General features: G+C 46.7%; 55 protein-coding genes, 10 tRNA genes and 1 rRNA gene (2 of these 66 cut by a window edge). 22 read left to right on the top strand and 44 right to left on the bottom strand.

What is annotated here, in order from left to right; all coding sequences use genetic code 11:
- The 8 genes from HP567_RS04515 to HP567_RS04480 all read right to left on the bottom strand — a co-directional run.
- A protein-coding gene (locus HP567_RS04515; RefSeq protein ID WP_173612412.1) for a response regulator transcription factor crosses the window boundary here: on the bottom strand, positions 1-328 show its beginning. 353 nt of this gene lie to the left of the window's left edge; the window shows 328 of its 681 coding nt (coding positions 1-328); the start codon lies at positions 326-328; the stop codon falls past the left edge of the window.
- Between the two features lie 286 nt (positions 329-614).
- Positions 615-1232, bottom strand: a complete 618-nt coding sequence (locus HP567_RS04510; RefSeq protein WP_173612413.1) for an alpha/beta hydrolase — start codon at positions 1230-1232, stop codon at positions 615-617.
- A complete protein-coding gene (locus tag HP567_RS04505) occupies positions 1229-2179 on the bottom strand; it encodes a ring-cleaving dioxygenase (protein ID WP_173612414.1) in 951 nt (316 codons plus the stop codon). Before HP567_RS04505 ends, HP567_RS04510 begins: the two co-directional genes overlap by 4 nt.
- Positions 2180-2202: 23 nt before the next feature.
- Positions 2203-2841, bottom strand: coding sequence for a nitroreductase family protein (locus HP567_RS04500; RefSeq protein ID WP_087349231.1), 639 nt, complete (start codon positions 2839-2841; stop codon positions 2203-2205).
- 212 nt (positions 2842-3053) lie between these two features.
- The gene (locus tag HP567_RS04495) at positions 3054-3557 is read right to left on the bottom strand and encodes a DinB family protein (protein WP_173612415.1); all 504 of its coding nucleotides are present in this window, start codon (positions 3555-3557) and stop codon (positions 3054-3056) included.
- 266 nt (positions 3558-3823) lie between these two features.
- Positions 3824-4303: a GNAT family N-acetyltransferase gene (locus HP567_RS04490; protein WP_173612416.1), complete on the bottom strand. Its 480-nt coding sequence runs from the start codon at positions 4301-4303 to the stop codon at positions 3824-3826.
- Positions 4304-4406: 103 nt separating this feature from the next.
- Positions 4407-5501, bottom strand: coding sequence for a threonine aldolase family protein (locus HP567_RS04485; protein ID WP_173612417.1), 1095 nt, complete (start codon positions 5499-5501; stop codon positions 4407-4409).
- A 72-nt stretch (positions 5502-5573) separates the two neighbouring features.
- Complete coding sequence (locus tag HP567_RS04480; protein WP_173612418.1) at positions 5574-6143, bottom strand: bifunctional transcriptional activator/DNA repair enzyme AdaA; 570 nt, start codon at positions 6141-6143, stop codon at positions 5574-5576.
- Between the two features lie 165 nt (positions 6144-6308).
- Between HP567_RS04480 and HP567_RS04475 the strand changes: the two genes are divergently transcribed.
- From HP567_RS04475 to HP567_RS04465, 3 genes are all read left to right on the top strand, one after another.
- Positions 6309-7241: a DNA-3-methyladenine glycosylase 2 gene (locus HP567_RS04475; RefSeq protein ID WP_173612419.1), complete on the top strand. Its 933-nt coding sequence runs from the start codon at positions 6309-6311 to the stop codon at positions 7239-7241.
- 19 nt (positions 7242-7260) lie between these two features.
- Entirely contained in the window at positions 7261-8379 is a 1119-nt protein-coding gene (locus tag HP567_RS04470) for a deoxyribonuclease IV (RefSeq protein WP_173612420.1), read from the top strand.
- An 86-nt stretch (positions 8380-8465) separates the two neighbouring features.
- Positions 8466-8765: an Ada metal-binding domain-containing protein gene (locus HP567_RS04465; protein ID WP_173612421.1), complete on the top strand. Its 300-nt coding sequence runs from the start codon at positions 8466-8468 to the stop codon at positions 8763-8765.
- Here the strand turns inward: HP567_RS04465 and HP567_RS04460 are convergent.
- From HP567_RS04460 to HP567_RS04450, 3 genes are all read right to left on the bottom strand, one after another.
- Positions 8762-9163, bottom strand: coding sequence for a hypothetical protein (locus HP567_RS04460; protein ID WP_173612422.1), 402 nt, complete (start codon positions 9161-9163; stop codon positions 8762-8764). The genes HP567_RS04465 and HP567_RS04460 overlap by 4 nt on opposite strands.
- A 5-nt stretch (positions 9164-9168) precedes the next feature.
- A complete protein-coding gene (locus HP567_RS04455; protein ID WP_173612423.1) occupies positions 9169-9948 on the bottom strand; it encodes a cyclase family protein in 780 nt (259 codons plus the stop codon).
- Between the two features lie 137 nt (positions 9949-10085).
- Entirely contained in the window at positions 10086-10889 is an 804-nt protein-coding gene (locus HP567_RS04450) for a MerR family transcriptional regulator (RefSeq protein WP_173612424.1), read from the bottom strand.
- Between the two features lie 92 nt (positions 10890-10981).
- On the opposite strand from HP567_RS04450, the gene HP567_RS04445 reads away from it, so the two are divergent.
- Positions 10982-11992 carry an alpha/beta fold hydrolase gene (locus HP567_RS04445; RefSeq protein ID WP_173612425.1) on the top strand — a complete coding sequence of 337 codons (1011 nt, stop codon included), beginning with the start codon at positions 10982-10984 and terminating at the stop codon, positions 11990-11992.
- A 42-nt stretch (positions 11993-12034) separates the two neighbouring features.
- Here HP567_RS04445 and HP567_RS04440 read toward each other — a convergent pair whose 3' ends face one another.
- Positions 12035-13441 carry an alpha/beta hydrolase family protein gene (locus HP567_RS04440; protein ID WP_173612426.1) on the bottom strand — a complete coding sequence of 469 codons (1407 nt, stop codon included), beginning with the start codon at positions 13439-13441 and terminating at the stop codon, positions 12035-12037.
- Positions 13442-13570: 129 nt separating this feature from the next.
- On the bottom strand, positions 13571-14029 hold the full coding sequence (locus HP567_RS04435; RefSeq protein WP_173612427.1) for a MarR family winged helix-turn-helix transcriptional regulator: 459 nt from the start codon (positions 14027-14029) through the stop codon (positions 13571-13573).
- A gap of 133 nt (positions 14030-14162) precedes the next feature.
- Here HP567_RS04435 and HP567_RS04430 point away from each other — a divergent pair, with 133 nt between their 5' ends.
- A complete protein-coding gene (locus tag HP567_RS04430) occupies positions 14163-14714 on the top strand; it encodes a dihydrofolate reductase family protein (RefSeq protein ID WP_173612428.1) in 552 nt (183 codons plus the stop codon).
- Between the two features lie 60 nt (positions 14715-14774).
- On the opposite strand, the gene HP567_RS04425 is transcribed toward HP567_RS04430, so the two are convergent.
- Both HP567_RS04425 and HP567_RS04420 read right to left on the bottom strand, forming a co-directional pair.
- A complete protein-coding gene (locus HP567_RS04425) occupies positions 14775-16094 on the bottom strand; it encodes a hemolysin family protein (RefSeq protein ID WP_173612429.1) in 1320 nt (439 codons plus the stop codon).
- 168 nt (positions 16095-16262) lie between these two features.
- Entirely contained in the window at positions 16263-17027 is a 765-nt protein-coding gene (locus HP567_RS04420; protein WP_173612430.1) for an exodeoxyribonuclease III, read from the bottom strand.
- A 222-nt stretch (positions 17028-17249) separates the two neighbouring features.
- On the opposite strand from HP567_RS04420, the gene mphJ reads away from it, so the two are divergent.
- Positions 17250-18173, top strand: a complete 924-nt coding sequence (gene mphJ, locus HP567_RS04415) for a macrolide 2'-phosphotransferase MphJ (protein WP_173612431.1) — start codon at positions 17250-17252, stop codon at positions 18171-18173.
- 142 nt (positions 18174-18315) lie between these two features.
- Entirely contained in the window at positions 18316-18633 is a 318-nt protein-coding gene (locus tag HP567_RS04410; protein ID WP_173612432.1) for a hypothetical protein, read from the top strand.
- 94 nt (positions 18634-18727) lie between these two features.
- Here HP567_RS04410 and HP567_RS04405 read toward each other — a convergent pair whose 3' ends face one another.
- From HP567_RS04405 to HP567_RS04395, 3 genes are all read right to left on the bottom strand, one after another.
- Entirely contained in the window at positions 18728-19252 is a 525-nt protein-coding gene (locus tag HP567_RS04405) for a DUF420 domain-containing protein (protein ID WP_016742711.1), read from the bottom strand.
- Positions 19253-19518: 266 nt separating this feature from the next.
- Positions 19519-20849, bottom strand: a protein-coding gene (locus HP567_RS04400) for an IS1182 family transposase (RefSeq protein ID WP_221867259.1) whose coding sequence is annotated in 2 segments (ribosomal slippage) — positions 19519-20309 and positions 20309-20849 — 1332 coding nt in all. Because the reading frame shifts where the segments join, the coding sequence is not laid out codon by codon here.
- Positions 20850-21014: 165 nt separating this feature from the next.
- On the bottom strand, positions 21015-22394 hold the full coding sequence (locus HP567_RS04395; RefSeq protein WP_173612525.1) for an amino acid permease: 1380 nt from the start codon (positions 22392-22394) through the stop codon (positions 21015-21017).
- Positions 22395-22778: 384 nt separating this feature from the next.
- Between HP567_RS04395 and HP567_RS04390 the strand changes: the two genes are divergently transcribed.
- Complete coding sequence (locus HP567_RS04390) at positions 22779-23123, top strand: carboxymuconolactone decarboxylase family protein (protein WP_012684054.1); 345 nt, start codon at positions 22779-22781, stop codon at positions 23121-23123.
- 105 nt (positions 23124-23228) lie between these two features.
- Here the strand turns inward: HP567_RS04390 and HP567_RS04385 are convergent, their stop codons facing one another.
- From HP567_RS04385 to HP567_RS04375, 3 genes are all read right to left on the bottom strand, one after another.
- The gene (locus HP567_RS04385) at positions 23229-24170 is read right to left on the bottom strand and encodes an alpha/beta hydrolase (RefSeq protein WP_173612526.1); all 942 of its coding nucleotides are present in this window, start codon (positions 24168-24170) and stop codon (positions 23229-23231) included.
- 13 nt (positions 24171-24183) lie between these two features.
- Entirely contained in the window at positions 24184-25254 is a 1071-nt protein-coding gene (locus HP567_RS04380) for an LLM class flavin-dependent oxidoreductase (protein ID WP_173612527.1), read from the bottom strand.
- Between the two features lie 98 nt (positions 25255-25352).
- A complete protein-coding gene (locus tag HP567_RS04375; protein ID WP_173612528.1) occupies positions 25353-26591 on the bottom strand; it encodes an MFS transporter in 1239 nt (412 codons plus the stop codon).
- Positions 26592-26837: 246 nt separating this feature from the next.
- Here HP567_RS04375 and HP567_RS04370 point away from each other — a divergent pair, with 246 nt between their 5' ends.
- A complete protein-coding gene (locus HP567_RS04370; protein ID WP_173612529.1) occupies positions 26838-27419 on the top strand; it encodes a TetR/AcrR family transcriptional regulator in 582 nt (193 codons plus the stop codon).
- A 67-nt stretch (positions 27420-27486) separates the two neighbouring features.
- On the opposite strand, the gene HP567_RS04365 is transcribed toward HP567_RS04370, so the two are convergent.
- Entirely contained in the window at positions 27487-29463 is a 1977-nt protein-coding gene (locus HP567_RS04365) for a methyl-accepting chemotaxis protein (RefSeq protein WP_173612530.1), read from the bottom strand.
- Positions 29464-29766: 303 nt separating this feature from the next.
- Here HP567_RS04365 and HP567_RS04360 point away from each other — a divergent pair, with 303 nt between their 5' ends.
- The gene (locus HP567_RS04360; RefSeq protein WP_173612531.1) at positions 29767-30552 is read left to right on the top strand and encodes a hypothetical protein; all 786 of its coding nucleotides are present in this window, start codon (positions 29767-29769) and stop codon (positions 30550-30552) included.
- Positions 30553-30803: 251 nt separating this feature from the next.
- Positions 30804-31865, top strand: coding sequence for an SDR family oxidoreductase (locus HP567_RS04355; protein ID WP_173612532.1), 1062 nt, complete (start codon positions 30804-30806; stop codon positions 31863-31865).
- A gap of 132 nt (positions 31866-31997) precedes the next feature.
- Here HP567_RS04355 and HP567_RS04350 read toward each other — a convergent pair whose 3' ends face one another.
- The 3 genes from HP567_RS04350 to HP567_RS04340 form a co-directional block, all read right to left on the bottom strand.
- The gene (locus tag HP567_RS04350) at positions 31998-33203 is read right to left on the bottom strand and encodes an MFS transporter (RefSeq protein ID WP_173612533.1); all 1206 of its coding nucleotides are present in this window, start codon (positions 33201-33203) and stop codon (positions 31998-32000) included.
- A 95-nt stretch (positions 33204-33298) separates the two neighbouring features.
- Complete coding sequence (locus tag HP567_RS04345) at positions 33299-33601, bottom strand: ArsR/SmtB family transcription factor (protein ID WP_064203332.1); 303 nt, start codon at positions 33599-33601, stop codon at positions 33299-33301.
- A 256-nt stretch (positions 33602-33857) separates the two neighbouring features.
- Positions 33858-34250, bottom strand: a complete 393-nt coding sequence (locus tag HP567_RS04340) for a RidA family protein (RefSeq protein WP_173612534.1) — start codon at positions 34248-34250, stop codon at positions 33858-33860.
- A gap of 105 nt (positions 34251-34355) precedes the next feature.
- Between HP567_RS04340 and HP567_RS04335 the strand changes: the two genes are divergently transcribed.
- Positions 34356-34697 (top strand): winged helix-turn-helix transcriptional regulator, encoded by a 342-nt coding sequence (locus HP567_RS04335; RefSeq protein WP_173612535.1) that lies wholly within the window; start codon positions 34356-34358, stop codon positions 34695-34697.
- 100 nt (positions 34698-34797) lie between these two features.
- On the opposite strand, the gene HP567_RS04330 is transcribed toward HP567_RS04335, so the two are convergent.
- Positions 34798-36321, bottom strand: a complete 1524-nt coding sequence (locus HP567_RS04330) for a chitinase (protein ID WP_173612536.1) — start codon at positions 36319-36321, stop codon at positions 34798-34800.
- A 376-nt stretch (positions 36322-36697) separates the two neighbouring features.
- Between HP567_RS04330 and glpT the strand changes: the two genes are divergently transcribed.
- The 9 genes from glpT (at position 36698) to glpQ (ending at position 45297) form a co-directional block, all read left to right on the top strand.
- Positions 36698-38062: a glycerol-3-phosphate transporter gene (gene glpT / locus HP567_RS04325; protein WP_173612537.1), complete on the top strand. Its 1365-nt coding sequence runs from the start codon at positions 36698-36700 to the stop codon at positions 38060-38062.
- Positions 38063-38263: 201 nt separating this feature from the next.
- Entirely contained in the window at positions 38264-38389 is a 126-nt protein-coding gene (locus tag HP567_RS29805) for a hypothetical protein (protein WP_012684041.1), read from the top strand.
- A gap of 5 nt (positions 38390-38394) precedes the next feature.
- A complete protein-coding gene (locus HP567_RS04320) occupies positions 38395-39888 on the top strand; it encodes a spore germination protein (protein ID WP_173612538.1) in 1494 nt (497 codons plus the stop codon).
- A gap of 28 nt (positions 39889-39916) precedes the next feature.
- Positions 39917-41026: a spore germination protein gene (locus HP567_RS04315; protein ID WP_173612539.1), complete on the top strand. Its 1110-nt coding sequence runs from the start codon at positions 39917-39919 to the stop codon at positions 41024-41026.
- Entirely contained in the window at positions 41004-42218 is a 1215-nt protein-coding gene (locus HP567_RS04310) for a Ger(x)C family spore germination protein (RefSeq protein WP_173612540.1), read from the top strand. Before HP567_RS04315 ends, HP567_RS04310 begins: the two co-directional genes overlap by 23 nt.
- Positions 42219-42510: 292 nt before the next feature.
- Positions 42511-42930 carry a MarR family winged helix-turn-helix transcriptional regulator gene (locus HP567_RS04305; protein ID WP_007723602.1) on the top strand — a complete coding sequence of 140 codons (420 nt, stop codon included), beginning with the start codon at positions 42511-42513 and terminating at the stop codon, positions 42928-42930.
- A 27-nt stretch (positions 42931-42957) separates the two neighbouring features.
- On the top strand, positions 42958-43596 hold the full coding sequence (locus HP567_RS04300; protein WP_173612541.1) for a nitroreductase family protein: 639 nt from the start codon (positions 42958-42960) through the stop codon (positions 43594-43596).
- Between the two features lie 31 nt (positions 43597-43627).
- A complete protein-coding gene (locus HP567_RS04295) occupies positions 43628-43924 on the top strand; it encodes a putative quinol monooxygenase (protein WP_173612542.1) in 297 nt (98 codons plus the stop codon).
- Between the two features lie 254 nt (positions 43925-44178).
- Positions 44179-45297: a glycerophosphodiester phosphodiesterase gene (glpQ, locus tag HP567_RS04290; protein WP_173612543.1), complete on the top strand. Its 1119-nt coding sequence runs from the start codon at positions 44179-44181 to the stop codon at positions 45295-45297.
- A gap of 525 nt (positions 45298-45822) precedes the next feature.
- Here glpQ and glmS read toward each other — a convergent pair.
- The 6 genes from glmS to sigW form a co-directional block, all read right to left on the bottom strand.
- Entirely contained in the window at positions 45823-47655 is a 1833-nt protein-coding gene (gene glmS / locus HP567_RS04285) for a glutamine--fructose-6-phosphate transaminase (isomerizing) (RefSeq protein WP_173612544.1), read from the bottom strand.
- A 483-nt stretch (positions 47656-48138) separates the two neighbouring features.
- On the bottom strand, positions 48139-49485 hold the full coding sequence (gene glmM, locus HP567_RS04280) for a phosphoglucosamine mutase (RefSeq protein WP_173612545.1): 1347 nt from the start codon (positions 49483-49485) through the stop codon (positions 48139-48141).
- Between the two features lie 43 nt (positions 49486-49528).
- The gene (locus tag HP567_RS04275) at positions 49529-50776 is read right to left on the bottom strand and encodes a CdaR family protein (protein ID WP_173612546.1); all 1248 of its coding nucleotides are present in this window, start codon (positions 50774-50776) and stop codon (positions 49529-49531) included.
- Positions 50769-51593 (bottom strand): diadenylate cyclase CdaA, encoded by an 825-nt coding sequence (cdaA, locus tag HP567_RS04270; protein ID WP_304502554.1) that lies wholly within the window; start codon positions 51591-51593, stop codon positions 50769-50771. The genes HP567_RS04275 and cdaA overlap by 8 nt, the downstream gene beginning before the upstream one ends.
- A gap of 105 nt (positions 51594-51698) precedes the next feature.
- Positions 51699-52322 (bottom strand): zf-HC2 domain-containing protein, encoded by a 624-nt coding sequence (locus HP567_RS04265; RefSeq protein ID WP_173612547.1) that lies wholly within the window; start codon positions 52320-52322, stop codon positions 51699-51701.
- A 17-nt stretch (positions 52323-52339) separates the two neighbouring features.
- The gene (gene sigW, locus HP567_RS04260) at positions 52340-52903 is read right to left on the bottom strand and encodes an RNA polymerase sigma factor SigW (protein WP_007725279.1); all 564 of its coding nucleotides are present in this window, start codon (positions 52901-52903) and stop codon (positions 52340-52342) included.
- 158 nt (positions 52904-53061) lie between these two features.
- On the opposite strand from sigW, the gene HP567_RS04255 reads away from it, so the two are divergent.
- Positions 53062-53232, top strand: a complete 171-nt coding sequence (locus HP567_RS04255) for a Spo0E family sporulation regulatory protein-aspartic acid phosphatase (protein WP_419466140.1) — start codon at positions 53062-53064, stop codon at positions 53230-53232.
- Positions 53233-53325: 93 nt separating this feature from the next.
- Here the strand turns inward: HP567_RS04255 and rocF are convergent, their stop codons facing one another.
- From rocF to HP567_RS04195, 12 genes are all read right to left on the bottom strand, one after another.
- Complete coding sequence (gene rocF, locus HP567_RS04250) at positions 53326-54222, bottom strand: arginase (RefSeq protein ID WP_012684013.1); 897 nt, start codon at positions 54220-54222, stop codon at positions 53326-53328.
- Between the two features lie 171 nt (positions 54223-54393).
- A tRNA-Gly gene (locus HP567_RS04245) sits at positions 54394-54467 on the bottom strand.
- 9 nt (positions 54468-54476) lie between these two features.
- Positions 54477-54553 (bottom strand) — tRNA-Pro (locus tag HP567_RS04240).
- Between the two features lie 5 nt (positions 54554-54558).
- A tRNA-Arg gene (locus HP567_RS04235) sits at positions 54559-54635 on the bottom strand.
- 20 nt (positions 54636-54655) lie between these two features.
- Positions 54656-54731, bottom strand: a tRNA-Lys gene (locus HP567_RS04230).
- Positions 54732-54737: 6 nt separating this feature from the next.
- Positions 54738-54812, bottom strand: a tRNA-Gln gene (locus HP567_RS04225).
- A 20-nt stretch (positions 54813-54832) separates the two neighbouring features.
- Positions 54833-54917, bottom strand: a tRNA-Tyr gene (locus HP567_RS04220).
- Between the two features lie 8 nt (positions 54918-54925).
- Positions 54926-55001, bottom strand: a tRNA-Val gene (locus tag HP567_RS04215).
- 86 nt (positions 55002-55087) lie between these two features.
- A tRNA-Glu gene (locus HP567_RS04210) sits at positions 55088-55161 on the bottom strand.
- A gap of 17 nt (positions 55162-55178) precedes the next feature.
- A tRNA-Thr gene (locus HP567_RS04205) sits at positions 55179-55254 on the bottom strand.
- A gap of 6 nt (positions 55255-55260) precedes the next feature.
- A tRNA-Asn gene (locus HP567_RS04200) sits at positions 55261-55336 on the bottom strand.
- A gap of 50 nt (positions 55337-55386) precedes the next feature.
- Positions 55387-57458: ribosomal RNA gene (locus HP567_RS04195) — 23S ribosomal RNA — on the bottom strand; it runs 857 nt beyond the window's last position.

Here is a 57458-nt window from a genome sequence, read left to right as displayed (position 1 = left end):
ACAATTCGGTAGGCTCAAATGGCTTGGTCAAATAATCATCCGTCCCCGCCAAAAAACCTTTTTCCTTATCCCGTACCTCTCCCTTTGCCGTTAGCATGATGACAGGGAGGTCGTAAAATTCCCGGATCTCCCGGCATAGCTCCCAGCCGTTTTTGCCTGGCATCATCACATCCACGATGGCGAGCTGGACAGACTCGTGCTCTAACAGCTGCGAAGCCTCATTTCCATCCACACAAGCCAAGACGTTGTATCCCTCTTTTGCTAAGTAAAACCGCAATAGCTCACGTACGTGTGGATCGTCATCTGCAATCAGAATCGTCAGTTTCATCTAGCTGGCCTCCTTGTTACTCGCCCTCTGGTTCTCCTGCTTCATTATTTTGAATGATACTCACTTGTTTATCCTCCTGCAAATCGTCACTGGCTTGCGCCTATCTGCGCGGATCAATCGTAAAGAAGCAATATGAACAAGAGATGAACGAATACGGCTGGCTCTTGAAGACCCTTACACATTTGATTAAATCTGAGGGAAGCCTGCTCTTTTCCCGGAAAAACAACTGTTTGCACACACAAAAAACGGCAGACACTTAGGTCCGCCGCTCTTGTTACTCATTCGATTACTTGCGAAACTTCTCTGTAAACCACGCGGCCGAAGCCTCTACTTCCTTCACCGTTAGCTGATGACCATATGAATCCCAATGCACAGTCACGTCAGCACCTGCTTCTGTCAGTAGTTGGTTCAGCTCCTCCGTCTCTTGTGCAGTACAGATCGGATCATTCGTACCCGCTCCGATGAATACCGGGATAGCTGACATATCAGGCAGAGCGATCCCACGGCGTGGAACCATTGGGTGGAAAAGAATCGCCCCTTTTAGCGGAGTCGGGTAATGGAACAGGAGACTACCTGCGATATTCGCCCCGTTCGAATAACCGACTGCCACGATATTGTCTCGCTCGATCTGATACGTAACCGCCGCCTGATCCAAAAACTCATGCAGCTCCTGCGTGCGGTTGACCAAATCCTCTTCGTCGAATACACCCTCTGCTAAGCGTCGGAAAAATCGCGGCATGCCGTTTTCGAGAACATTCCCACGGACACTCAGAACAGAAGCGCCTGGATAAATGCGATTGGCCAGTGGCAAGAGGTCGTTTTCATCTCCGCCTGTTCCATGAAGCAACAACAGCGTTGGTGCTTTTGAATCGGTTCCTTTTCGAAAAATGTGCTTCAAATTCATGATTTATCTTCCTCCAACACTCTGACTGTAATCGGCGGCAAACCTTGCTCAATCTGGGCACGACGTGGTTCATACCACTCGGGGAGCATCAGTTTTTCACCCAGTGCCTCAAATGGCTCATCTCGTTCAAATCCTGGAGGATCTGTTGCAATCTCAAACAAAATCTCGCCTGGCTCGCGGAAGTAGATGGCGTTGAAGTATTGACGGTCGATAATATCCGTCGGATGGAGTCCGGATTGAGCCGCACGCTGCTGCCACAGTTGGTGATCCTGATCATCTACGGCACGCCATGCGATATGGTGGATTGTACCTGCGCCACCTACTCCTCTTGGTATCGGCTCGGCATTCACGTCAATGACATTGCCCAAATCGCCGTGAGCCTTGAAACGGACAAGGCCGTTTTCTTCGCCGACTCTGGTCAGTCCCATCAATCTCTCGAGAACATCCATAGTGTGGGCTGGAGCCATGCTGTACAAGATCGCTCCGCCGAAGCCTTTGATCGCCTTATCAGCTGGCACCCCGCCAAAGGACCATTTGCTCGCTGGACCGCCTTCACGTTCCACGATCTCCAGCTGTAAGCCGTCTCTGTCTGTAAATTGCAGATACGTTTCATTAAAACGCTCCACGCGGCGGTACTCGATTCCGAATTTTTTCAGTCGATCCTCCCAGAAGGAAAACGCCCCCACCGGAATCAAGAAGGTTGTATAGCCAACCTGCCCACCGCCAACGCGTCCGCGGCGACCAGTTTCCCACGGGAAAAAGGTGATTGCAGTACCTGGACTGCCGACCTCATTCCCGAAATACAGATGATATACATCTGGTGCATCGAAGTTGATCGTTTTTTTCACCATGCGCAATCCGAGAAACCCTGCATAAAAATCAACGTTATTTTGGGCGCTTGTTACAAAAGCTGTGATATGGTGAATTCCTGCTGTTTGCTGTGTCATTTTGAATTGCCTCCTCAAATTTATTATTTACTTGCTTGGAATGTGTTGTAGCTTACGAACTCTCCAACGGGCTTGCGGTACCCTCTGACACGCTGGCTGGATGTATCTTCTTTTCCAATCGTGATCATCAAAGCTGGCACAAAGCTGTCCGGAACCTTCGCTATTTCTTGCACCGCTGCCGGGTCGAATCCGATCATCGGGCACGTATCCCAGCCTTTATCCTTTGCAGCGAGCATGAACAACATTGCGGACAAATTGGCATTGCGGATCGCTTCATCACGCTTGAACTGCTCTCCTCCAGCCTCGTGCATTGCTCTGACAGAAGAATTGTTGTGGTCGTACTCGCGTTGATCCATGACTCCTAAATGAAGAAGGCCTTCATTAATGCGCTCTACACTTTGGTACGCTTCCTTGTCACCAAATACAAGCACAACTGCCGAAGCGGTCTTTACCTTATACTGTCTATATGCCGCTTCATATACACGCTCTTTGGCTTCTGGATCGATGACAACTACATAATGGGCATGCTGCAAATTGAATGCTGATGGCGCGAATTTGACCAGCGACATGATTTCATCGATCTCAGCAGGTGTTATCGTTACGTCCGTTAGAAACTTGTTTGCAGATCTTCTGTTTTTTACAAGGGTGGTGAATTCACTCATGGGACTTCCTCCTCGATTTTTTCTATCTCATTCATTTTTTGATATCTCAAATTAAAGATAATGGGTTTAAAAATGTTCCTGCTTGGGGAAGTAGGATGACGATGTTACGAAAATTAAATATCTTGAATTTAAGATAATTATAGGACGTGAATTGTCCCTTGTCAACAGCCTAAAGCCAGAAGAATGAAATCTCTTCCAGCCCAAGACTCTTTTCAGTTGGCGTACCAGTAAAGTGCATAATCGGTCATGACAGAAGGATACCCCATTTGGCGCAGCATCGCCGTTATATTTCCACGATGATACGTTCCATGATTGACCACTTGCATGATGATTTCTGCCAAGCTCGTATCTCGCACTCTCGTGTACGGATTATCAAGGACAATGCGTCGCTCCAAATCTTCATCTTGGCTGAGAAAAGCTCTGAATTGCTCGACCAGTTCGGCATACAACTGCTCAACTTCCTCCAAGCTTTTTCCCGTTAATTCCTTTTCCTTCTGCCATGCCTCATTCAATGCCGCTTGCATGTCCATCCCTTGCAATATGCGAATCCAGCCTTCGTCCACCATATAAATATGCTCCATCACTTTTGCTACTGTCGGGAAAACGCTTTGGACCTCCTGCTCGTAAACACCTTCCGGAAGCTCCTTTAAGCGATTGATTAACGTTTGATTCGCCCACGCGTGAAAGTCGTACATGTTTTTGGCATAGTGTGTCATGATAAAGCCCCCTCTTTGGTTCTTCGATAGCTCTATCATAGACCGGCTTCCCTGACAAATACGGTCAGTGATGCTTTCCGCTCCAGCCAAACTCTCATTTTTTCTAATGAAAACAGTTGTTCCATGTGGTGGACTCCTGGAGGAAACGATTCTTCATAGAGCGATTTTGCTACGGTAGTCGCTACCATTGCGGTCATGATGGACTGATCACGCCCAAAAAGCAGACACTCTACTGTCGCCTCTTCAGTTCCTCGTTTCCCGTGCTTCTACCTTGATGACAAAGCGAGATGAAAAATCAGCTCCTCGCCAAACTCACCCGCAAATCTCCATCCTTGATCGACTAGACCAGCCTTTTTATACAGTTGGATCGCTGGCGTATTCGTATGATGCACCGTCAACACGATTTCATCTCGCTCCGGGTAATGCACTCGTGCGATGTCAGCCAACTCATGGAATACTCGCAAGGCGTAGCCCTTCTTTTGATAGCGGGAATCAATCGAAAATGATTTGAAAATAATAGCCTCGCCATTTGGTGTGTAGGGATTGCCTGTGTGTGGTGTGAATAAGGCAAAGCAGCCGATTAGATGGCCTTGGTCGAAAACCACATAGGGCATAGATCCACGATCGTTTTGAGATGCTTCAATCACATCGACTGGCATAGATGTGTAGATCGCTTGTTCTTGCGGTAAATCGTAAGCCATGATCGAAGGGTAGTCGCTTTTTTCGTACGGTCTGATAATGAACATCTTGGTTCCTTTCTCTTCTTACGGAAAAATTCGCGACAGCCCGGTATGAATCTGTAAGCACCAGACTGCCACCGCCCCGAAGTTGATTCGTTTACTCGGCTTTTTATTTCTGCTCCCCTAATTTCTGATTCAGCTTTTCGAATGCCAATGCCAGCTCTTCCTTCGGGATCATCGCATACCGATCGCCAATACTTATCTCATAGGAGCTAGTCGATTCGTCGTCCTCTCTTACATAATGCGTGAAACCAATTCCTGTCTCTTCACTAAGAGAGACCATGATACGCTCAAGCTCTTCTTTCGGCAATTCTGCATGCACATGAAACATGTTGGATACAGGCACGGCTGGTCTCGTGGATATCCCCTGGCATTGGTTGTACCATGCTGCCAGTTCCTTTGCGTGCTCGTAATATTGACCGAATTTATGCTTTCTCTGCTCAAAATGGTATTCTGCCGTGACAATATACGGGTACAAACTAATCAGGTCCCCGCCATGGCGTCTTTTCCATACCTTCGATTGCTTCGTGAAATCTTCATCCCCAGCCAGGATCGCTCCGGCAATTCCGCCTATCCCTTTGTAAAAGGAAACGTACACGCTATCGAACAACGCGCATACCTCATCGGCTGTCTTCTCGTAAAACGGCAGGATTTCCATAAGCCGGGCGCCATCCAGATGCAGCCGAATTCCTTTTTCCCGACAATAACGGGAGATCGCCTCCAAATCCTCATACGTGGGTAGCTGTCCGCCAATCTCCCGCTGTGGCAATTCCAGCAACAGGCACGCGATATCGTCGTCCATGCCGAGAACATCGCCCAGTTCAATCACTCTGTCTTTATCCGCCAGCAAGACAGCCTCGATCTGATGCAGCTCCTTGAGCCCATCCTCCTCGTGAATCTCCAAGTGGCAGAGCGGATGATAGGCGACCTTTTTGATTCCCTTCTCATCGCACCAGATGCGTAACGCGATTTGTTGGGCCATCGTACCGCTGGGAAAGAATACGGCAGACTCTTTGCCCAAATATTCGGCCATCTTGCGTTGGAAATTCTCGATGAGTTCGCCTGTTCCGTACATATCACCCTCCATATTCCCGTCCACCCTTGACAGGACCTGCTGCAATTGATGGAGGTCTCTCTTGCTGTGCCCGGCGATTTGATAAGTGGTCTTTTTAAATACTTCTCGCAAGGTTTTCGTATCGTTCATTTTGGCAGGGCTCCTTTTGTTTCTCATCTTCAATGCTCCTTACTTTTTAAGATATCATATTTCACAAGCAGCTTATGTCGTTTGTTTTTTGACGTACAGTTGGCGATATTCACTCGGCGTCTTGCCCGTCATTTTTTTAAACAACGTGATAAAATACGGCGTATTCGGCATCCCTACCAATTGCGCAACATCCGCGATCTGGTTGTTCGAATGAGCCAGCAGCTCTCGTGCCCTTTCTATCCGCTTTTTCTGGATGTACTCCACAGGCGTCATATCCATGAGTCGCTTAAACGTTCGCTGCAAATGAAACGGACTGCCATGGCACATATCAGCCAAATGCTCCAACGTCAGCTTTTCGTTATAATGAGAATCAATGTACTGTGTAATTTGTGCCACCCACTCACGATCAGGCAACCTCTCTCCCGTGGGCTTGCAGCGTTTACATGGGCGAAATTCTTCCCGTAGGGCTTGGTTTGCATTTTGGAAAACCCGCACGTTCTCCCTCTTCGGCGGCTTCGACTTGCACGACGGTCTACAAAAAATCTTCGTCGTTTTTACCGCATAAAAAAATTGATCATCGTAAGACGAATCGTTATGAATAATGGCCTGCCATCGCTCATCGGTTACTCGTTCCTCCAACACATGTCCTCTCCTTTGTCATAGCCGTTATCGAATCGCTTGCTCTTACCGACAGTATACCCCCACGCTACATGATCCGTACTGCTAGAAGATTAAAATAGCAAGATAACGAAATGACAGGATAGCTTTTCTTGTTATAAAACTAGGAGGAAGACAGGAGGTTTTCACATGACAAGCGGTCTATCCCACTCGGCTTGGGTCGATAATAGAAAAGAATTAATCTTGTCCGTACCTACGGAATTCTGTTTTTCGCAAAATCTTCACTACTTGTCCAGAGCATCCAACGAATGCATGTTTCACATTCAAAACGGGCGCCTCTACAAAGCCATCCCGATTGAACAAGATTCACAAGTGGTCGAAATTCACGCAGAAAACGATCAAGGATTGACTGTGCGTTTTCTCAGCCCTTCGCTTCCCACTGAAAAAGTCCGGATGGAGGTTGCCCGCTATGTGCGAGATTGGTTCGATCTCGATCGAGACCTGGTTCCGTTTTATGAGCTTGCCGCAGGGGATGCTCTTCTACAGCAAGCCGTTGAAAAATTTTACGGGCTGCGGACTATGGGCATTCCCGACCTGTTTGAAGCGCTCAGTTGGGGAATCATTGGTCAACAAATTAACCTGACCTATGCGTATACCCTAAAGCGGCGGTTGGTAGAGACTTTCGGAAGACGAGTAGAGTTCGAAGGACAGACGTATTGGCTTTTTCCCACAGCAGAAAAAATCGCCGGATTATCCGTCGCTGATTTGGATGGATTGCGCATGACGATCAAGAAATGCGAGTATTTGATTGACGTCGCACAACTCATCGTTGAAGGGAAACTATCGAAAGAGCTATTATGGGACGGAGGAGATTATCAAACCGCGGAGAAACGTTTGACCCGTATCCGTGGGATTGGACCGTGGACAGCCAACTATGTGCTCATGCGCTGTCTGCGAATGCCCTCTGCTTTTCCCATTGATGATGTCGGCCTGCACAATGCGATCAAATTTTTACTAGGCAAAGAAAAAAAGCCGACAAAAGCAGAAATACGAGAGCTGTCCAAGGCTTGGACGAATTGGGAGTCGTACGCTACTTTTTATTTATGGCGTTTTCTTTATTAATCAAAGGAGGTTCTATCCTATGCTAAAAATAGGTTCGCACGTATCATTCTCCGGTAAAGGACTGCTGAATGCCGCCCAAGAAGCAGCCACCTACGGCTCGAGTACCTTTATGATCTACACGGGTGCACCGCAGAACACCCGCCGCAAACCGATCGAGGACCAATACATTACGGAAGGCAAAGAAGTCATGGCCAAGCAGGGCGTGGATGAGATTGTCGTACATGCCCCGTACATTATCAACTTGGGCTCTTACAAGGACGATACCTATGAACTCGCTGTCCGTTTTCTGCAAGAAGAGATTCGCCGGACCGACTACATTGGCGTCAAAAATATCGTGCTCCACCCTGGCGCCTACACGGATAAGGATGCAGAGTATGGCATCGCCCGGATCGCGGAAGGCTTGAATGAAGTTCTGGCAGGCGTAAAAGACACCGATGTAAAAATCGCGTTGGAGACGATGGCGGGCAAAGGGACGGAAATCGGTCGCAGCTTTGAGGAAATCGCGGCCATCATCGAGAAAGTAGAAGACAACAGCAGGCTGACCGTCTGCATGGATACTTGCCACATTCACGATGCTGGCTATGATATCGTCAACGACTTCGATGGCGTCCTGGACCAGTTTGACCGGACAATCGGCTTGGACCGTCTCGCCGTCGTTCACTTGAATGACAGCAAAAACTTCCGCGGGGCAGGCAAAGACCGCCATGCGCCAATCGGTGCGGGACTCATCGGCTTTGATGCGATGAATTACATCGTGAACCACGAGAAAATCCGCCACCTGCCGCTTGTACTGGAGACACCTTGGATCAGCAAGGAAAAAGGCAACGAGCGTCCGATGTACGAAGCAGAAATCGCCCTCCTGCGCGGGGAAGTGGACAAGCGCTTCGGCGACGAATTCATGGACCATGTGGAGCGCCTCGATTTCTTTTTCCGCAAACAAGATGTCACCAGACGCGAGTATGTGGTTGGGATTTGGGAGTTGCTCAAAAACGACGCGAAGGCAAAGAAAGCGGATGGCCGCGAGCCAATGGAGCGTCTGTACGATATGGTGAAGGAAGCGAGATTGTTCCCGGAGCTCACCGAAGAGCAGATTAACCACCGCTTGACTGCCTACTTCGCGATTCCGAAATTCTCGTAAGGTAAGAACACTTCATGTAGGCTGACTGACTGTGGCTTCCTCCTTTTGGAGCGAAAACGACACATTACCAATAGAGGGGGAGCCATATGCCTACACCGAAAAAGCCAGCACCTCAAGATGCTGACTCTGCCAAAACATACACCCTGCTCGGAGCTGATCGCTCTTTTTATCAGAGTGATTCTCCGGGTACATTGGGGGGCTATCGTCCACGCAAAATATACGGACGACTGGATTGCCCCTCTGCCATCAGAGCCATTACGCGAGGCGGTTATGTGCGCCATCGCGTATTTTTTGCGGATGAAGCTACCGCTATTGCTGCGGGGTATCGACCTTGTGCTGTTTGTTTACGAGAAAAATATTTGTTGTGGAAAGCCCCTCCCCTTTAAGGTTTTAGAATACCTGCGGGGATTCGATAGAGTACATAGTTGCCCGTCCACATTTGTGTCGTAATGACCATCTTCTCTTTTCCCCGTTCAAAGAAGTATCCGGCCCCTTCTTGTTGGATGAAGGTCCAGCCTGTTTCTGTCACCGCTCGTCTCATCGCTTCCGCCGCTGTAGCTTGATTCGCTTGCGGCCCATATCCATACCAATCGACGTTTCCCTCCGTTGTCAATTTGACGATTTTTCCCTTGTTTTCACCCAACAGCTCCGTCACTTCTTTTTTGGACTTGGATTCGAATGGCAATGCAGGATACCCGATCAGAGAAACATTCGCGATCATGATAAAACAAAAGCCCAAGAAGAATAGGAGGAAAAGAACCTTCGCGCTCTGGTTCATGCCCATACGACTTACTCCTCTTCCTCAAAAATCGCGACAGGACGCGCCCATCCCGCGCTCGCTCCTTTCACTTTTACAGGAAACACAGAGACGGTAAACCCGTAGGGTCTCGGCAATTGTTCCAAATTCGCCAGCTTTTCAATCTGGCAATACTCTTTCTCTTTTCCCACATAGTGAGCTGCCCATAAAACACCATCGCGCGGGTTTTGTTTATAATCAGCGGCTTGAACGGAAAACGGGATATCCCATCCCCACCCATCGGTTCCCATGACTTTGATTCCTTGATCGATCAACCAATGTGTCGCTTCGGCGGATACTCCGGCATGTGATTGAAAATAGTGCTCCTCATAGTATCTTTTATCCGCGCCCGTCCTGATCAGGACAATATCGAACGGTTTCAGTTCGTATTCGATTTGTGCGAGCTTCTGTTTTACATCATTCACCGTGATCTCATAGCCAGACGGCTTTTCACTAAAATCAAGCAGAACACCATCTCCGTAGAACCACTCCAACGGCAACTGATCAATCGTTTTCGCCGGCTCTCCCTCAGAAGTAGGCCAGTAATGCCAAGGCGCATCGACATGTGTCCCCGTATGTGTTGTGAGTGTCACCGTTTCACTCGCCCATGCCTTCTGTTCGGGAAAATCCGTTGGTTGCAATCCGAAGTACTGCGCGGCTTGGACAGCCCCTTCTTCATGACTACTGTATTGAATCTCAGGTGGAAACGGTTCTTTTGCCAGATGATCAAGAGGCACACTCAGATCAACGAACCGACGTGCTTTTCTATTCATAGCAGGATTCCCTTCTTTCGCATTTGGAATTTTCTGTATCCTCGATCATTATTACTGTACTACCCGCCTTCCACCAGCGTCAAATGAACACAAGCAAAAAGCCAGTACCTCGTCGTCTATGCGGGTACTGGCCTTTTTCATGGAAATTCTATGGGAATTTGCACTTCTACATACGTATCGCCCCCAAGTGGGGATTGCAGATAGTTTTCTCTGCCTGGCTGATCTTTTTTGATCCGGTATTGATTGCGCTCTATCCATTTTGCCAAGTCAATACAGGCCGTAGAAGGAACGAATGGCTCTACACGTTGGACCAGGGTGGCCATCATCGGCTCCTCTGGCAGCATACGTATTTCCAGCATATCGGATGGCAAGGGAATGTCCTGCTTGAGTACATAGCCGATCTCCAATTCGAATGCCGTCTCGTCTCGCTCCGACTCCTTCCACAAAACGATGGGAGAAAGCATCCATCTCTGCTGCTTGCCTGCGTGTTGAGACAGCCGCTCGAAAAGCATCGGAATCTCTTCTACCGTACCTTCTGAACGAAACGAGACAACTTTTTGGGCTTCGACTCGTTTAAATACAACCTCTTGTGCTACATACCCCTTTTGCTCGATCGACAGCAGACGCTCCTTGATTCGATTCAATCGTGCTTGCTCCTCCTCAAGCAGCTGTTCCATTGCTCTTTCTTTTTGCCTGAATATGCCTTGTAGTTGCTCCGGAGACATCTCTTCATGCAGCAATTGCTGAATTTGTTGCAACGTAAATCCCAAGTCCTTGTACATGAGGATTCGATTCAGCGTAACCAATTGCTCTGCTGCATAAAACCGATAGCCAGTTTCTTTGTCGATATCCGCTGGCTTCAAAATGCCAATTTGATCATAAAAACGAAGCGTCTTTAAGGACACTCTGCTCAATCGGGAAAATTCACTGATCTTAAACATGGAAAGACCCCAATCTATCATTCCCTTGACTTTCCCCTGTACGGGAACGTTTATAGTTGAAAAAAATCATGCTTACAAAGGAGCAATGCGAGATGGATTACGACATTTTTCACTTGGGAGATGTCCGCTTGCAGTCAGGAGTGACACTACCTCATGCATTTATTGCTTACAAAACCTATGGTACACTCAACGCCGCCAAGGATAACGTCATTATATTTCCTACATCGTTTGGAGACCAGCATTACCAAAACGAATGGCTCATCGGGGAAGATAAGGCTTTGAACACGAATCAATATTTTATCATCATTCCCAATATGCTCGGCAACGGGCTATCGTCCTCCCCGAGCAACACAGCCAACCCGTATGATCGAGCCCATTTTCCACACGTTACGATCTACGATAATGTCGCTCTTCAGCATCGACTCATTACAGAGAGGTTTGGCATCAAAAAAATTGCGCTGGCAACCGGCTGGTCGATGGGGGCCATCCAGGCTTTTCATTGGGCGGCGATCTACCCAGATATGGTCGAAAGATTGGCTCCTTTTGCCGGAACCGCAAAAACATGGCCGCATAACATCGTCTTGATCGAAGGCATCCGAGCAGCATTACTGGCCGATGCAGCTTGGAATAACGGGCAGTATACGGCATCTCCCGAGGTTGGCTTACGTACCTTGGGGCGCGTTTATGCGAGTTGGGGGTTTTCACAGCCATTTTACCGCGAGGAATGCTATAAAGCTTTGGGCTATGAGACTCTTTCCGAATTTATCTCGGAATTTTGGGAGGAAAGCTTTGTTCCTTCGGATGCAAACGATTTGCTGGCGATGATGTGGACGTGGCAGCATGCCGACATTAGCCAAAATGATAAGTACAAGGGAGACTTTGAGGCGGCGCTACGAAGCATCCGGGCACGAACGGTTGTGATGCCTGTACGGACTGATTTGTATTTCACGCCAGAAGACAGTGAATATGAGACGAAGCACATCCCTAACGCTACCTTTAAGCCAATTGAATCAATCTGGGGACACTTGGCTGGGTTTGGACTTAACCCTGTCGATACCGCGTTTATTGATAACAGCTTAAAAGAACTGTTGGCGACAAACTGAAAATTTCGAAGTAGAGGGACACCTATTAATGGTGCCCCTTCATTACTTCATCCTTATCGTAACATCTGGATAGCGCCCCACAACATCTAAATAGGAAGCATTTGGATCACCCTTAAGATTCCGATCCATGAAGGCTAGCGATACTTCGTTAATAATGGTGTGATTGCGCCGCACTTCAGGACTAAGTGCTTCCATCAGTGGTGAATACAGAGGAAAATCTGTAAAGCTGAGATGCCCCGCCTGCCAGATATCCAACTCCACACCTGATTGAGCTAATACTCGCTCTCGCCGCCCTTCTTCGGCTAGTTTCATCTCCGGCGAATCCTCCAGTTCTGGTAATTTGAAGCCTCCGTTCATAATCATCAGCGGTTTCGTTAACGGTTTGTCACGATCCTCACCATACAAGTAGCCATCCATATTAATACCTGCTTTAAATACAGGATTCTTGTATAGAACATCCACCGCAGTTGCACCCCCAAAGGAGTGACCGATAATGCCAACACTAGAAAAGTCAGCTCGATGGGCAAACGGACTCTCCGTTACCCTTTCACTCATGTCCATAAGCTGCTGAAGGGCAAATTCGATATCCTGCGTCTGCTCCTTGATAACCGGAATAGAAGCATGATTCTGTACGTCGTATTCCATAGGGAGATGAGAGCTCGTGTCTATGAAAGGAGCATAGCTGCCATCTGGATAAACAGAGATCATCGCCGTCCCTGGATGCTCGACCGCCGCTACAATATAACCGTGGCTGGCTAATTCAATCGCTTGAAACGTATTCGTGAAGCGGCTACCTAGCATATTCCCGTGCGATAAGAAAATGATTGGTGCTTCTTTTAAGTCTGAGGCGAAGGAAGTTCCCGCGTAAGTATGCGTCTCCACCTGTTCGAGGTAACTCAATACTTTCCCAGAAAATCCGTATCGTTCCTCGATAGCTTTGGCAAACGCCGGCAGATTGGAAATGTATTTACCCGGAGTAGCAGAAGATGACGAATCAGCTGGATACCAGATCTGCACATTGATCTTTCTGGAAGTCCCGTCACTCCCTATGCGAGAGTTGTCCGACCATGTGTAGGTAACCGTTCCTACTCGATAAGCGCCAGTTGGTCTCTCAAAGGAAAAGATAGGTAACATAAATGGCAGACAAATGGCGAGTGCGCTGAGCAGAAAAGCCGGCACACTGAGTAAAATAGATTTCTTCCATTCCCTATCCCTTATCGTGTTCCGGTAAGTCCTGACTCCGTACATGCATAGGATCATTAGTGCAACCAAATAGGCTGGACCCATTTGCCAACGCGCCTTTTCAAAAATTAGGTGAAACAGCCCTGTAACGACCAGCAAAATAGGCATTCCCCATAGAACTAGCCGCCCTGGGGCTTTCCGAGACCAAATTAAGTACCACAATAAACCTATAGCCAAAATGACAAACACAACTTCAAAAATCCGCATATGGATGCTGCCTCCTTCAGACAAATGTTTTATACAAATTAATATTTAATTAAACTTAAATATAAGGCGCAGGTTAGCCAGGACATTCGCCCGTCTCCTGGGCCCCAGCCGCTCACCCTTGTTTCGTAATTATTCAACCGTCTTTCGCGTCTGCTCTTCCTCAATAATTCTCCGGAACTTCAACATTATTTCCTTTAGCGCTACCAAATCTTCGTAAGGAAGCTTGGAATAGAAGCGCTCTATGATCGACAATTCAATCTTGCGGCTTGTTTCGATATAGTTCACTCCGGCAGTATCCAGCTCCACAAAAATTTCCCGGCGATTCCCGGGGTTAATCGAACGTTTGACTAACTGGCGCTTTTCCATCTTGTTCAACATTTGGCTGACTGCACTTGCCGTGATGTCCATTTGCTTTGCCAATTCCCCAGTGAGCAGTCGACCGCGTTCATGCAGCAAGTTAATCATGATGATCTGGCTATTCGTAATCGTCTCATCCAGCACATCCGCGTATTCTTGCGTCAGCATCACCTGACAAGCATACTCGATTTCGTTTAGCTCCCGGACAAAAGCGACGAGATCTTCATTCATTTAACCACCCCTAACAATTAAGTTAACTTAACTATTAAAATAAACGATAATCTACGACTATGTCAATTCTCGTGTGTTCAAATCCCAGCTTGTTTCACATAAAATGGAACTACGAAAAAGGAGGGATCTCTAAATGGCTACCTTAACGTATCACGTTGCCGTTTCGCTAGACAATTTCATTGCCGATCAAGCCATGATGGACGGAAATATCGACAGCACTCTCTTTTTATTTGAGGGAGAACATGTACCGGACTTTTTATCTGAAATTCAGGAATATGATGCAGTGCTGATGGGCGCCAAAACCTACGAGTTTGGGTTTAAATTCGGTGCCAAGCCGGGCGAACCAGGTTATAAGGGAATCAAGCATTATATATTCTCAAACTGCATGCAGTTTGAATCCAACGCGGAAGTCGAGCTGATCAAAGGCGACGCCGTTGAATTTATCAAAAATCTCAAACAGCAAGAAAACGGCAAGCTGTGGCTATGTGGAGGGGGTGAGTTGGCAGGAGCGTTACTGGCACATCAACTGATTGATCAATTAGTGCTGAAAGTGAATCCGGTGATGGTCGGTGAAGGTGTCCCGCTATTTGGAAGTGCGAAGCCACGTCTCAAACTCGAGTTAGTAGACATGAAACAGTACGCGAACGGCGTAACGAAGCCTACGTACAACATTGTTTATATATAATGTCACAAAAGAAACGGGACCGCATCAATCGGCCCCGTTTCTTTACCTTCTGTCATATGATTACGTTACATCCTGCAGCTCACGAGCTGGAGCCTCTGCTGCTTTTTGAATCTCCATTTTCCGTATGCGATGCTTGTCTTTCTTTCGGATCGTAAAGACGAGATCATCGTATTGCCATTGGATACCTTCTTTGAGCGTCGGATTTTGACTGTATAGCCAGCCCCCGATGGTATCGAGTTCTTCTTCATTAATATTGGCGTTGAGCAAGTCGTTAACCTCGGAGAGAAGTACCTTTCCGTCCACAATCACATGGCTATTCTCTTCCACAATTTCGATCTCGGCTTTTTCCTCCGCGTCGAACTCATCACGAATCTCCCCTACAATTTCCTCCAAGATATCTTCGATCGTAACCATTCCGGAGGTTCCGCCATATTCGTCCACCAGGATCGCGATATGCGTTCTTTGTTTCTGCATTTTTTTCAAAAGGTCTTTTACAGGAGTCGCCTCTGAAACCATCAAAAACGGTCGGATGAGCTTGGAAATATCCAAATTCGGATCATCGGCATAATTCAGAAAGAACTCTTTCGTGTTAATCATCCCGATAATATGATCTTTATTCTGCGATATAACCGGGAAACGGGTATACTGCTCTTCTTTCATGATTCGCAGGTTTTGCTCAAGGGTATATTCCTTGTGCAAGCAGCTCATATCTGTCCGGGGGACCATAATCTCGCGGGCAAGCATCTCGTCAAAAGCAAAGATATTGCTAACGTATCCATACTCAGACTGATTAATTTTGCCGCTCTCATAGCTTTCCGTCAAAATGATTCGCAGCTCTTCTTCTGAGTGACTTTCTTCGTGCTCCTTGGTCGGTTTCATACCAAATGAACGCACAAGCAGAGCAGCCGAGCCATTCAGCACCCAGATCGCAGGGTACATCAATTTATAGAACCAAATAATGGGTTTCGCACAAAGTAAGCTAACCGCTTCTGCCTTTTGGATCGCCACTGTTTTCGGTGCCAGTTCCCCGACAACCACATGGAGAAACGTAACGAGCGAGTAAGCAATCACAAACGACAGAACTGCCACGACTTGTTCGGGTAAAAACGGCGTAAGAAACGGGCTAATGATGCTTTCAATCGTCGGTTTCCCCAATACCCCCAAGCCAATGGCTGTCAACGTAATGCCCAACTGACACGCTGACAAATATCCATCCAGGTTACTAACTACTTTCTGAACAGCAAAAGCATTCTTTCTCCCTTCCATGACCAATTGGTCTACACGGCTCGGGCGAAGCTTTACAATTGCAAATTCAGTTGCCACAAAAAAAGCGGTAGCAAAAATCAGAAAAGCAATTAGTAACAAATTCATGGTTAGCAATATCCTATCCCCTCTTCATTAGAAGTCTTACGTTTTCATTGTACGAAACCCCGCCCCTTCACATCAACGTCCGCTTATATCTGATTTCGTCTTAATTGTTTGATTATAGGCAGTTTTGCTATTTCTGGTCACTCACCCTCACAATTGCTGATTACAGGCATTGCATACTCACTCAATGGTCCCCAGCTCCAACACGACCGGACAATGATCGCTCCCCATCACCTGTGAGTCAATTCCCGCCCCGAGCAACGACGGAGCCAATCTCTCAGACGCGAGAAAATAATCAATACGCCATCCGATATTCCGCTCTCTCACTTTCGGCATGAAAGACCACCACGTATATGCATCTGTCTGATCCGGATAGAAATATCGATAGGTATCCACAAACCCGGCTGCCAGCAAGTTCGTCATCTTCTCACGCTCTTCAGGAGTAAATCCAGAATTACCGCGATTGGACTTCGCATTTTTCAAATCAATCTCTTGATGGGCGACATTCAGGTCCCCACAAACCACAACGGGCTTCTTCGCATCTAGCTGCAATAAGTAGTTCCGAAACCGATCCTCCCATACCAGCCGATAATCCAATCTCGACAAATCACGCTTCGCATTCGGGGTATATACCGTCACCAGATAGAAATCATGGAACTCCAGCGTAATGACTCGTCCCTCAGGCTCATGGTCTTCTTCCAAGCCATAGCGCACAGATAGTGGCTCCATTTTTGTAAAAACAGCCGTTCCGGAGTAACCCTTCTTCTCTGCGTAGTTCCAATATTGATGATACTCCTCGCCGATCTCCATCTCGATTTGACCTTCTTGCAGCTTCGTTTCCTGCAAGCAAAATATATCAGCGTTCACTTCTTTGAAGTATTCATAGAAACCTTTGTTTACACATGCGCGAAGTCCATTTACATTCCAAGAAATCAATTTCGTCATCGCTAATCTCCTCATCGCTATTTGATAGAATCCATGGTACACTATCTTTGTTTTCAATTATAGGAGGTTACGATGATGGACATTGCAATGGGCATCGCATTCATGAGACTTCGTTAAAATCGACAAGACCCCATTAGGCTCAGCCATTTTTAAAAACGGAATGGTATGGGTTTATTTTTGTTTGGATTGATTTTAACTATTCATGAATGAGGTGTTTTTGTTATGTCAAAAAACAATGTAGAGCAAATGCTTGCAATCGCGAAAAACAACGGAATCCTTGTAGACCCAACTACCGTGAAGGTGAATGAATCCGGCTTAGACTTCCTTGCTATTTTTGCAAGTACGATAGATGGTGTTCCATGGGTATTGCGCCAACCGCGCCGGGACGATGTCGTGGAGACAGCCCGTTATGAGAAAAAGGTGTTAGATCTCGTTGCAAATCATCTACGTGTGGAAGTGCCGGATTGGCAGATTCACACCTCTGAATTCATCGCTTATCCGATCCTGGGTGGCACACCATTGGCGACGATTAATATGGAAACAAAAAGTTATGAGTGGTATTTGAATCCTGAATCACTACCTGAATTGTGTATCCAAACATGGGCGGAAGCATTGGTCGCATTACACGGTATTCATCATGATCTCGCTCGAGATGCTGGTATCCGCGTCAAGCAGCCTAGCGAAGCACGAGCAAGCCTTCGAGAAAAGATGAATGAAGTCAAACGCGTCTTTGGCGTTTCTGGGGCGCTATGGGATCGATGGCAAAAATGGCTTGCGGATGACACATTCTGGCCTGCCCATTCTGCTCTTGTACATGGTGACCTCCATCCGGGGCATATCTTGGTTGCTGAAAACGGCAAGGTAACAGGGCTCCTGGATTGGACGGAGGCCGAGGTAGCTGATCCTGCTGTTGATTTCACGGTTGTCTACCTGTTGTTCGGAGATACTGGCTTGGCGGATTTCATCCAACGGTATGAGAAAGCAGGAGGACGTGTATGGCCGCGCATGCATGAGCATATCGTCGAAATGACGGCTGCGTATCCTGTCACTCTTGCGACCTTTGCGCTGAAATCAGGGCTGGAAGAGTTCAAGATCATGGCACGACAAGCTCTGGGTGTTGATGAAAACGGCACAGAGATCTCTTAGATATACCAACCACCGTCCCTGATTGGAGGCGGTGGTTTTTTATGTAAATAGCTCCATTGAGCCATTACTGGCTTGGAAATAAGGTGTTACAATAAATCGGCTCATTTGGACAATCCTTTACTAAACAGATGGAGTGAATAGGATGAAGCGAGGACTTCTTATTGGCATTGGTGCTGTAGTCGTAGTAGCAGGCGTGCTTTCCATTCCTGTTGAGGCAGGCCCCTCACCCGATACACGAATCATATTGGAGCACACGAAGAAGACGTATATTTCACCGCCCTGTTATGAGCAAGCCAACAAAACGAACAATCTAGCCGAAGCTGATATTCAAAAAGCGAAGGAATTGAATTATCAGCCAGAATCCAGCTGCACGGCAAATTCCCTTGCCCCCATCAAGCAACCGATTGCTTCCGTGCTCGCCGTAAATCTCGGAATCAAACAAAGCCGCTGGGATTGGTAATCGAACGTTGGTTTAAGAAACGTGAATCGAAAATATAAAGGCTTTATCCATAAAAAAAGAGCGTTAGCTATAGCAGCTAATGCTCTTTTTTTGATTAATAGTACGGAGAAATCATGAGGTAAACAATGACACCCGTCGCACTGACATACAGCCACATCGGCATCGTCCAGCGGGCGATTTTTTTATGCTTTTCCACCTTCATGTTGAGTCCACGTGCAGTCGTAATCAGCGCAAATGGAACGATAATCGCCGACAACAGGATATGTGTAATCAAGATGAAGTAATAAATCGGACGCAGAATTCCCTCTCCCCCGTAGGAAGTACTAGGTGCCATTCCGTGGTAGATCACATACGAAACCAGGAAGAGAGCTGTTGTAGAGAAGGCTGCAAAAATATATCCCCGGTGCATCTTTATGTTTTTGAACTTCACGATGGAAACAAGCGCGGCAATCAAAAATATAAAGGTAAAACTGTTCATGACCGCATTAAAAAACGGTAGAAACGTTAGGTCGAGATGGCTGAAATCATTGTTTTTCGGCATGAAGTACAAGATGGCGACAAGCGTGTTAATCGCTATGGTGAGAATAACGATAATCGGTGTATAGTTGCGTTGTTTCATTCTTATGCTCCTTTTTTCTCAGATCATGAATGAGTATCCCGCTTTAGTCTACCCATTGACGAGCCCGGACATTGGCGGCCACAAGTGGTTAGCCAGTCCAGTCATCCTAATGATAAACGAAGTAGGTATGCCGTACAAAGGCGATTTGATGAACAAAAAAAGGACCAACAAATGTTGGTCCCCAGACTGAAGAGAAACCCCCTTTTTGGGGGATTTCTTTTTGGTATTGTTCCAGCACGAAGTGCTGAAAAAGAGGTAGCCTGCACCTAACTTGCCTTCGCTAGGTGTAGTGCTATCTTTTTAATGTTTTGAACTGTTGCTGTCATCAATGCCTGCTCTTGGACATTTTCTCGTCCGCGTAACCTGCAATAGCGAAGCCCATGCAGTTCTTTAGCATCTGCAAAGCTTCGCTCTATGGTTTGGTATCTTAATCTATACAAATATTTCCCTGATTTACTTAAACGGTTCTGTCGAACCCATTCCTTACTCTCTTCCCAAACGTGCCTGCTTATCACCTTTTGGTGATTTTTAGATCGGGTACACTCAGCAAGCCTCGGACAAGTTTTACATGTTTCTTTATCGGACTTATATATCCTGTATCCGTTTCGATCGGTAGTCGAATAAGTAAGCTTATGTTTTTGAGGGCATACGTACACGTCAAGCTCAAGATCATATTTAAAGCGCCATTTAGAAAAAAGACCTTTAACAGGTGTAAAGGCACGATGACCGATGACAGCAAATACATTTATATCGTGAAGTGCCTTGCAGATTGGAGTAGTTAGATAACCTGCATCTAATGCAACAGCTTCAATTGAATCCTTAAAACCAAACTTCTCGATTTGGAGATTCAGCCTATCTATGTAAGGAACGGAATCATGGACATTGCCAGCAGTCACATGTACATCGGTAATAATATTGTACTTATGATCGACGGTTCGGTGATCAAGATAGAAAAAGCCTTCGGGCTTGCCGTCTCGAACCATGTAGCCACTTTCTGGATCAGTGGTGCTCACCTTGATTTCCTTTTCTTCCTTCACACCCTCTCTAGGCTTTAATCCTTTTTTCCATGTACTTCACGGTCTTCATTAATTGCTGCCTCTAAATCTTTGAGGTAGGCACGACTCGTTTTCTCGATGACATGCTTCTTAAATTTTCGTTTATTCGCATTTGCTTTAAGATGCGTGGAATCACTTATCAAGACACGTCCACCGATCATTCGATTCTGAATAGCCAAGCGCACAATTTCATCAAAAATCTCCTGAAAAACATTTGTATTTCTAAAACGAGTTCGACGATTCCAACTGATTGTTGTATGATCTGGAACTCGATCTGTTAAAGAAAGGCCAAGAAACCAACGATAGGCAATGTTGGTCTGAATTTCTTTTTCGAGCTGCCTCTCTGAGCGGATACCGTAAAGGTATCCAATGAAAATCATTTTAAATAACACAATAGGATCAATGGAAGGTCTACCGTTATCTTCGCAATAATATTGACGTACTTTTTCTCGGATGAAGGAGAAATCTATATGCTTTTGAATTACCCTTAATAAATGGTCCTCCGGGACCAATTCATCGAGGCATACAAATTCGTAATGCATTTGTGGATTTTTATCATTGGAGGAAAGCACAATTATCACCTACTGTTAAATGATATTATAAAAATAATAACACATTAACGCGGTGTCGCTTTAAAATTAAGTGAAATAAAAATGGCTGTCGACTTTCTCGACAGCCTGAGGACCAACAAATGTTGGTCCCTTATGTTATTTCTTGTTTGATTGCTCATCCAGTGGTACGGCCTTGTTAATTCCGAGTGTAAAGAAGCTAATAACCACAATCGCCAAGAAGACAATTCCGGCAATCAGGGAGACGCGTGTCTCATCATTGATCCACATACCGATAAGTACCATGATGAGAAAAGCAATGGTCAAATAGTTGGTCACTGGGGCAAAGGGCATTTTGAATGGATGCTTGTCCATTTCAGCACCCTTTGCTTTTCGGAATCTGATTTGACTGATCAAAATGACAAACCACGGAACCATACCCGGCAGAACACTCGCACTGTACACATAAACAAAGAGATTTTCTGGGGCGATATAGCTTAAGATAACGCCAATGCCCAGACCGATCAGAACACCAATCGTACCTAACAACGGTACACCATTCGAAGACAGCTTTGTAAATACTTTCGGGGCTTGGCCATTTACCCCTAAGGTATACAGCATACGCCCTGCACTATAAATCCCGCTATTACAGCCAGACATGGCAGCAGTGATCACGACAAAGTTAATGAGACCTGCCGCTGCGGTAATGCCGATTTTCGCAAAAGTAGCAACGAACGGACTGCCGATTGCCTGCAATTGATCCCAAGGGTAAACGGTTACAATAACAAAGATCGCACCAATATAGAAAATCAAAATGCGCCAAATGATATTTTGGATCGCGCTTCTTAATGTCTTTTTCGGGTCTTTTGCTTCCCCTGCTGTAATCCCGATGAGCTCGACACCTTGATACGCCCCGATCACCAAGGAAAGGGCAAAGAAAAAGCCTGTCCAACCACCTGTAAAGAATCCGCCATTTTCCCACAGATTCGATAATCCGATTGCGATTCCATCATTTCCAATGCCAAAGAAAATCAATCCAAACCCTGCAATAATCATCAAAACGATCGTTACAATTTTGATCATAGCGAACCAAAACTCAAATTCACCAAATGACTTCACAGAAACCAGGTTCGCTATACCGAGTATCACCATGGCAATAATACCAGGTATCCAAGCCGGCAAATCTGGGAACCAGTACTTCATATACGTCCCGACGGCAATGATCTCCGCCATCCCGACAACGACCCACTGGAACCAGTTACTCCAAGCCGTCATATAACCTGCTAACGGATGGATATACTTATGCCCAAAGGTCGCGAATGAACCAGTACTCGGTTCCAAATACAACATTTCACCCATTGCACGCATGATGAAAAAAATAAAAATTCCTACAATTGCATAAGCTAGCATGACGGATGGTCCCGTCCATTTGATCGTGCTGGCAGACCCCATAAATAGCCCAACACCAATCGTACCGCCCAAAGCAATCATCTGAATATGACGGGCTTCCAGACCTCTCTTCAGTTCCTTGTTTCCCACGTAAGCTTCCTCTTCCTCTCTGCTGTTGGCGGTATTTCGGATAGCTTCTAGTCATTCTCGTTTTATTGATTGAAAAACTGCCCCTTAGATATCCCTTCACTTCTTATCAAGCATTCCTACTAGTTAGTAAGATTATTCACCTCTCTCGTCTTACACTATATTGGTAGACTACTTCATATATTTTAATATGTTTTTATAATATCTACAATTATATTTACAAGGAAAATACTTGATGATCAAAGATGATTGCATTCAACCAGAAGAAAAATACATGACAAATCAATTAATTCTAAATGTGATTCTACTTATATAAGGATAAGCAGTATGAAAATTTCCCAGCTAAGAAATACTATCAGCGATTTCAAAATAGGAGGAAATGGAACCATGGAGCACTATTTGGCCGAACAGTATCGAGAAGGACTGCAAGCTTTTGGACAGCTGATGCCAGAGGCCTTGCGAGCATATAATGAATTCACCAGCCAATGCTTTTCGTCCGGTGAATTGTCATCCAAGCATAAGCACTTGCAGGCACTGGCTATCTCCCTTTACTCCGGAAATGAGCACTGCATTGTCTATCATTTGGAAGCAGCTCTCAACGACGGAGTTTCCCAAAAAGAAATTGCTGAAACAGTAGCAGTAGCCGGAGCATTCGGCGGCGGAACTACCCTTTCGCATGGCGTCATATTAATCAATGATGTGATGGAGGAAAAACAGGGAACGATTCAATGAGAAGATGCCGAAAATTCCTGTGCCATTGCGTTTACAAGAGCATACAAAAGCACAACAATCGCCGAGACCTCCCTCGAGCGGTTGTTGTGCTTTTTGCCTCCTCGACTATTTCGGATTAAGCGCTCTTGCCATCGCATCCACATAGCTTTGGCTGGCACGCTTGCTCACTTCCGCTTCGGGGACAAACACTTCAAAGCAGTGGTAGCATCCGGGATATAGATGAAATTCTACGTCTACCCCCGCTTGTGCAAGGCGCGTCACATATTCGATCGTCTCATCTCGGAACAGATCGAGCTGTCCTACGCACGTATAAGTTGGCGGCAGCCCCTCCAAGCTGTCTGCTCTCGACGGCACCGCATATGCGGATACCTGACTGTCGTCGGCATCTTCGCCCAGGTACATGCTCCACGCAGCCAAATTGTTCATCCGGTTCCAGGTTGCATTCTCCGCCTCGATTTCATAGCTGGACGCTGTACGATTACGGTTATCGATCATTGGATACAACGGCATTTGGAAGATAAGCGCCGGTCCGCCTTTGTCGCGAGCCATTAAAGCAAGGGCTGCGGTCAGCCCCCCTCCCCCGCTTGCACCAGCAATCGCAACCCGATCCACATCGATGCCGAGTGACTCAGCTTCGTCTGTCATCCACGTTAAACCGGCGTAACAGTCATGGATGGCAGCTGGATAAGGGTGCTCGGGAGCCAGACGATAATCGACCGATACGACGACACAATTAGCCGCTTGTACGAAGCGTTCGCATAAAGCGTCGTCCATATCAGGGTGCCCCAACACATAGCCTCCTCCATGAATCCACAGCATAGCCGGAAGCTTACCGCCTGTTCGCTTGACGGGCTCGTATATTTTCGCCAGCATCTCTCCTGCTGCGCCTGGAATCATTCGACTTGTGGTACGTACATGCTCCGACTTCACAATAGGCGGATTTTTCAGCATAGCCCTGCTCGACTCCAAATTTTCTTCCAGTTGAAAACCAGGGAATTGTGCTAATGTTTGCCTTAATTCCGGCAGTACTCGACGATGAAAGTCCACGTGAATCCCTCCATTAAGCCAATGTTGATTCTTGCTCTGTCTCTGCTTCCCACTTGGTTATTTCCTCTCGCACCCGAGGCGCTACCTCTGTTCCCAGCAGCTCAATGGCTCTCATTACCTGATCATGCGGCATCGTGGATATCGGTACATACATCATAAAGCGCGTTATGCCTACCTGTTTGCGAAGGTGGATGATCTTTTGGGCCACCGTCTCCGGATCACCCACATACAATGCCCCCTCCAAGCTGCGTGCGGCATCGAAGGTAGCACGGTTATAATGCGCCCAGCCCCGCTCCCTTCCGATTTTATTCATTCCTGCCTGGGTAGAAGGAAAGAATGTATCTGCCGCCAGTTCCGTATCTTCTGCAACAAATCCCAGTGAATGGGACCCAACCGTTAATCGCGATACGTCATGACCCGCGTGCATGGCCACCTTTTTGTAAAGCTGCACAAGTGGCGCAAACTGCCGCGGACTCCCACCAATGATCGCCAGCATCAGCGGCAATCCCAGCAGACCCGCACGAACAACCGATTCCTGATTGCCCCCGCTCCCAATCCATATGGGTAAAGGGTTCTGAACAGGCCGTGGATAAACGCCCAAATTCTGAATAGCTGGCCGATGACCGCCCCGCCAGGTTACTTTTTCGGACGCCTGTATTTTCAGGAGCAGTTCCAAATGTTCTTCAAACAGCTCATCATAGTCATTCAAGTCATAGCCGAACAGGGGAAAAGACTCGATAAAGGAACCGCGTCCCGCCATAATCTCTGCCCGTCCATTCGAAATGCCATCGAGTGTAGCAAAATCTTGAAAAACACGCACTGGATCAGCCGAAGAAAGCACTGTCACTGCACTGGTCAGCCGAATCCTTTTTGTCAGTGGCGCAGCCGCAGCCAGCACCATAGCTGGAGAAGAAGCAGCATAATCCTTGCGATGATGTTCACCTATGCCAAATACATCAAGCCCAACCTGATCAGCGAGGACGATTTCCTCGACCACTTCACGCAATCGCTGTGCGTGGCTCATCACCTCACCTGTCTGAACATCCGGTGTCGTTTCCACAAACGAAGTAATCCCAATCTCCACAGGCCATCTCTCCTTTTGCAAAACTTGTATCAGTCAACAGCTCTGGAACTAGAATAGTTTCATTTGAAATATCTCCATTTCGAACTATTTCAGTAACTCTATTTCCCTGGGATAGCCGAAACGCGTCTCGTCACTGCCCAATACACCAGAGCCAACGCACTGACAGAGGCTCCGAGCAAGCATACTCCCTCCCAGCCAAAATGCGCATATGTATAGGTCGAGGCAATGGATCCAGCAGATGAGCCGATCGAGTAGAAAACCATATAGCCCGCCGTGAGCCGACTCCGCGCTTCTGCACCCAAGGTGAAGATCATGCTTTGATTCGTAACATGCACGGCCTGTACCGCCAAATCAAGCAAAACTATACCGATCACCAAGGCAAATAGCGACTGTTCTGTATAGCTGATGAGCAGCCACGATAGTAGCAATAGACTCAAGGCAAAACCCGTCGTTCTCTGTCCATAACCCCGATCTGCAAGCTTCCCTGCCCTCGCTGCGGCTAACGCTCCGGCAACCCCTGCGAGACCAAACTCCCCAATCGCCGTGTGCGACAGAGATAGTGGCGGCGCACTCAGAGGCAGTACCAATGGCGTCCACAAAATGCTAAAGGCAGCAAAGATCAGCATAGCCAGAACAGAGCGAATACGTAATAACCGTTCTTGCACAAACAACATCAGTACCGATCCAAGTAACTGGAGATAGGATAGCGGCTTTACCTCTCGTACCCTATTTGGCAATACCCGAAATAATACGCAAACCAGTAACAATAGAAAGGCAGCAGAGACCAGATATACGGAACGCCACCCCGCAAGATCTGTTAAAACTCCCGCAATGGTTCGCGCTAGAAGTATGCCAATGACGATTCCACTTGTAACGACTCCAACCACTCGTCCTCGCTCAGCAGGAGCAGCCATGGTCGCCGCAAAAGCAACAATTGTCTGCGTCACAACGGCAAGCAATCCGACTGCAGCGATACCTGCGAATAGTACCGTGCTGGTGGAAGCAGTCCCTACGACAACCAGCGCTACCACAGATAAAAACATCTGACCAATAATCAAGCGGCGCTGGTTCAATAAATCGCCAAGCGGCACAAGCAACAACAGTCCTACTGCATAAAAGATTTGAGTAAGGGTGATCAGAATCCCAATGAGGGAATAGTTAATTCCGAACTCCCTCGACAAATGATCAAGTAGCGGCTGCGCAAAGTAGATATTCGCAACTGACATCCCGCAAGCAACCGCAAACAATAGTGTTACATAGCGAGGCATGGGAGAGCCTTGCACTGAATCCGCCTTCCTATCGGCTTTAGCCGCTACTTTTTCAACAGCTTCCTCCATCTGACTTCACCTTACCTCCTTTCATTTTTCGTTCCGAGCATCATAACATACCGATCAGTACGTTATGATGCCCAGTAAATATATCCCACTATTTCTTTTTCTGTCAACATCATTCTTTTTAGTTATGAATAAACCAGCCTAAAATTGACAAGACAGATGAAAACCAATAAAATATAAAATACCATTCAGTACAAAATATTGGCCGATTAATAGATTTGAATACATGAGTAATGAGAGGTACTCTTTATGGCAAGAACACGCGAATTTGACGAAGAAAAAGTACTAGATGCAGCTATGCAGCTTTTTTGGGAGAAGGGGTATGAAGCTACCTCATTAAGTGATTTAACTTCCCGAATGGGCATCCAGCGTCCCAGTATTTACTCAACCTTTGGGGACAAAAAAGAATTGTTCGAAGCCGCACTACGCAAATACACGATGTCTCGTGCTTCGGAGATACGAACGAAGCTTCAAAACCAACCATCTGTAAAAGAGGCATTTCGCCACTTTTTTAGGGAGGTAGCCGACGAGGAATATACGGAAGGTCTCAGCCGAGGATGCTTTTGCATTAATACCATGGTCGAGCTAGCCCCTCATGATGAGAAATTTGAGATTTTGACAAGGGAACACCAAATGTACCTCTCTGTCATCTTTCAAGAAACGATTGAGCGAGGTATCCAATCAGGTGAACTCGATTCGGGTATAGACGCTAAAGCTACTGCACAAGCGCTTATCGTATCGTTAATTGGACTGACCGTCATCTTGAAATCTCGTCCAAATCGATCATTTGTTGATAATTCGATAGAAGTTACGCTGACGTTACTTAGATAACTACTCGGATCAACTTGGACAAAAAAAGACCAACATCTGTTGGTCTTCTTTCTCTCTATCACTACAACTACTGTGTACGCTCCAATTTAAAACGCTGCACCAATGACTGCAACTCTTCCGCAATGTTGGCAAGATGCGTTGCCGATGCCGCCACTTCCTCCATCGAAGCATTCTGTTCTTCACTGGCTGCGGCGACTTGGTCGACCTCTTGTGCTGTAGCTTGGCTCATAGAGCTCGATTCACCAAAGGCTACCAGCATCGCTGTATTTGATTGCATCAACCGTTCGCTAACGCGGGCCACTTGCGCGAGATGCGCGTCAATGCGGTTAATGGCCTCATACATCTCCGTAAAGCGCTGCTCAACCGATTGTGTCAAATCGCTTCCCGCTGTAGCAGAATCTACACCTTCCTCCGTGCGTCTAACCATGTGAAGCACGCGATTCTGAACCTCACCGATCAGACTGTCGATCTTTTCAGCAGCAGACCCTGTCTGATCAGCCAGCTTGCGTACCTCATCAGCGACGACAGCGAACCCGCGACCTTCTTGCCCGGCGCGCGCCGCTTCAATAGCAGCATTCAACGCAAGCAAATTCGTCTGAGAGGCGATATCCTGGATGAAATTCGTCACCCCGCTAATTTCTTCAGCAACCTGTTTTAATTCCTCCATCTCCTGCTTAGAACGGGCAGAATGTTCCACGATCATATTCACCTGTTGTCTTGCGGCTCCAAGAGACTCCTCTCCGGTATTAGCCAGACCTGTAATGAGCTGCGACATTTCCGTGCTCTCACGCAAGATGCGGATGGCATCATCCAGCTCCTGTTGCGCTTGCGTTGCCGATTGCTTCACGGTATCTATACTCTGATTCATATCGGAAGACATAGACGCTATTTCTTGCATAGAGGCAGCGACTTGTTCAATCGTTTGCACGTTCTCCTCCGAATTCGCAGACAGATGCTGGGAGGAAGCTGAGATTTGCTCGGAATGATCGGTAATTTGACGCAAGACATCTGACAACGATTGCGACATCGTATTAAAGTTGGATTGCAGCTGCCCAATCTCATCCGTTCTTCCACTCTGGATGGACCGGACCGTCAAATCGCCCTGCGCGATTGAGTCAGTCAGTTGCTTCAATTGCAGAATTGGTCGCACTGTGCGTTTCATGAATATCCAAACAAACAGGGCAATGAGGGCAAGCAACAGTACGATGAACAAGAATGAGGTCCGCATCAGTGGCCCCGTTTTTTGATTGATTTCATTCCAATCTATCACGGAGACAACGTTCAATCCGAGTGAATTTTCCTTGTTGAAATGGTAATATTCACGAAGCTCGTTATCCTCCATTTCGAAAGAACCCTGCGCCTGATTACGCATCACCTGGAAGCGCTCGTCTTCAAGCGGCTTGCCCTGCGGGAATCGCGGATGCGACATTGTCACATTGTTCTGATCGAACAAGCTGACATATCCCTTTTCTCCGATCTTGTACGTCTTTACCAGCTCGTTTAAGTGATCGATAGAAACGTCGATTCCTGCTACTCCTTTCCCATCGGGGAGCGTCTTGGCAAACGTAATCACGTAGCTTCCGCTTATCGCGTCGATATAAGGTGGCGTCACAACGACCTGCCCTTTATGCTGCATTGCTTCCTTGTACCATTCACGGGTAGTCGGATCAATTTCCTTTTTCGCCGAGTTGTAATATCGTTTGTCGTAGTACATAAACGCAGCCAAAACATTGTCAATGTCTTTCTCAATGTTGCGGATGCGATCATAGATATACGTATCCGCACTTTGCCCCGGCGGAACTTGAACATCCGCAAAGCTATCGATCGTAGCAGAATAATCCTCGTACGAGTTATTGAGTACTTGTGTAATCATCGTAGTAACCGATTCGACTTGAGACAGCAATTCGTGCTCTAACTGGTTGCGCGCCAGTTGTGTTAAGGTGAGGCTCAAAACGACAGAGGGAACAACAATAAGCAGGACGAGTAAAAACAGGATCTGCTTTGATAGCGATGCTTTATAACCAGTAATCATTTTCTTTATCATCTGTGATGACTCCTCTCTAGTGAAGTAGAATAACGAGTTGCAACGCAAACAACGCCCCACCGGTCGTCAGAAGGCGCGTTCCTATCAGGTCAGACTTATACCTATGCCCACTTTTCCACGTGAACATTTCTGCAAAGTATATTTCCCCTGTTAGTATCTATTTGAAACTTCACGGCATTGGATAAGTAAAATTTGGAAAAATTCTTTCCGATACAAATAATAACCAAAAATCAGTAATCCGCACTCTGGATTGGCTGCCGTTTTGGTTGACGATTCGATTTATGAAAGGAGGTATCATCATTCATGTTGTCTGTTACACCTAGATATGCCATAAGCTCGTCCGTCCAGTATAGAAGCCCAGGAATTCACCTACAGACGAAAGCCCTGGAGCATGACAGCAACAAAAAGCAGGATCATGTAACGATTAGCCAGCAAGGCCTACAGCTAAGCAATGGAAAAAACGCACCCAATAAGATGCTGCAAAGCCTCATGGAACAAAAGCAAGCCATGCTGGAGAGACGGAACAACTATTATGCGGATGCGGTTGAAAAACTGACAGACCCGAAAGTCATGAAAGAACGACTGGATGAGATGGACAAACAGATCGAGGAAATCGAGACGCAGATGAAACGAATTCAGTTGGAAGAACAACGCAAGGCAAGAGGCACGGATGAAGAGAGCCAGGAACAGAAATCTTCGGATATCGCCCCCGACCAAGAAGAATCATCACTTCAATCCCCCCCTACCCTCCATGCTGTTTTAACGGCCACCCACGACCTCAAGAATATACACAGTGTAAAACGCGCTCAGATTACCTTGGAATTAGAAGCTAAAGCGTGGGAGCCCGCGTCAAAGGACGGAGATTTTACGAAGTCCGAAGAACTAAAGCGGAAAGCAGAAGGCTTGGACGGCAAGCTGCTGAAGATGGCTGACGAGATCGACAAAAAGCTTGAGAATTCTCAAGAGGCTAATCAAACAGAGCGTTCATCTAATGACAAGCAATTAGATGAGCAAAAGAAAAACCCTTACCTGCAACAGCGAATGGAAAACCAACATGCATCTGGAACTACCATCGATTGGATTGCATAGCTTGTAAGCAAGAAACCTCCTGCCGCTACACAGTAGTAGCTCAGGAGGTTTTTTCAGTTTGTTTCCAGAGGAAAATACCGGGAAAGCAGGGCAAATAGCTATCAAAGTGACTGTTAAACAGTTGTTTAAAAGGCGCCGTTGTTCACGATACCGTTTCATCCGCACTCGTCACAGCTGTATTTTTCATCATATAATGAATTGTTGATATGTCAGTAACTCCCCCTAACAAACATACGGAGCTGGTTAACCATATGAATATCCTTGTAACCGGAGCAACAGGTTTTCTCGGAAAAAAACTATCCCAAGATCTATTAAACGAAGGCCATTCCCTTTACTTACTCGCTCGTAATGAAAAAAAAGCAAGCGATTTGTTGCAGAGCTTTGCCGAAGAACACCAGGCAAGGGTACATATTTTACTCGGTGATGTTTCGAAAAAAGGCTTGGGCGTCTCTGAAAATGATCTGGGACTGCTCAATCAAAAAATAGAGGCGATGTACCATATTGCCGCATACCTTTCCTTTGATCCCGCTCAGAAACCGCAGACGTACGAGGTAAATGTAGTGGGAACAAAAAATACGTTACAATTCGCAGAAGCCATTCGCTCCCCCCGCTTTATCTATGTAAGTACGGCTTATACCATCGGCACCGAAACAGAAGGAAAAGAAGCGCTGTACAGCCCGGAACGCTCCTACGTGAACAACTATGAAGAGACAAAATGCTTGGCAGAGCATCTCGTCTTTTCCTATAGCGACAAAATGGAGACCATCATTGTCAGACCGTCGATCATTATCGGCGATTCCAAAACGGGCGAGGCTGATACCAATTTTGGCTTGTATGGATTATTAAAAGGCCTTCGCGTATTGAAAAGAAGAGCGTCCCGCACAGAAGGCTGGGAAAATCAGAAGTACCGAATCTTGGTGGATGTCGACGTGAATTCGAACCTCGTTCCGGTTGATTATGTCTCTTCTGTCTTGCTCGCTGCGCTCACTCATGGCGAGCATAAGGAAATCTATCATGCTACCAACCCTGTTCCACCTACCCAACAATTAGTAGTCGATTGCATCAAAGAAGTCTTGAACTTTCCGAACTTAGTACCTGTTCCATTTGAAACAGACGAGCTGCTAACCGAAGAAGAGAATGCCTTTAATGCTTCTATGAGCTTGTTCCATTCGTATTGGAAGCGGAGTATCACTTTCCCGAATGACAACACCAAGAAACTGCTGAAAAAAGTGGGGCAAGACGAATTGCAGATGGATAAAGAGATGCTGATTGGGATCATGAGTGAGTTTCAGAAGCAGGCTGTGCTTAGTTAGTCAGTTAAGATGAAAACCGCACCGGATGATTTGGTTCCTCAAAACAACTGGCCACCCTGAAAGGATGGCCTTCTGTTAACATCGCGTCACCGACGCATACGTTCCTCGAGCCTGTGTCTCTAGGACTGGCGTTCAGCGGTTGCTGGACTGTGTTTCGTATGTGCCTGGTTTATGTCTAACTTTTTCTTTTACTATCACATGTAAAATCAGTGCAGCAACGATAGCGATCAACACGCCAATCATACCAAACCAAGTAATTGACGATAAGGATACTTGATCAACAGCGATGCCGCCAATTCCAGCCCCTGCCGCCATCGCGAGCTGCATCATGGATTGGTTAAGACCAAGCATTACCCCAGAATTATTCGGTGCAATCCGAACCAAATTATACTGTTGCGTTGGCCCGGAAGACCAAGCGGCGAAGGACCATAATACCAATATCGCGATCACCGTAAACGGTTCATGTGAGATAGAGACGGTAATCGAGAGCAAAATGAGAGCTGCAACGTGCAGAACCATTCCACCAAGTAATGTAGAAGATACTCCCCATTTGTCCGTACTGTAACCACCGAATTTGGAACCGACCAGACTAGCTAAACCGAACGCCAATAAAGCGCTACTCAACAAATTTTCACTTATACCAGCTGCTTCAAGAAGATAAGGAGATATATAAGTATAGGCAATGGAGTATCCACCCAGCCAAAAGAACGTAACCGATAAACCAAGCCCAACTTTCGGGTTTTTCAACAGTGCTAATTGCTTCGAAAGAGGTACGGGTTCATCTCCTTTTACTCGTGGGATTGTGCGGGACAGGACAAACATCGCCAAAAGACCTGCAATTGCAATAAACCCGAATACAGATTGCCAACCAAATGCAGCTGCCGCTATTCGTCCAAGGGGAACTCCGATAATTAAAGATGCTGTAAATCCCATAATGACAGTTGCGATTGAACTCGCCTGCTTGCCTTCAGGAGAGATCTTGGCCGCAATATCTAAAGCAGTCACAACCACCATCCCAGCACCTACAGCCATGATCACACGCGCCATAATAAAGAATTCAAATCCCTGAAGAGCGAACGAAAGTATATTGGCAACTACGAAAATTCCTAGCGCACTAACAAGAAGCCTCTTCCTATCCATTTTCGCCGTTATGGCCATCATCACAGGAGTTAAAATGGCATACACAAATGAAAATATAGTAACCAGCTGTCCTGCCGCTGTAATGGAGATGCCCATAGTATCCGAGATTTTATCCAGGATGCCAGAGATTACATACTCTGAAGTACCCACCAGAAAACTGACCAATGACAAAAAGTAAACCTTCCATGTATTCGACATGAATTGCACCCCTTAAAATTTAAACATATTAAGATATGTCGATATGAAACTCAAAATATAACTGAATACTCCATGAAGCATTCAGTTATATTCGTTCATATTTGACTGCTAAAAAAAGCGCCTATTTCACGTATTTTTTCTTCGTCCCTGGTATAGTACGTATATTTTCCAATACGCTCCGTCTTGATCAGCCCAGCGCGTTGGAGAATGGACAAATATTGGGACGCGGTTGATTGGGTCATATTCAATTTCTCAGTTATTTGACTGACGCATACCCCGATCTTTCTCATATCAACTCCTTCATGGGGTATAAAATGTTTTTCAGGCTCTTTTAACCAATGCAAAATTTGGAGTCTAGACTCGTTGGACAGCGCTTTAAAAATTTCAATTGGATCCATACGCATTATTATATCGAGAATTGTCGATGTGTCAATAATTGTGATACGAATGAGAAGACATTGCCTAACCCTGTAACAGCAGATTAATTCCGTTACAGGGTTTTGGTTTTGCAAATTTCCCTTGATCATCAAAGGTGATTGTGAAAATACATACCTTGGTCTTTTAAAACCAAGACCACACGTCTTTGACATAACTAGCTTCCGTTTGCAAGCGGTTCAGCCCCCCCACCTGCTGCGCCTGACCACGGCAGCCTAGTTAGTTGGTATGTGCGACGGCGCGGATTTCAATCAGTTGTTGAGGAAACGCAAGACCCGACACGCCGATGAGAGTAGCAGCCGGACGATGGTCACCGACATACTCTTTGTACATACTGACGCACTTCTCGAAATGCTCTTGCGGATTTGTCAGAAAGACCTCTATCTCAGCGATGTTCGACCTCGTGACACCAAATCCCGCCAGCACGCGATCGAGATTATCCAGCGTCTGTCGGGTCTGTGCCTCGATATCACCCTCGCCAACAAACGCGCCCTGCATATCATGGGAAAATTGCCCCGAAATGTAGATCGTACCATTGACGCTATAACCTTGTGTGACGCCGAAACCTTCTTCCCAAGCAACACCGTGATTGTAGGTTTTAACATGAGCCATTTTATTCTCTCCTTTACTCAAAGTAAGATTAGAATAAAAGTAAATCAAATAAAAAAACAGTACGCACATTATTGATAGCTACTACCAGAAAGGATAGTGTAAAAAATGAGCATGGCTGAATATAAAGGTAAGGTTAAGAATATTCAAGATACACCGTTTGGTTATACCTTGTCAGTCATAGGTGGTAAATGGAAAATGGTTATTATATACCTCCTGGCAGAAAACCAGCCGGTTCGCTTTAATGATTTGAAAAGACAGATAGGGGCTATTACTTATAAAACATTGAGTTCCCAACTAAAGGAATTGGAAGCAGATGGTATGGTGACACGGAAAGAGTACCCTCAAGTTCCTCCTAAAGTCGAGTACAGTCTCACACATAAAGCGGAAACTCTATTACCTGTTTTGGAACAATTATGTGAGTGGGGAGTGAAATACCAAAGCCGTTAAATGAAATCTAGGTTTTCTGATCTCTCCCCCAGAATGAGAGAGTTATTTTACACCCAAAACCCACCCGCTTTCACGGATGGGTTTTTTAAAGGTTCAGCCATTACTGGTTCAGTGCATCAAGCGAAGTGCGAACATGATTGGCAAACGAATAGTTATTTCTGGCATCCCAGTTGATAGACCAGGTCATAACTCCTTGGAACTGCGGATAACCAGCTGGATTTTGGAGTTTGTAGGTTCCTCCAAAAGACGTGCCCTTTACCAAATATTGAAGGGCTTTCTGGATATCGGCAGGAGACGTATATCCTCCCCCGGCAGCACTTGGAGCAGAAGGCAGCCCGATAGCGACTTGGTTCTCCCTCAAGGCTGGAAACATGTTGTTAGGATTACGCCCGATCGGGAATCCTTTCAATAGCATTTCTGCCATCGCTACTTGGAAATCAGCCGTTCCTTGTTGATACGTACGACCATCCAATGCTTCCAGCGCTCCAGAATTATAGTGTTGGACGTGTATATAATTCATTCGATCACGAAGGGCATGAATCACAGGCAGATAAGCGCCCCACGGCCCACCATAGGAAGTGTAGCCTCCTTGGACATAAGCCGTTTCTGGCGCCATTGTCAGAATAAAAGATGGGCCAAATGTATTCGTGATCGTTTGAGTCGCTGAGATCAAATTTATAATTTTGGGCGTTGTCGGATTTTTAAAATCAGTGTCCCCCGCATTTAGCGACAAGGAGCTTCCTTCCAGATCAATATCCATACCATCAAATCCATACGTTTGAATGATCGAGGTCATCGAGGTAATAAAATTTTGTTTGGCAGCTTCCGTCGTCAGCTCTACTGTACCATTCGCTCCGCCAATCGAGATGAGGACCTTCTTCCCCTTTGATTTTAACAAGGCGATATCCGACTTAAATTCCTCAACGGATGCATTGAACGGCACGAATCCCATTGTCGCATGATTCCCACCGACTGGTTCAGCGAATGCAACATTGATGACATCGTATTTATCCGAAACATCTCTTAGCTTGAGTACTGTAGAACCATTGTCAAAATTATGCCAGTAGCCGATCAAAACTCGTTTGGACGCCGGTTCAGTTGGGGATTTAGATAAAGTGGTTACCGTTATCGAGGCGCTTGGTGGGGATACATTGCCTGCGGCATCTTTTGCCTGGATCGTAAATGTATATGTCGTATTTGCCAGAAGCCCAGTCACGGTATAGGATGTGGTACTCGATGTACCAGCGAGTGAATCTCCGTTGTAGACGAGATACTCCTGAACAGCTCTGTCATCCGTAGAAGCTGACCAAGATAAGCTGACCGAGCTACTCGACTTCCCTACTTCACCAAGATTTGTAGGAGACGTAGGTGGAATGGTATCGGGAGCAGAGGGACCTTGCAGTTGCCACAGTGTCGGTACGTTGGGCGGTTCCCACCCGACAAGCGATGTATGAGCAAATGTACATTTGTAATCTTGCCCTTGATACGTAACCATGTCTCCTACCTTGTATACAGTGTTGGGAGTCCACGGTGTCATAGCGTGAGAAGACTGCGGGAATAGAGAAAAAATTAAGATAAGCGATAGTACTACCAAAACTCCTGTTTTTCTCATCAAAAAATACATCAAACAAAGCCTCCTTCATTTTTACTCGCCCCCTCATACAGATGAGCTAACATAAAGATATACTTATATTTGGAAAAAATGTATTTTTTTGATTAACATACAATAAGAAAACCTCTATCGAGGCTTTTCGAAGAGGTGCCAACCGCGTTTTTGCGGATAATTTTCTTCTGCTCCAGAATTTTTAAGCCTGTTCCACGGGCTCGGCATTGACAACGTTTTCACAGAATAATAGAATACACTTACGACAAGTTAACTATGATGGAGATTCGGAGACTCATACTTTTTGGCACTTTCATTTTTGAAAGCGCCATTAAAGTATGGGTTTTTTTACGTGCATCTCCGTCTTTGTTAGAAATCACCTAGGGGGAGGAATAAGATGCTCAAACTGTTTAAGCCTGCACCGCCTATTGACAGATTGCCTGACGAACAAATTGATTCTGAGTATAAAAAGCTCAGACTTCAGGTGTTTCTCGGAATCTTCATTGGTTATGCGGCGTACTATCTCATCCGCAAAAACTTTTCGCTCGCCATGCCGTATTTGATTGAAGATGGATTTACAAAAACCGAGCTCGGCTTTGCGTTATCCGCCATTTCGATTTCCTACGGGATCAGCAAGTTTGTAATGGCCATTTTTTCAGACCGAAGCAACCCGCGAATGTTTTTGCCTGCCGGTTTAATTCTTTCTGCACTTATCAGTTTATTGATGGGCGTTGTTCCTTACTTCACCTCATCCGTCACGATCATGTTTGTGATGTTATTCCTGAACGGTTGGTTCCAGGGAATGGGCTGGCCTCCATCCGGACGTGTCCTCGTACACTGGTTTAGTGTAAGTGAAAGAGGAAACAAAACAGCCATTTGGAATGTAGCCCATAACGTTGGCGGAGGCTTGATGGCCCCCCTCGCTGTTGCAGGTGCAGCAATGTTTACCGGACTTACGGGTAATACCGCCTCCGGATATGAAGGCGTGTTTACCCTGCCTGCTCTGGTTGCCATTGTCTTTGCATTCATTACGTATTTCTTAATTCGCGATACTCCACAGTCTGTCGGTCTGCCGCCTATCGAAGAATATCGCAATGACTATCCAAACAAAGAGAAGAAAACGTTTGAAACAGAATTCTCCACAAAAGAAATCCTTTTCAAATATGTGTTGAACAACAAATGGGTTTGGGCAATCGCGATTGCCAACATCTTCGTCTACTTCGTCCGTTACGGCGTTCTGGACTGGGCGCCGACCTATTTGAGTGAAGAAAAAGGCTTTGATATGAGCAAGTCGAGCGTTGCCTACTTCCTGTACGAATGGGCCGGTATTCCGGGAACGCTCCTGTGCGGCTGGCTGTCCGATAAATTGTTCAAGGGCCGCCGTGGACCCGCAGGGTTTGTTTTTATGCTCGGTGTATTGATCGCTGTTCTGGTCTACTGGTTCAACCCACCTGGAAATTCCGTTGTCGATATGATTTGCCTGATCGCTATCGGTTTCCTGATTTACGGTCCAGTCATGCTGATTGGTTTGCAAGCCCTTGATTTTGTACCGAAAAAGGCTGCCGGAACCGCTGCAGGGCTGACGGGTCTGTTTGGTTACCTGGGCGGTACAGTCACAGCGAATGCATTGATGGGGGTTATCGTTGATGCCTCCGGCTGGGATGCAGGATTTATGTTGCTGACAGTTTCGTGCGCATTGGCTGCTCTTGTTTTTGCCCTTACGTGGAATGTACGGGGGCAGGAAGTCGTTAAAAATCATTAAAATAGCAAAAAGAAGGATGAAAATCGTTGTGATTTTTATCCTTCTTTTTTTATCAAAACCGATCCCCCGATCCAGAGTACGCCCTAACCTGAACATTGAATACCACATTTTCCAGCTGACTGGAATAAGAATTGTCATGCTAGAACAAAATAGGACAAGTTTCTTTTTAGGACTGTAATGAAGCTGCAAAGGAGGAAAACCATGTGGAAAACAATTGTTTCAAACCTTCCTGCCTGGCCAGTTTTTATTCAAGCCGCAGTCGTTTTTCTTGTTCCTTATGCGATTTCAAGATTATTTCATTGGATTCGTACAACGGAGGAAGAGTGATATAGATGGAAAGTATCACTCCATTTACAGACGATTACCTATCGAATTTGAATCTTATCCGCCAGGAAATCGACCAAAACGCAGATGTGCATATCCGCGAATTTTCTTTCGGACAGACTGCCATTCGTGCTTCCATTATTTTTGTAGATGGGTTATCCGATCACGATCTCATCGATAATACTATTCTGAAAACGCTCATGAATGATTCTGTGGCAGTGATGGTACAGGAGAATTCTTCCGGGGACGTTTCTGTATCCAAAGAGTTTTTCATCAATCATGTGCTTTCCATCCATGAAATACTGGAATGCCGGGATGTATACGATCTGAGGGCAAAAGTATTGACTGGCTACACGGCATTATTGATAGAAGGGTCCGCAAATGCTCTCCTTCTTAATACCGTAAAAGTAAAAACAAGAAATATAGATGAACCTGTCTCAGAATCTTTGGTTAGAGGCCCTAGAGTAGGCTTCACGGAAACGTTAAGCGAAAATACCGCCCTCTTGCGCAGACACGGTGAAAATGGAGATCTTCTCTTCCTAAAATTTCAGGTGGGAGAGCGTGCAAAAAAAGAGCTGATCATCGCCTATATGAAAGAGATTGCGAATCCCGCGTTGGTTGAAGAAGTAAAAAATCGAATTACGAAAATTAAAATTGACCATGTGCCGGAATCCGGCTATGTGGAGCAACTTATTGAAGATAATTATCTCAGCCCATTCCCGCAGGCGCAGAGCACAGAACGGCCTGACCGCGTCATCAGTGCATTACTGGAAGGACGAGTGGCCATCTTGCTGGATGGTACTCCTTTTGCCTTAATCGTTCCGGTGACGTTCAGCATGCTCCTGCAATCGCCTGAAGACTATTATGAGCGATGGATTCCAAGCACATTCATTCGCTTATTGCGCTTTTTCACTGCCTTTTCTTCCTTGCTTATACCGGCCCTCTATATTTCCTTTATCTCTTTTCACCAAGGGCTGATTCCTACCGAATTAGCTATTTCCATCATCAGCACTCGACAAGGAGTTCCATTTCCCGCTTTGTTGGAGGCACTGATCATGGAAGTTTCTATCGAGATTATGAGAGAAGCCGGTCTTCGATTGCCGAAACCAATCGGCCCTGCCATCGGGATTGTCGGTGGGCTGATTATTGGTCAAGCTGCAGTACAAGCAGGTATTGTCAGCCCAATTATGGTAATCGTCGTAGCTGTCACTGCTATTTCCTCCTTTGCCATTCCGTCATACAACCTGGGTATTTCCTTACGTCTCATTCGGTTTTTGGTCATGTTCTCCGCAGCCATGTTTGGATTGTACGGGGTGATTTTGTTTTTTCTCTTGCTTACGAGCCATTTGGTAAAACTAAAAAGTTTTGGTGTACCTTATGTTACTCCTGCTGTCCCCTATCGATTAAGGGATTGGAAAGATTTCATGGTGCGCATGCCACTCATGATGATGAAACGCCGTCCAAAAATGCTGCATACGAAAGAGCCGACTCGCAAAGGATAGCCACTCAGTATAGTAGGTGAAGCCCAAAATGTTACCCACCCGAAATGATCGGATCACCACCTCCCAAACAGCAGTGATCATCATCAACTTTATACTGGGAGCGGGAATCCTTACCCTGCCTAGAATCTCAGTGGAAAAAGCAAAGACACCGGATGTTTGGATAAGTGTCCTCATTGGCGGTTTACTCGCGATGCTCGCTGGGATAATCATTGTAAAATTAAGCCAGCGGTTCCCTGAGAAAACGTTTTTTGAATACAGCCAGGAAATTGCAGGGGAATGGGTTGGAAGGATGCTCAGCCTTCTGATCATCTGTTATTTTTGTTTGACCTCATCTCTTCAAGTCCGATCTATGGCTGAAGTAACAACCTTTTACTTGCTGGAGAAAACCCCAATGTGGGCCATTGTTATGGTATTTTTGTGGGTTGCTCTTTATCTTGTCATAGGTGGCATCAATTGTCTCGCCCGTATGCTTGAGATTATCTTGCCAATTACTGTCCTCTTTTTTTTGGTGGTTTCCTTGATGAGCATAAAAATTTTTGAAATCGATCATCTTCGTCCCGTATTGGGGCTGGGGTGGAAACCGGTGTTCGATGGGATTAAACCAACTGCGCTCGCCTATACCGGTTTTGAAATAATGATGATTCTGGTGGTATACATGAGACAGCCAAATAAAGGCGTGAAAGCCGTTGTGGTGGGAATTAGCGCCTCGTTGATCTTTTACCTGATGACAGTCGTGATGGTCATTGGGGCGTTTTCAATCGATGGAGTCGTCACAAGGACATGGCCGACCATTGATCTCATACGAAGCTTTGAAATTACCGGTTTACTCTTTGAACGGTTTGAATCGTTGCTGCTCGTATTATGGATTATGCAAATCTTTTCTACTTTCACGTTGGCTTACTACTCAGCCGCTCTAGGCCTCGCCCAGCTCTTCAAGAAAAATATGGAGCCGTTTCTATTCGGATTGCTGCCTGTTATCTACATCATTACGATGACTCCAAAAGAAATCAATAGTGTATTTGCACTTGGCGATTTTGTGGGCGATGCAGCCTTTTTATTATTTGGTGTAATGCCCCTTCTCCTTCTTATTATTTCTGGCTGGAAGGTGGGTAAGCATGAAGCAAAGTCATCATCGTGAGTGGCTCCTCCTCTTGACATCGTTATCTGTTTTCCTGCTCTTCTTACTGACTGGATGCTGGAGCAGCAACGATATCGACAAGATGGGTATGGGCATCGGTTTGGCATTGGATGCCAGCAACAAATCAAATGTTGAAAAAAAGCTGGAAAAGCAGGGAAAGAGCCCTCCTCACGTTGACACAATCACCATGACCTATCAATTTATTAACCCAAAAGCAACAAGCAAAGAAAGCAGTTCGGCAGGACCACAACAAAAAGCATATTTGAATGCGTCCCAAACTGGTGAATCTATCCTTCCAATCATCCGTGAATTTTCATTGAGTCATGATACCCCCTTGTTCAGCCCGCACTTAAAAGTCATTGTGATTAGCGAGGCTCTGTTACACACACATCGTTTGGAATCTTTGCTGGATCTATTTCTGCGAGATAATGAAATACGTCCAAGCTGCTTGGTATTGGTTAGTAACGGGAATGCCCGCGATGTCTTGGAAACCAAAAAACCGGGAGAATTGCCAGCACTGAATTTGCTTGGAATCGTAGATAACCGAAACCGAACAGCCAAAATTTTACCTCCTGTGTCACTCGCCAAATTAACGGCCAAGTTGAATTCCGAATCAAGCTTTCTCTTGCAAAATGTTGCCGCTTCTAACAAGGAAGTGAAGTTTGAGGGGGCAGCCGTGATCAATGGAAAGACAAAAAAATGGGCGGGATTTTTAAACGAAATGGATTTGGAGGGCATAACGTGGATAACCGGAAAAGGTAAAGGAGGGCTAGTGAGAAGCCTTGACAAGGAGACAGGTCAACTGATCATCTATGAGATCGAAACCATGGAGAGCAAAATCACTCCCCATGTTGACGGAAACAAGATTTCCTTTGATGTGCATATCAATTCGAAGGGACGCTTGTCTGAAAATTGGGTGTTGAACGCAAATCCTTTTGAAAATGAATTCCTGAAAAGGGTGGAAAAAGCGGCTGAATTGGAAGTACGGAAACTGGTCAAGAGTGTCACAGCAAAAATGCAAAACCATTTCCATGCGGATGTTGCCGGATTCGGAGAACGTTTGCGAATCGAGTATCCAAAAACATGGGAGAAAGTAAAAAAAGATTGGGACCAAACATTCAGTACTGTACCCATCACTTACTTCGTAAAGCTTACCACTACTGATTTCGGCGCATCAGGGCCTAGCAAGTGAAGCTTCCTTTCGTTCTGTTATCTATTAATTGCGATTGGAGTAAGATGTCCCCTCTCCCCTTACTCCATTCCCTCTTCGTATGAATCACTTAACTTCTGCTATGACCATACCGTCCAGCGACTTTTGCAGACCATATGTTGCAAACGCTGAAATAAGGTGTTATATTATTTGACGTATCAATTATTGATGCGTCAAATATCATCAAGCTATCATGCTCCACTGACTGTATGTTGTCATGCTTGTGGATATATGACTGAGTTCCTATTCATATTGCCCCCGGGAGGCATTTTTCATGACACGCAAGGAATTTGAAGAAGAGCAAATACTGAATCTGCTCATCGGATTAACCAATAAAATAAGTCCCAAGTTCGAACGCTGTACCGGAATCAGCTCTACTCGTCTCGCGATCTTGCAAATCCTTTGCGAATGCAACGAAATCAATCAGTCCCAGCTACAAAAGCACATTAATATCGACAGTGCTGCCATTACACGCCACCTGAAGCAACTGGAAGCGGATGGCATGGTGACCCGACACAAAAATCCAAATGATAACCGCGAAACCTTCGTTCGTCTCTCCGAAGAAGGACATCATCGGATTGAAGGGTACAAAAGCGAGAAACGAAATTTTATCCAGCAGATTCTGGAAGGCTTCAGCGAGGATGAGACGCAGGTCTTAACTGATTTTCTCAAACGGATGCAAAACAACATTTGATTGTTCAAGAAGGGAGTCTGTTTTTACATGAGCACCGTACAAAGAACAAATGATTTTCGTGAAATTACGTTTGGTCGTCGTTCTGTCAAACTTTATGATCCTGAAATAAAAATCAGCCGCGAGGAAATGATTGAAATTCTAGCGGGGGCCACACGCGCTCCATCTTCGGTCAACATGCAGCCTTGGCGCTTTGTGGTGATCGAAAGTCAAGAAGGGAAAGAAAAGCTTGCAGAGCTGGCACGCTTCAACAAAACGCAGGTACTCACCTCTTCCGCCGTCATTGCCGTCTTCGTCGACATGAATAATGCGGAATATATGGATGAGATATTTGGAAAAGCTGTCGAGCTCGGATACATGCCGCAGGAAGTGAAGGACATGCAGCTGAAAGCCGTAAAGCCTTACTACGCCAATCTACCCGCTTCTGACCTGCGCGATGTCAATTTTATCGATGCTGGTCTCGTATCCATGCAATTGATGCTGGTTGCCCGTTCATTCGGCTATGACACGAACCCGATCGGCGGCTATGAAAAGGATCAAATAGCTGAAGCGCTGGATTTGGACAAGGATCGCTACCAACCGATCATGCTGATCAGTATCGGGAAAGCAGCCAAGGAAGGATACCCCTCTTACCGTCTCCCCGTTGAGACAGTGACAACCTGGAAATAATTCAAATTCGTTGGAAGAAAGGGAGAAAACCATGCTTATTATACATGCCCATCTGCAAGTGATACCCGCCCAGGAAGAAGCGTTCCTTCAAGCGGCCAAAGCCCTGGTTGCTGCAAGCCAAGCTGAAGAAGGGAATGTCGGATACACCCTTCTGAAAAGCACAGAGCAAGAATATCACTACACCATGGTAGAAAAGTGGAAGGACGCTGCCGCAGTAGCGGCCCACAATGCAAGCGATCATTTTCAGGCTTTTGTGAAGCAAGCTCCCTCCTTTTTTGCAGCAGCTATGGAATTGGAAGTATTCGCAGGAGAGCCTGTGAAGTTGTAATTCGTGATGTACGGAAAAACAGCAAGGTTGGTCATCCGATCAGCCTTGCTGTTTTTTTGTCCAGCCATACATAAAATGGGTAATAGGCACTCGCCAACTATTTGTTGACAGCGCTTTCTTTTTCCCTTACATTAGTAACCAATATAATATTTTTGTGATGGAGATCAGGAGATTCACAATATTTCATTTGGTACGGTATAACCTATCAATGGAATTTGTGGATCTTTTTTTCATCCAAATGGAGGAGGAACAACATGAAAAAACTGGTTACATCCTTGGCAGCCGCTCTCGCTATTACAACAAGCTTTGGAAGCGTATCCTTTGCCGAAGCGGATAAGATTGTCATCGCCCACCGCGGAGCGAGCGGATACTTGCCGGAACATACGCTGCCCGCAAAAGCGATGGCTTACGCGATGGGAGTCGACTACATCGAACAAGACGTGGTCATGACAAAGGACAACAAACTGGTCATCATGCACGACCATTATCTGGACAGCGTAACCAATGTAGCCGAGGTCTACCCTGATCGAAAACGAAAAGACGGCAGGTACTACGTTATTGATTTCACTCTTGACGAGATCAAGAAACTGAAAAGGACAGAGGTCTTCACAGTAGAAAACGGCAAGCAGGTACAAGACTATCCGGATCGCTTCCCTATCTGGAAATCCAGCTTCAGTGCTCACACCCTGGAAGAAGAGATTGAACTGATCCAGGGTATGAACAAAAGCACGGGTCGTAACGTAGGGATCTATGCGGAGATCAAGGCTCCCTGGTTCCACAGACACGAAGGAAAGGACATCAGCCTCGCAGTGCTCCAGGTGTTGAAAAAGTACGGCTACGTGTCCAAGAATGACAAAGCATACATACAGACTTTCGACCCCAATGAAGCAAAACGGATTCGCACGGAACTCTATCCACATTTGAATATGAACGTGAAGCTAGTACAGCTCATGGCAGAAACCGACTGGAACGAAACCATGATCTATGAAAACGGTAAGGCCGTTCCCTACAACTACGATTGGATGTTTGAAAAAGGGGCGATGAAAGAAATTGCGAAATACGCAGACGGCGTAGGGCCATGGAAGCCGATGATCATCAAAGAAGAGTCGACGAGAGACCACCTGATCATTACCAATCTTGTCAAAGAGGCTCATGAAGCTGACCTGGAAGTGCATCCATACACCTTCCGAGCGGATAAAGGAGAAATCCCTGCCTATGCAGCAAACTTTGAGGAACTGCTCGATCAGTTCTACTTCACAGCAGGAGTTGACGGGGTGTTTACGGACTTCCCTGACCGTGCCGTTGATTTTTTACAAAGAGCGGAGTCCCAAAGCAAAATGCCCCAGTCCCAAGGTACACAGACCGCAAAGTAACTTGAAAACACCTCTTTAACACTAAAACGCCGGTATCTTGTACGCAAAGGATTACCGGATTTAATAATGGTGATTCTTTTTGGGACAAAGCAGAGATACTATGGGACCACTCAGGAGAAGGTCGAGCTAAACGCATCTATATACCTCCGGGCGGGAAGCTGCCAACTCTATCGAGGCATTCACCATAAAGCAACTTCCGCGACGCGTATATTCGATGACCTCGTGAAAATAGCGCAGTAGAAACCGTTAAACCCCGCCTCGACTCTGATAGAGCTTGTGGCGGGGTTTGGCACATATTTTTTAGTAACAGACAATATTTCACCTAACACTTTGTTTCAATAAATAGATCGCTAGAAAATAAAAATAAGCCGAGGAAAAACAGATGTGCATATCTGAATTTCACTCGACTTATTAACATGACTTTAATCGCAAAGAAAAACTATATACTCTTTACCAAGTCTAATGTAAATTTACTTACTCTAATATCAACGAATATGAACAGGATAATCTTATCCCCTTCAACCCTTACTCAACCGTCACACTCTTCGCCAAGTTCCGTGGTTTATCCACATCGAGGCCACGAGCGACAGAAGCATAGTAAGCAAGCAATTGCAATGGAATGACGGTCAGAATCGGTGTGAGCATCGGCAGAGTGGCTGGCATGTAAATGACCTCATCCACACTCTTCGCCAGGTCGTGGTTGCCTTCAGTCGCAAAGCCCAGTACATGAGCGCCGCGAGCTTTTACTTCCACGATGTTGCTTACCGTTTTTTCGTAGATGTCTGGTTGCGTAGCCAAAGCTACAACTGGAACATTATCTTCAATCAGCGCAAGAGTACCGTGCTTCAGCTCACCAGCTGGATACGCCTCGGAGTGAATGTAAGAGATTTCTTTCAGCTTCAGAGAGCCTTCCAGCGATACCGCATAGTCGAGGCTGCGGCCGATGAAGAACAGGCTGCTTACCTCTTTTGTGCCCTCTGCAAAGCGACGAATCTGATCATCGTTATTCAGCATGGAAGCGATTTTACCAGGGATCTCGCTCAAGTGCTCTACGACTTCGGCAATCTCAGCAGCCGCCATGGTGCCTTTTACTTGAGCCAAATACAGGCTGAACAAGTACAGGGCAACGACTTGTGAGGTGTATGCTTTCGTAGACGCTACCGCTACTTCTGGACCAGCCCACGTAAAGATCACTTCGTCAGCTTCGCGAGCTACAGAGCTGCCTACCACGTTGGTGATAGCCAACACCTTCACGTTGCTCTTCTTCGCCTCACGCAGTGCAGCCAGCGTGTCTGCTGTCTCACCCGATTGGCTAATGACGATCATCAGTGTCTTGTCTGTGTAGATCGGATCACGGTAACGGAACTCGGAAGCGACTGCTACCTCTACAGGTACGCGAGTCCATTTTTCGATAACATCCTTACCGACGAGACCTGCGTGCATGGAGGTACCGCATGCCACGATGTAGATGCGATCGTATGTCGCCAGTTCCGCATCGCTCATTTTTAGCTCAGGCAAAATCACTCGCTTGTTGTCCTCGTCAATGCGGGCACCCATGGTATCGCGAACAGCTTGAGGCTGCTCGTGCATTTCCTTGAGCATGAAGGAATCATATCCGCCTTTTTCCGCTTGTACCAGATCCCACTCGACATGGAACAGTTCCCGCTCGATTTTCTCTCCGGTCTCTGCGTTCATCAGTTCCACACCATCGCGAGTCAACACAGCCATTTCGCCTTCGTTCAAAATGTACACGTCACGTGTATGCTCCAATATAGCCGGGATATCCGAACCGATAAAGCTCTCGCCTTGACCCACACCAACTACCAACGGGCTAGCCAAACGAATCGCTACCAGCTTGTCAGGCTCATGTTCCGTCATGATACCCAATGCATAGGCACCACGCATGCGTTGCACAGCACGACGCGCTGTAGAAACGATATCGCCATCGTACATGTCCGCGAGCAAGTGAGCGATAACCTCGGTATCTGTCTCAGAAGTGAACGTGTAGCCTTTTGCCAGCAGCTCTTCTTTCAATGGCAGGAAGTTTTCAATAATCCCGTTGTGAACGACTGCAAAAGCCGATTTTTCGTCTGTATGTGGGTGGGAGTTCTCGTCAGACGGTTTTCCGTGTGTCGCCCAACGTGTATGCCCGATTCCCATAGAACCAGTCAATGGCTTCGATTCCAAACGGCCTTCCAGAACAGCCAAGCGACCCTGAGCTTTTGAGTACTCCAATCCGTTTGAATTCACGACAGCGACCCCTGCTGAATCATAGCCGCGATACTCCAGTTTGCGAAGTCCTCCGATAACGATGTCTTGCGCTTGTTTATTTCCAATATATCCAACGATTCCGCACATAAGTGTATGGTCCCCTTCCAAATTGGCGAGGGACTTCCACCCGAACAATGGTACGGGGGTGAGTCCCCCGCCATTCCATGTTTTTTATATGATCATGCTGTTTCATCTATTTCGACAATGGCAAAAAACGTATCACACGCAAGGTTTTGTCCATCAGATCACCCTGATGTTTTGTCCCTGCGCTCTGCGGCAGTGATACTGCTGCCGGGAGGTATCCGCCGAATCCTTCGATAAACCTCCACCTCGTCCACTAAGGCTCCATGTCGGGCAGCCTCAGTGCTGGCGCTTTCCAATGGTATGCATTTGATTTACGATACTTGTTCTTTTTTGCACAACCCCTCCCATTTTTTTCATTCTTGGTGCTAGCGCACATGAACACTGTACCACAGATTGTGAAGAGCGACAATATCTTGTCGTCGTATTGTAGTTGTATGCAAAAAGGAGCGGCATCGAAACCGCTCCCTGCAACTTTTTACACGAATTTTACACGAGTTCTTGTTTGACCACGTCAACGATCCGATTAACGAGCCCTTCCAACTGTGCCGCATCTGGGCCTTCTGCCATGACACGTACGATTGGCTCTGTTCCCGACGGACGAACCAGAACGCGACCATTGCCAGCCAAATCTTCTTCTACTTTACGGATGGCCTGCGCAATGGCTTCATTGCCATTCAGCTTTGACTTGTCCTCTACACGGACATTGATCAGAAGCTGCGGATACTTGACCATCACTTGTTTGAGCTCGGACAACGGCTTGCCAGACTCCTTGATGATGTTCAAGAGCTGCAGCCCCGTTAACAAACCGTCTCCTGTCGTATTGTAGTCCAGGAAGACAATATGACCGGACTGTTCGCCACCGAGATTATAGCCGCCGCGAAGCATCTCTTCAACTACATAGCGATCCCCTACAGCAGTCTTCGTCGTATTGATGGAGCACTCTTCCATTCCTTTGAAGAAGCCCATGTTGGCCATTACGGTCGTAACAACTGTATTGTTGTTGAGTTTTCCTTTTGCCTTGAGTGCTCGTGCACAGATCGCCATAATATAGTCGCCGTCGATGATTTCACCATTATCATCTACAGCAATGCAGCGATCCGCGTCCCCATCAAAGGATAGACCCAAGTCAGCTTTATGCTTCAAAACTTCTTCTACTAAACGTTCAGGATGCGTTGAACCGCACTGGTCATTGATGTTGATTCCATTCGGATTCGCACCTATCGTGATCACTTCAGCGTCCACATCCGCAAACAGACGAGCTGCCAATGATGAGACAGCACCATTTGCACAGTCCAGAACTACCTTCAGACCGTCAAATCGCTCAGATACGGTACTCTTCAAGTGAGAGAGGTACTTTTGTCCACCCTCCAGGAATTCCAGAACCGTCCCGATTTGTTCGCCTGTTGGTCGAGGCATCGTATCCTCTGCCGCGTCCAAATACTGTTCTACTTCAGCTTCCACTTCGTCGGACAGTTTAAAACCGTTGCTGCCGAAGAACTTGATTCCGTTATCCGGAAACGGATTGTGAGAGGCGGAGATCATAACGCCCGCATCTGCACCAAGTGCACGTGTGAGATACGCTACCCCCGAGGTGGAGATAACACCCAATCTGACCACTTCTGCTCCAACCGATAACAGTCCAGCCAAAAGCGCGTTTTCCAGCATTTGTCCAGAAATGCGCGTATCGCGCCCAATCACCACTTTTGGTTTTCCTTCCTGCTTGTGTCTGGTGAGAACGTAACCACCAACGCGTCCGATTTTAAATGCCAGTTCGGGTGTGAGTTGTGTATTTGCTACACCACGTACACCGTCTGTTCCGAAATACTTCCCCATGATTGTCCCTCATTTCCTTCCTTGTGCACACAACAGCTTATGTCTACCTTTGCTTGTTCGTGATTTGAATTGTGACCTTTTTCGGTGCGCTCGCAGAAGTCTTGATATACTCCGACTGATTGAAGATGTAATTCAATGGTACTTCGTATACACCCGCCGGCATATTGCTGACATCTGCTACGACCTGCAAGTCTTCATGCCTCAACTGATTCAGCACTACTGGAGCGCCGATCACGTCGAAGTCGATTGTAGACATCTCCTGGCCATCGGTGGATAGTACCTTTGCTTCCATGCTTTCTGATAGCCCGCTAATGCGAATCGGAATCTTCTCCAAACGCTTCGTCGTTGATGGAACGACTTTTAGCGATACGGTCAAATACTCCGGCTCTACCTTCACAATATTATCCATTAACGGTATCTTGAGCTCTATATCGCGATCTGATGTAATGTTGCCGAGATCGATTTCCGGCCCTGGGTATGTGTTGGATTTGATGCCATCAATGACTTCCTTCGGTCCATAGACCGTGACCTCTTCCACATTCATACCCATACTAGCCAAACTATAGCCATTCGGCAATTCATTCGTCAAGTTTAATTTAATTGGCACTTTTGCAAACGGACTCGTTACGGGGATGTTCACTTCTACCGTAAGTGGCACCACATCTGCCCCTTGAATCACGTTGCCAGACTTGTCCACGACTTTGAGCGGAACCGTTGTCTTGATTGCGGAAGTAGCCCCTTCCAGGTCAACCGAAGCCTTTACCGCTGCTACCTTATTCACTTGACTTTCAGGTACCCTTACAAGCGCTCTAAACGGCTTCACAATAGGTTCTCCAGCGGTATAACCTGGGGCGACCTGTCCCAATTTCTCCACAGAAACTTCACGCTCAACAGTCTTTTTCTCTTCCAAGGTGATTTCCACGATATTCGGGATGATCCCTACCTTGACTTCATCCGGGAATCCCTTGTACTGGACAGGTACACGATGTGTTCCTTTGCCCAGGTTCGTCGCATCGACATACACTTCCCACGATTCCTCTGGAAAGAAATTGTGTCGATAAAAAGGATTATTACTTTCCAAGGCGACCTTTACCGTTCGCTGCTGCTTGACCACCTGATAACGATCAGTATCATATTTCACATGCAAATTGACACTATCAATAAAAGTTGGCTGACTTGCCTCAGGAGTCGTCGTTTGTTCGGCTTCCAGATTGACAATCATCCAAGTCATGATAGCCAAAAGCAACGCAACAGCACGTGCAAACCAGTGACTGTTTAACCATTTATCCATGTTTTCGCCTCCATTGCCAACGACTTCCCATGGATTTGCCTTTGGACAGAGGCTGAAGCTGTTCTGTCAGCATCTCTGCCAGTTGCACCTCCGTCAGATTGCGATTCATTGCTCCATGCGCGGCAAAAGACACCTGACCAGTCTCTTCGGATACGATGATCGCGATGCCATCGGAAACCTCACTTAACCCTATTGCCGCTCGATGGCGCGTCCCCAACTCCTTGGAGATGGAATTGTTCTCAGACAGTGGAAGATAACAGGCAGCAGCCATAATCATGTCTTTTCGCATAATGACTGCACCATCATGCAACGGTGTATTCGGAATGAAAATATTAATCAGCAGCTCTGAGCTGACTCGCCCGTTAATGCCAATACCCGTTTCCACGTAGTCGTTAAGTCCCGTCTCTCTCTCAATGACGATCAATGCACCAATGCGACGCTTGGCCATGTACGTAACCGATTTGCCCACTTCTTGAACCAAGCGGCTAACCGCCTCGTCATCTTGCGTACTGCTTGAACGGGAAAAAAGCTTGCCTCGACCAAGCTGCTCCAGTGCTCGACGCAACTCTGGCTGGAAGATGATGACGACCGCCAAAACCCCGAATGTAAAAGCTTGATTCATCAGTGCGTGCAATGCCGTCAGCTGGAAATATTTGCTGAGGAACCATGTGATGACGATGACCATAATCCCCTTCAGCAATTGTACAGCCCGCGTCCCGCGAATAAGCATAATGATTTTATAGAACACGTATGTAACGAGTAAAATATCCGTTGCATACCGTAGCAAATCCCCATATTCCATGGATATCGATATCATAACGAAGCCCCCATATCTCGCTCCATCTAATGAAGTCAGTCTATCTCCTGCGGAAAAAGCACGGCTCCACTGCCGTGCTCTGATAGCTGTACTCTCTATTTTCTCTTATGGCAAGATCGGAAGCAAGTCATTTCCAATATTTTTCACCTCATACCAGATCCAATCTACGATCGCTTCGATCGATTCGGTATTTCCCACGACTTGGGCGGTAGATGCCACGAACACTTTTCCTTCAATGGCCACAACATTCCCAGTTACATGGCCTCGAACATCTACGTTTCCGTTGCGGACAACCAAGTCTCCATCAATATTGGTTCCTGCTGGTACAACTACGACATTGCGTTCACGATCTATTTTTAATTTATCCAAATTAGCAGAGGATACCTGTAGAGTGTCATCCCGATCAAACCAACTGTTGAATACACTGCCGGTCATCAAAAAGAGAAATACCGCTGCAGCTGTCAAAAACGGATGATTACGAAGCCATCCTGATAACAGATTCGCTTTCGTCGGCGCAGGCAATTGCGCAAGTACACGAGCTGTAAAATCAGAAGAGACATGAATATGCGAAGCGCTTTGAACAAAAGCGATGGCTCTCTGCAACTCATGCATATGCTGACGACAACTCACACAAGACTTTATGTGTGCTTGCAATTGCAGATTGGCTAATTCATCAGTGTCCCCATCTAGATATTCGTGGATGAGGCAAATCATATCCCGGCATTCCATCGTGATTTTCTCCTTTCTCACATCAATCGCAACTTGCTGCGTAATGCTTCCCTTCCTCGGTGAATACGCGTCTTAATTGTCGTTATGGGAAGCTTTACGATATCGCTGATCTCCTGCAACGACAAATCCTCGATATAACGCAAGATCATAATCGAGCGATATTTGGGCTGTAAGTGAGACAAAGCATCTTGCACCGTCTCTTGCAGCTCCTGCGTTACGACTTTGTCCTCCGGTGTTCGCTCGTTAGAAGACAGGCGTGAATACCAGTCCAGGCCTTGCCCTGGTTCGGTTTCTTCATCCAATGAAAAGTCAGGTCGTTTTTTCCGGCCACGGTCGATACATAGATTGGTCGCGATCCTGTAGATCCACGTGGAGAACTTATAGTTGTCATCGTATGAATGCAAATTGGCATAGACACGCAAAAATGTTTCTTGCGCAATGTCCTCTGCATCTTGACGGTTTCCCACCATACGATATGCGAGCTGAAATATCTTGTCTTTATAAATCTCGATTAACTCCGCAAAAGCTTCACGGTCTCCGCGTTTTGCCCGCTGAGTCAACCGTTTCTCTACAAAATCCATGCGATCCTCCCCACAATACCGTAATCCTATATACGGATGATACTGCATATGGTTTCATTTTTAATCTAGTGTTTGTGCGGATAATTTGTTGGGAAATAGAGGAATAAGCGCAATGCTTTCCTCTATATATAAGTAATGATAGCTCATTTATCTCACGGGTGGAAAGGAGAGTGCAACGATTGTCAAAAAAAGACGTTCTCCTCGAAATTGAAATGCTTCGAAAAAAACTCAACGATCAGTACAAAAAACAAGCCTGCATTACTCCAGAATTAGTTTCGCTAAGTGTACAACTGGACCAACTATTAAATAAACTTCGTCTCCATCCTTAGAATGTACAGCTTTCCCCCATCAATGTAAAGATGCGGTAAAACAAAAAAAGAGAGCCAAAAGCCTCTCTTTTTTCATGATCTTCTTTATTTATTTTATAGTAATTTATCACCAAAAACGGAACTCATTAAAGCGACTGCAACGCGAGCTGTCATGTTTTCTCGGTCAAGAATCGGGTTGACCTCCACGAATTCAGCAGAACAAAGAATATCTGCATCTGCCAGCATTTCCAATGAGACATGCCCTTCGCGATAGGAAATACCACCTATAACTGGCGTCCCAACTCCCGGAGCATCGTGTGGATCTAGTCCATCCAAGTCGAGGCTCAAATGCACGCCATCCGTGTTTTTGGACACATGCGCGATTGCTTCATCCATGACGCGAGCCATACCCAACTTATCAATTTCATGCATGGTGAAAACCTTCATCCCAATACGCTTGATCAATTCACGCTCACCTTGATCCAAATCACGCGCTCCGATGATGACCACGTTTTCTGCCTTTACCTTTGGTGTATATCCTCCAATGTTTGTCAGACGCTCATGCCCATATCCCAAGCTCGCTGCCAAAGGCATACCGTGAATATTTCCCGATGGAGAAGTGGCACCCGTATTCAAATCACCATGAGCGTCGAACCAAATAACACCCAGGTTTTTCACGTGCTTCGCCACACCCGCTATGGTGCCAAGGGCAATGCTGTGATCGCCACCCAATACGAGCGGGAATCGACCAGCAGTCATGATATCGCTTACAACATTGGCAAGCTTTTCATTGGCTTCCACGACTTCATCCAAATATTTATGGTTTTCCGTCTCAGTGAAGTGATGAGGGCGCGTTACAAAAATATCTCCGCGGTCTTCAATATTGAAACCCATCTTTTCCAGGCGTGCGACAACACCTGCATAACGGATAGCGCTAGGTCCCATATCAACTCCACGGCGGTCTGCACCTAGATCCATCGGTACACCAACAATGCTCATGTTTTTGTTCATAAAAGTGCCACCCTTTCCTTCGTTCATTCATTATCTACTCCTATATTGTAGCCCCGGAAAGCAAAATGACTCAACTCGACATGATTTTGCATAAATAACCTGTCGGACAAGCTTTGTTAAAAACACAAAAAAACGAGTAACCGAAATGGTTGCTCGTTTCTAATAAGCATATGGAGCGGGTGATGGGAATCGAACCCACGCGACCAGCTTGGAAGGCTGGAGTTCTACCATTGAACTACACCCGCATATAAAAATGGTCGGGAAGACAGGATTCGAACCTGCGACCCCTTGGTCCCAAGCCAAGTACTCTACCAAGCTGAGCTACTTCCCGATAAGTGGCGTGCCCTGAGAGATTCGAACTCCCGACCTTTTGATTCGTAGTCAAACGCTCTATCCAGCTGAGCTAAGGGCACCTATTCTAATTTTAAAAAACTGGTGAGCCATGAAGGACTCGAACCTTCGACCCTCTGATTAAAAGTCAGATGCTCTACCAACTGAGCTAATGGCTCGCAAAATGGCTGGGGTACTAGGATTTGAACCTAGGAATGACGGAGTCAAAGTCCGTTGCCTTACCGCTTGGCTATACCCCAACAACCCGCAAAATAAAAAATGGTGGGGAGAGACGGATTCGAACCGCCGAACCCGGAGGGAGCAGATTTACAGTCTGCCGTGTTTAGCCACTTCACTATCTCCCCATTTTTTATGGTGGAGGCTGACGGGATCGAACCGCCGACCCTCTGCTTGTAAGGCAGATGCTCTCCCAGCTGAGCTAAGCCTCCAAATCCCCGACAAAGTGACGAGTATGCTTCTTAGCATACTCTGAGAACTTTGCAGGTACCTTAACCATTGCTAAGGTGTTTTTAGGTGACCCGTAGGGGATTCGAACCCCTGAATGACAGCGTGAAAGGCTGCTGTGTTAAACCGCTTCACCAACGGGCCAAGATCAAGATTACTTCTGGTGCTCCCGACAGGAATCGAACCTGCGACCTCTTCCTTACCATGGAAACGCTCTACCGACTGAGCTACAGGAGCATATTATGGCTCCTCGGGACGGACTCGAACCGCCGACCGATCGGTTAACAGCCGATTGCTCTACCAACTGAGCTACCGAGGAACGTAGAAGGTTTGTTCCTTCAAAACTGAATACGCATGATTGCTAAGTGTGTGGATAAGTCCTCGACCGATTAGTATTCGTCAGCTCCACGCGTTACCGCGCTTCCACACCGAACCTATCAACCTCATCGTCTATGAGGGGTCTTACCAGCTTGCGCTGTGGGAAGTCTCATCTTGGAGGGGGCTTCACGCTTAGATGCTTTCAGCGCTTATCCCGTCCGCACATAGCTACCCAGCTGTGCCACTGGCGTGACAACTGGTGCACCAGCGGTGCGTCCATCCCGGTCCTCTCGTACTAAGGACAGCTCTCCTCAAACTTCCTACGCCCGCGACAGATAGGGACCGAACTGTCTCACGACGTTCTGAACCCAGCTCGCGTACCGCTTTAATGGGCGAACAGCCCAACCCTTGGGACCTACTTCAGCCCCAGGATGCGATGAGCCGACATCGAGGTGCCAAACCTCCCCGTCGATGTGGACTCTTGGGGGAGATAAGCCTGTTATCCCCAGGGTAGCTTTTATCCGTTGAGCGATGGCCCTTCCATGCGGAACCACCGGATCACTAAGCCCGACTTTCGTCCCTGCTCGACTTGTAGGTCTCGCAGTCAAGCTCCCTTCTGCCTTTACACTCTACGAATGATTTCCGACCATTCTGAGGGAACCTTTGGGCGCCTCCGTTACCTTTTAGGAGGCGACCGCCCCAGTCAAACTGCCCACCTGGCATGGTCCTCTCGCCCGATAAGGGCGACGAGTTAGAAACTCCGTACATCAAGGGTGGTATCCCACCGACAGCTCCACAGAGGCTGGCGCCCCTGCTTCTCAGCTTCCCACCTATCCTGTACATGATGCACAAAGTTCCAATACCAGGCTACAGTAAAGCTCCATGGGGTCTTTCCGTCTTGTCGCGGGTAACCTGCATCTTCACAGGTATTATGATTTCACCGGGTCTCTTGCCGAGACAGCGCCCAAGTCGTTACGCCTTTCGTGCGGGTCGGAACTTACCCGACAAGGAATTTCGCTACCTTAGGACCGTTATAGTTACGGCCGCCGTTTACTGGGGCTTCGGTTCAAAGCTTCGCTTGCGCTAACTCATCCCCTTAACCTTCCAGCACCGGGCAGGCGTCAGCCCCTATACTTCGCCTTGCGGCTTCGCAGAGACCTGTGTTTTTGCTAAACAGTCGCTTGGGCCTTTTCACTGCGGCCCCCTCGGGCTATTAACCCTACCGAGGCGCCCCTTCTCCCGAAGTTACGGGGCCATTTTGCCGAGTTCCTTAGCAAGAGTTATCCCGCGCACCTTAGGATTCTCTCCTCGCCTACCTGTGTCGGTTTGCGGTACGGGCACCTTGTTCCTCGCTAGACGCTTTTCTTGGCAGTGTGAAATCAGGGACTTCGGTACTTAAATTTCCCTCGCCATCACAGCTCATGCTTCACGGTGTGCGGATTTGCCTACACACCACACTTACTGCTTGGACGGCCATCCAGTAGGCCGCTCACCCTATCCTCCTGCGTCACGCCATTGCTCAAGCGGAACAGAGGTGGTACAGGAATATCAACCTGTTGTCCATCGCCTACGCCTTTCGGCCTCAGCTTAGGTCCCGACTAACCCTGGGAGGACGAGCCTTCCCCAGGAAACCTTAGGCTTTCGGTGGACAAGATTCTCACTTGTCTTTTCGCTACTTACACCGGCATTCTCACTTCCAAGCGCTCCACCGCTCTTTCCAGTACGGCTTCACTGCTGCTTGGAACGCTCCCCTACCCAGTCCGTAAGGACTGCCATAGCTTCGGTGATACGTTTAGCCCCGTTACATTTTCCGCGCAGAGTCACTCGACCAGTGAGCTATTACGCACTCTTTAAATGGTGGCTGCTTCTAAGCCAACATCCTGGTTGTCTGGGCAACTCCACATCGTTTCCCACTTAACGTATACTTGGGGACCTTAGCTGATGGTCTGGGCTGTTTCCCTTTTGACGATGGATCTTAGCACTCACCGTCTGACTCCCGGACATAAGTCATTGGCATTCGGAGTTTGACTGAGTTCGGTAACCCGATGAGGGCCCCTAGCCCAATCAGTGCTCTACCTCCAAGACTCTAAATTCCGAGGCTAGCCCTAAAGCTATTTCGGGGA

The sequence above is a fragment of the Brevibacillus sp. M2.1A genome (assembly GCF_013284355.2).
GTDB lineage: Bacteria > Bacillota > Bacilli > Brevibacillales > Brevibacillaceae > Brevibacillus.
This window is presented reverse-complemented; position numbering and strand designations above follow the sequence as displayed.

What these genes read in the sequence shown, in the direction of transcription:
- HP567_RS04485 (WP_173612417.1), bottom strand. Translation starts at nt 5,501, where the DNA reads ATGAACGATACGAAAACCTTGCGAGAAGTATTTAAAAAGACCACTTAT.
- HP567_RS04305 (WP_007723602.1), top strand. Translation starts at nt 42,511, where the DNA reads ATGACACGCAAGGAATTTGAAGAAGAGCAAATACTGAATCTGCTCATC.
- HP567_RS04265 (WP_173612547.1), bottom strand. Translation starts at nt 52,322, where the DNA reads ATGGAATGCCGGGATATGATTTGCCTCATCCACGAATATCTAGATGGG.
- HP567_RS04375 (WP_173612528.1), bottom strand. Translation starts at nt 26,591, where the DNA reads ATGGAGGAAGCTGTTGAAAAAGTAGCGGCTAAAGCCGATAGGAAGGCG.
- HP567_RS04355 (WP_173612532.1), top strand. Translation starts at nt 30,804, where the DNA reads ATGAATATCCTTGTAACCGGAGCAACAGGTTTTCTCGGAAAAAAACTA.
- HP567_RS04275 (WP_173612546.1), bottom strand. Translation starts at nt 50,776, where the DNA reads ATGGATAAATGGTTAAACAGTCACTGGTTTGCACGTGCTGTTGCGTTG.
- HP567_RS04360 (WP_173612531.1), top strand. Translation starts at nt 29,767, where the DNA reads ATGTTGTCTGTTACACCTAGATATGCCATAAGCTCGTCCGTCCAGTAT.
- HP567_RS04475 (WP_173612419.1), top strand. Translation starts at nt 6,309, where the DNA reads ATGACAAGCGGTCTATCCCACTCGGCTTGGGTCGATAATAGAAAAGAA.
- mphJ (WP_173612431.1), top strand. Translation starts at nt 17,250, where the DNA reads ATGTCAAAAAACAATGTAGAGCAAATGCTTGCAATCGCGAAAAACAAC.
- HP567_RS04435 (WP_173612427.1), bottom strand. Translation starts at nt 14,029, where the DNA reads ATGAATGAAGATCTCGTCGCTTTTGTCCGGGAGCTAAACGAAATCGAG.
- HP567_RS04460 (WP_173612422.1), bottom strand. Translation starts at nt 9,163, where the DNA reads ATGGGCATGAACCAGAGCGCGAAGGTTCTTTTCCTCCTATTCTTCTTG.
- HP567_RS04455 (WP_173612423.1), bottom strand. Translation starts at nt 9,948, where the DNA reads ATGAATAGAAAAGCACGTCGGTTCGTTGATCTGAGTGTGCCTCTTGAT.
- HP567_RS04350 (WP_173612533.1), bottom strand. Translation starts at nt 33,203, where the DNA reads ATGTCGAATACATGGAAGGTTTACTTTTTGTCATTGGTCAGTTTTCTG.
- glmS (WP_173612544.1), bottom strand. Translation starts at nt 47,655, where the DNA reads ATGTGCGGAATCGTTGGATATATTGGAAATAAACAAGCGCAAGACATC.
- HP567_RS04295 (WP_173612542.1), top strand. Translation starts at nt 43,628, where the DNA reads ATGCTTATTATACATGCCCATCTGCAAGTGATACCCGCCCAGGAAGAA.
- HP567_RS04345 (WP_064203332.1), bottom strand. Translation starts at nt 33,601, where the DNA reads ATGGATCCAATTGAAATTTTTAAAGCGCTGTCCAACGAGTCTAGACTC.
- HP567_RS04470 (WP_173612420.1), top strand. Translation starts at nt 7,261, where the DNA reads ATGCTAAAAATAGGTTCGCACGTATCATTCTCCGGTAAAGGACTGCTG.
- HP567_RS04495 (WP_173612415.1), bottom strand. Translation starts at nt 3,557, where the DNA reads ATGACACACTATGCCAAAAACATGTACGACTTTCACGCGTGGGCGAAT.
- HP567_RS04310 (WP_173612540.1), top strand. Translation starts at nt 41,004, where the DNA reads ATGAAGCAAAGTCATCATCGTGAGTGGCTCCTCCTCTTGACATCGTTA.
- HP567_RS04340 (WP_173612534.1), bottom strand. Translation starts at nt 34,250, where the DNA reads ATGGCTCATGTTAAAACCTACAATCACGGTGTTGCTTGGGAAGAAGGT.
- HP567_RS04505 (WP_173612414.1), bottom strand. Translation starts at nt 2,179, where the DNA reads ATGACACAGCAAACAGCAGGAATTCACCATATCACAGCTTTTGTAACA.
- HP567_RS04300 (WP_173612541.1), top strand. Translation starts at nt 42,958, where the DNA reads ATGAGCACCGTACAAAGAACAAATGATTTTCGTGAAATTACGTTTGGT.
- HP567_RS04510 (WP_173612413.1), bottom strand. Translation starts at nt 1,232, where the DNA reads ATGAATTTGAAGCACATTTTTCGAAAAGGAACCGATTCAAAAGCACCA.
- HP567_RS04330 (WP_173612536.1), bottom strand. Translation starts at nt 36,321, where the DNA reads ATGTATTTTTTGATGAGAAAAACAGGAGTTTTGGTAGTACTATCGCTT.
- HP567_RS04315 (WP_173612539.1), top strand. Translation starts at nt 39,917, where the DNA reads ATGTTACCCACCCGAAATGATCGGATCACCACCTCCCAAACAGCAGTG.
- HP567_RS04465 (WP_173612421.1), top strand. Translation starts at nt 8,466, where the DNA reads ATGCCTACACCGAAAAAGCCAGCACCTCAAGATGCTGACTCTGCCAAA.
- HP567_RS04410 (WP_173612432.1), top strand. Translation starts at nt 18,316, where the DNA reads ATGAAGCGAGGACTTCTTATTGGCATTGGTGCTGTAGTCGTAGTAGCA.
- glmM (WP_173612545.1), bottom strand. Translation starts at nt 49,485, where the DNA reads ATGGGGAAGTATTTCGGAACAGACGGTGTACGTGGTGTAGCAAATACA.
- cdaA (WP_304502554.1), bottom strand. Translation starts at nt 51,593, where the DNA reads ATGATATCGATATCCATGGAATATGGGGATTTGCTACGGTATGCAACG.
- rocF (WP_012684013.1), bottom strand. Translation starts at nt 54,222, where the DNA reads ATGAACAAAAACATGAGCATTGTTGGTGTACCGATGGATCTAGGTGCA.
- HP567_RS04445 (WP_173612425.1), top strand. Translation starts at nt 10,982, where the DNA reads ATGGATTACGACATTTTTCACTTGGGAGATGTCCGCTTGCAGTCAGGA.
- HP567_RS04490 (WP_173612416.1), bottom strand. Translation starts at nt 4,303, where the DNA reads ATGTTCATTATCAGACCGTACGAAAAAAGCGACTACCCTTCGATCATG.
- HP567_RS04430 (WP_173612428.1), top strand. Translation starts at nt 14,163, where the DNA reads ATGGCTACCTTAACGTATCACGTTGCCGTTTCGCTAGACAATTTCATT.
- HP567_RS04320 (WP_173612538.1), top strand. Translation starts at nt 38,395, where the DNA reads ATGGAAAGTATCACTCCATTTACAGACGATTACCTATCGAATTTGAAT.
- HP567_RS04440 (WP_173612426.1), bottom strand. Translation starts at nt 13,441, where the DNA reads ATGCGGATTTTTGAAGTTGTGTTTGTCATTTTGGCTATAGGTTTATTG.
- HP567_RS04335 (WP_173612535.1), top strand. Translation starts at nt 34,356, where the DNA reads ATGAGCATGGCTGAATATAAAGGTAAGGTTAAGAATATTCAAGATACA.
- glpT (WP_173612537.1), top strand. Translation starts at nt 36,698, where the DNA reads ATGCTCAAACTGTTTAAGCCTGCACCGCCTATTGACAGATTGCCTGAC.
- HP567_RS04390 (WP_012684054.1), top strand. Translation starts at nt 22,779, where the DNA reads ATGGAGCACTATTTGGCCGAACAGTATCGAGAAGGACTGCAAGCTTTT.
- sigW (WP_007725279.1), bottom strand. Translation starts at nt 52,903, where the DNA reads ATGGATTTTGTAGAGAAACGGTTGACTCAGCGGGCAAAACGCGGAGAC.
- HP567_RS29805 (WP_012684041.1), top strand. Translation starts at nt 38,264, where the DNA reads ATGTGGAAAACAATTGTTTCAAACCTTCCTGCCTGGCCAGTTTTTATT.
- glpQ (WP_173612543.1), top strand. Translation starts at nt 44,179, where the DNA reads ATGAAAAAACTGGTTACATCCTTGGCAGCCGCTCTCGCTATTACAACA.
- HP567_RS04450 (WP_173612424.1), bottom strand. Translation starts at nt 10,889, where the DNA reads ATGTTTAAGATCAGTGAATTTTCCCGATTGAGCAGAGTGTCCTTAAAG.
- HP567_RS04500 (WP_087349231.1), bottom strand. Translation starts at nt 2,841, where the DNA reads ATGAGTGAATTCACCACCCTTGTAAAAAACAGAAGATCTGCAAACAAG.
- HP567_RS04365 (WP_173612530.1), bottom strand. Translation starts at nt 29,463, where the DNA reads ATGATAAAGAAAATGATTACTGGTTATAAAGCATCGCTATCAAAGCAG.
- HP567_RS04405 (WP_016742711.1), bottom strand. Translation starts at nt 19,252, where the DNA reads ATGAAACAACGCAACTATACACCGATTATCGTTATTCTCACCATAGCG.
- HP567_RS04420 (WP_173612430.1), bottom strand. Translation starts at nt 17,027, where the DNA reads ATGACGAAATTGATTTCTTGGAATGTAAATGGACTTCGCGCATGTGTA.
- HP567_RS04370 (WP_173612529.1), top strand. Translation starts at nt 26,838, where the DNA reads ATGGCAAGAACACGCGAATTTGACGAAGAAAAAGTACTAGATGCAGCT.